The sequence below is a fragment of the Nocardioidaceae bacterium SCSIO 66511 genome (assembly GCA_023100825.1).
Lineage (GTDB): Bacteria > Actinomycetota > Actinomycetes > Propionibacteriales > Nocardioidaceae > Solicola.
The window spans coordinates 2,472,319-2,529,989 of sequence record CP095846.1; the positions used below are offsets into that span (position 1 = coordinate 2,472,319).

The 57,671-nt window shown below is 67.1% G+C and carries 55 protein-coding genes and 1 tRNA gene (2 of these 56 only partly in view); 9 read left to right on the plus strand and 47 right to left on the minus strand.

Features of this window, described 5'->3' with window-relative positions:
• The 3 genes in view from MU582_11590 to MU582_11600 are tightly spaced (at most 37 nt apart) and all read left to right on the plus strand, a layout consistent with a single transcriptional unit that may run on beyond the window.
• On the plus strand, positions 1-577 hold the final stretch of the coding sequence (locus MU582_11590; GenBank protein ID UPK73092.1) for a beta-1,3-glucanase family protein. Its footprint begins 590 nt before the window's first position; 577 of the gene's 1,167 nt are visible here — the last part of the coding sequence; its start codon lies beyond the left edge, outside the window; it ends in the stop codon at positions 575-577.
• Positions 578-614: 37 nt separating this feature from the next.
• Positions 615-1,634, plus strand: coding sequence for a Dyp-type peroxidase (locus tag MU582_11595; protein UPK73093.1), 1,020 nt, complete (start codon positions 615-617; stop codon positions 1,632-1,634).
• On the plus strand, positions 1,631-2,431 hold the full coding sequence (locus MU582_11600) for a bacteriocin family protein (GenBank protein ID UPK73094.1): 801 nt from the start codon (positions 1,631-1,633) through the stop codon (positions 2,429-2,431). Before MU582_11595 ends, MU582_11600 begins: the two co-directional genes overlap by 4 nt.
• Here MU582_11600 and selB read toward each other — a convergent pair.
• The 16 genes from selB to MU582_11680 form a co-directional block, all read right to left on the minus strand.
• Complete coding sequence (gene selB / locus MU582_11605; protein ID UPK73095.1) at positions 2,394-4,217, minus strand: selenocysteine-specific translation elongation factor; 1,824 nt, start codon at positions 4,215-4,217, stop codon at positions 2,394-2,396. The two genes, MU582_11600 and selB, sit on opposite strands and share 38 nt — an antisense overlap.
• Positions 4,210-5,529 (minus strand): L-seryl-tRNA(Sec) selenium transferase, encoded by a 1,320-nt coding sequence (selA, locus tag MU582_11610; protein ID UPK73096.1) that lies wholly within the window; start codon positions 5,527-5,529, stop codon positions 4,210-4,212. Before selA ends, selB begins: the two co-directional genes overlap by 8 nt.
• 29 nt (positions 5,530-5,558) lie before the next feature.
• Positions 5,559-5,654: transfer RNA gene (locus tag MU582_11615), tRNA-Sec, on the minus strand.
• Positions 5,655-5,677: 23 nt separating this feature from the next.
• Complete coding sequence (gene selD, locus MU582_11620) at positions 5,678-6,664, minus strand: selenide, water dikinase SelD (GenBank protein ID UPK73097.1); 987 nt, start codon at positions 6,662-6,664, stop codon at positions 5,678-5,680.
• A gap of 28 nt (positions 6,665-6,692) precedes the next feature.
• Positions 6,693-7,784 carry a polysulfide reductase NrfD gene (gene nrfD / locus MU582_11625; GenBank protein ID UPK73098.1) on the minus strand — a complete coding sequence of 364 codons (1,092 nt, stop codon included), beginning with the start codon at positions 7,782-7,784 and terminating at the stop codon, positions 6,693-6,695.
• Entirely contained in the window at positions 7,781-8,764 is a 984-nt protein-coding gene (locus tag MU582_11630) for a 4Fe-4S dicluster domain-containing protein (GenBank protein UPK73099.1), read from the minus strand. Before MU582_11630 ends, nrfD begins: the two co-directional genes overlap by 4 nt.
• Positions 8,764-11,364 carry a molybdopterin-dependent oxidoreductase gene (locus MU582_11635; protein UPK73100.1) on the minus strand — a complete coding sequence of 867 codons (2,601 nt, stop codon included), beginning with the start codon at positions 11,362-11,364 and terminating at the stop codon, positions 8,764-8,766. Before MU582_11635 ends, MU582_11630 begins: the two co-directional genes overlap by 1 nt.
• Positions 11,365-11,433: 69 nt before the next feature.
• A complete protein-coding gene (locus MU582_11640) occupies positions 11,434-11,997 on the minus strand; it encodes a dehydrogenase (GenBank protein ID UPK73101.1) in 564 nt (187 codons plus the stop codon).
• A gap of 9 nt (positions 11,998-12,006) precedes the next feature.
• A complete protein-coding gene (locus MU582_11645) occupies positions 12,007-12,825 on the minus strand; it encodes a TIGR03619 family F420-dependent LLM class oxidoreductase (GenBank protein ID UPK73102.1) in 819 nt (272 codons plus the stop codon).
• Positions 12,826-12,828: 3 nt separating this feature from the next.
• A complete protein-coding gene (locus MU582_11650) occupies positions 12,829-15,606 on the minus strand; it encodes a DEAD/DEAH box helicase (GenBank protein UPK73103.1) in 2,778 nt (925 codons plus the stop codon).
• Positions 15,607-15,622: 16 nt separating this feature from the next.
• On the minus strand, positions 15,623-16,510 hold the full coding sequence (locus tag MU582_11655) for a YegS/Rv2252/BmrU family lipid kinase (GenBank protein ID UPK73104.1): 888 nt from the start codon (positions 16,508-16,510) through the stop codon (positions 15,623-15,625).
• Between the two features lie 19 nt (positions 16,511-16,529).
• Complete coding sequence (gene uppS / locus MU582_11660; GenBank protein ID UPK73105.1) at positions 16,530-17,291, minus strand: polyprenyl diphosphate synthase; 762 nt, start codon at positions 17,289-17,291, stop codon at positions 16,530-16,532.
• 3 nt (positions 17,292-17,294) lie between these two features.
• Positions 17,295-18,179, minus strand: coding sequence for a twin-arginine translocase subunit TatC (gene tatC, locus MU582_11665; GenBank protein ID UPK73106.1), 885 nt, complete (start codon positions 18,177-18,179; stop codon positions 17,295-17,297).
• A gap of 27 nt (positions 18,180-18,206) precedes the next feature.
• A complete protein-coding gene (gene tatA / locus MU582_11670; GenBank protein UPK73107.1) occupies positions 18,207-18,488 on the minus strand; it encodes a Sec-independent protein translocase subunit TatA in 282 nt (93 codons plus the stop codon).
• Between the two features lie 111 nt (positions 18,489-18,599).
• A complete protein-coding gene (locus tag MU582_11675; protein ID UPK73108.1) occupies positions 18,600-19,559 on the minus strand; it encodes a WYL domain-containing protein in 960 nt (319 codons plus the stop codon).
• Complete coding sequence (locus tag MU582_11680; GenBank protein ID UPK73109.1) at positions 19,556-20,530, minus strand: WYL domain-containing protein; 975 nt, start codon at positions 20,528-20,530, stop codon at positions 19,556-19,558. The genes MU582_11675 and MU582_11680 overlap by 4 nt, the downstream gene beginning before the upstream one ends.
• Before the next feature lie 100 nt (positions 20,531-20,630).
• Between MU582_11680 and MU582_11685 the strand changes: the two genes are divergently transcribed.
• Positions 20,631-21,692, plus strand: a complete 1,062-nt coding sequence (locus tag MU582_11685; protein ID UPK73110.1) for a DUF3866 family protein — start codon at positions 20,631-20,633, stop codon at positions 21,690-21,692.
• 17 nt (positions 21,693-21,709) lie between these two features.
• Here the strand turns inward: MU582_11685 and MU582_11690 are convergent, their stop codons facing one another.
• From MU582_11690 to MU582_11720, 7 genes are all read right to left on the minus strand, one after another.
• A complete protein-coding gene (locus MU582_11690) occupies positions 21,710-23,068 on the minus strand; it encodes an FKBP-type peptidyl-prolyl cis-trans isomerase (GenBank protein ID UPK73111.1) in 1,359 nt (452 codons plus the stop codon).
• 109 nt (positions 23,069-23,177) lie between these two features.
• On the minus strand, positions 23,178-23,699 hold the full coding sequence (locus MU582_11695) for an FKBP-type peptidyl-prolyl cis-trans isomerase (protein ID UPK73112.1): 522 nt from the start codon (positions 23,697-23,699) through the stop codon (positions 23,178-23,180).
• 84 nt (positions 23,700-23,783) lie between these two features.
• On the minus strand, positions 23,784-25,145 hold the full coding sequence (gene pafA, locus MU582_11700) for a Pup--protein ligase (protein UPK73113.1): 1,362 nt from the start codon (positions 25,143-25,145) through the stop codon (positions 23,784-23,786).
• A gap of 52 nt (positions 25,146-25,197) precedes the next feature.
• On the minus strand, positions 25,198-26,367 hold the full coding sequence (locus MU582_11705; GenBank protein UPK73114.1) for an aminotransferase class V-fold PLP-dependent enzyme: 1,170 nt from the start codon (positions 26,365-26,367) through the stop codon (positions 25,198-25,200).
• A gap of 10 nt (positions 26,368-26,377) precedes the next feature.
• Positions 26,378-27,076, minus strand: a complete 699-nt coding sequence (gene prcA / locus MU582_11710; protein UPK73115.1) for a proteasome subunit alpha — start codon at positions 27,074-27,076, stop codon at positions 26,378-26,380.
• Between the two features lie 52 nt (positions 27,077-27,128).
• Positions 27,129-27,929, minus strand: a complete 801-nt coding sequence (gene prcB / locus MU582_11715; protein UPK73116.1) for a proteasome subunit beta — start codon at positions 27,927-27,929, stop codon at positions 27,129-27,131.
• Positions 27,930-27,946: 17 nt separating this feature from the next.
• Positions 27,947-28,156, minus strand: a complete 210-nt coding sequence (locus MU582_11720) for a ubiquitin-like protein Pup (GenBank protein UPK73117.1) — start codon at positions 28,154-28,156, stop codon at positions 27,947-27,949.
• 153 nt (positions 28,157-28,309) lie between these two features.
• Between MU582_11720 and MU582_11725 the strand changes: the two genes are divergently transcribed.
• Positions 28,310-28,774, plus strand: a complete 465-nt coding sequence (locus MU582_11725; protein UPK73118.1) for a hypothetical protein — start codon at positions 28,310-28,312, stop codon at positions 28,772-28,774.
• A 12-nt stretch (positions 28,775-28,786) separates the two neighbouring features.
• Here MU582_11725 and MU582_11730 read toward each other — a convergent pair whose 3' ends face one another.
• Complete coding sequence (locus MU582_11730) at positions 28,787-30,292, minus strand: proteasome accessory factor PafA2 (GenBank protein UPK73119.1); 1,506 nt, start codon at positions 30,290-30,292, stop codon at positions 28,787-28,789.
• A gap of 81 nt (positions 30,293-30,373) precedes the next feature.
• Between MU582_11730 and MU582_11735 the strand changes: the two genes are divergently transcribed.
• A complete protein-coding gene (locus MU582_11735; GenBank protein UPK73120.1) occupies positions 30,374-30,898 on the plus strand; it encodes an NUDIX domain-containing protein in 525 nt (174 codons plus the stop codon).
• On the opposite strand, the gene MU582_11740 is transcribed toward MU582_11735, so the two are convergent.
• The 3 genes from MU582_11740 to MU582_11750 are packed head-to-tail and all read right to left on the minus strand — an operon-like array spanning position 30,895 to position 32,190.
• Positions 30,895-31,299, minus strand: a complete 405-nt coding sequence (locus tag MU582_11740) for a type II toxin-antitoxin system VapC family toxin (GenBank protein UPK73121.1) — start codon at positions 31,297-31,299, stop codon at positions 30,895-30,897. The two genes, MU582_11735 and MU582_11740, sit on opposite strands and share 4 nt — an antisense overlap.
• Position 31,300: 1 nt before the next feature.
• The gene (locus MU582_11745; GenBank protein UPK73122.1) at positions 31,301-31,582 is read right to left on the minus strand and encodes a ribbon-helix-helix protein, CopG family; all 282 of its coding nucleotides are present in this window, start codon (positions 31,580-31,582) and stop codon (positions 31,301-31,303) included.
• Between the two features lie 29 nt (positions 31,583-31,611).
• Positions 31,612-32,190, minus strand: a complete 579-nt coding sequence (locus MU582_11750; GenBank protein ID UPK73123.1) for a TetR/AcrR family transcriptional regulator — start codon at positions 32,188-32,190, stop codon at positions 31,612-31,614.
• 56 nt (positions 32,191-32,246) lie between these two features.
• Between MU582_11750 and MU582_11755 the strand changes: the two genes are divergently transcribed.
• Positions 32,247-33,146 carry a DMT family transporter gene (locus tag MU582_11755; protein ID UPK73124.1) on the plus strand — a complete coding sequence of 300 codons (900 nt, stop codon included), beginning with the start codon at positions 32,247-32,249 and terminating at the stop codon, positions 33,144-33,146.
• Here MU582_11755 and MU582_11760 read toward each other — a convergent pair.
• The 14 genes from MU582_11760 to MU582_11825 form a co-directional block, all read right to left on the minus strand.
• Positions 33,088-33,450, minus strand: coding sequence for a hypothetical protein (locus tag MU582_11760; GenBank protein UPK73125.1), 363 nt, complete (start codon positions 33,448-33,450; stop codon positions 33,088-33,090). The two genes, MU582_11755 and MU582_11760, sit on opposite strands and share 59 nt — an antisense overlap.
• Before the next feature lie 8 nt (positions 33,451-33,458).
• Positions 33,459-35,195: a proteasome ATPase gene (gene arc, locus MU582_11765; GenBank protein ID UPK73126.1), complete on the minus strand. Its 1,737-nt coding sequence runs from the start codon at positions 35,193-35,195 to the stop codon at positions 33,459-33,461.
• Positions 35,196-35,307: 112 nt separating this feature from the next.
• Positions 35,308-36,210, minus strand: coding sequence for a tRNA (adenine-N1)-methyltransferase (locus MU582_11770; GenBank protein UPK73127.1), 903 nt, complete (start codon positions 36,208-36,210; stop codon positions 35,308-35,310).
• A gap of 6 nt (positions 36,211-36,216) precedes the next feature.
• On the minus strand, positions 36,217-37,371 hold the full coding sequence (locus tag MU582_11775; GenBank protein ID UPK73128.1) for a site-2 protease family protein: 1,155 nt from the start codon (positions 37,369-37,371) through the stop codon (positions 36,217-36,219).
• Positions 37,372-37,435: 64 nt separating this feature from the next.
• Positions 37,436-38,293: an SMP-30/gluconolactonase/LRE family protein gene (locus MU582_11780; protein ID UPK73129.1), complete on the minus strand. Its 858-nt coding sequence runs from the start codon at positions 38,291-38,293 to the stop codon at positions 37,436-37,438.
• Positions 38,290-39,189 carry a dihydrodipicolinate synthase family protein gene (locus MU582_11785; GenBank protein ID UPK73130.1) on the minus strand — a complete coding sequence of 300 codons (900 nt, stop codon included), beginning with the start codon at positions 39,187-39,189 and terminating at the stop codon, positions 38,290-38,292. Before MU582_11785 ends, MU582_11780 begins: the two co-directional genes overlap by 4 nt.
• Positions 39,183-40,355, minus strand: coding sequence for a galactonate dehydratase (dgoD, locus tag MU582_11790; GenBank protein UPK73131.1), 1,173 nt, complete (start codon positions 40,353-40,355; stop codon positions 39,183-39,185). Before dgoD ends, MU582_11785 begins: the two co-directional genes overlap by 7 nt.
• A 16-nt stretch (positions 40,356-40,371) precedes the next feature.
• Positions 40,372-41,472: a sn-glycerol-3-phosphate ABC transporter ATP-binding protein UgpC gene (ugpC, locus tag MU582_11795; protein UPK73132.1), complete on the minus strand. Its 1,101-nt coding sequence runs from the start codon at positions 41,470-41,472 to the stop codon at positions 40,372-40,374.
• A 14-nt stretch (positions 41,473-41,486) separates the two neighbouring features.
• Positions 41,487-42,287: an SDR family oxidoreductase gene (locus MU582_11800; protein UPK73133.1), complete on the minus strand. Its 801-nt coding sequence runs from the start codon at positions 42,285-42,287 to the stop codon at positions 41,487-41,489.
• Positions 42,284-43,162, minus strand: coding sequence for a carbohydrate ABC transporter permease (locus MU582_11805; protein UPK73134.1), 879 nt, complete (start codon positions 43,160-43,162; stop codon positions 42,284-42,286). The genes MU582_11800 and MU582_11805 overlap by 4 nt, the downstream gene beginning before the upstream one ends.
• Complete coding sequence (locus tag MU582_11810) at positions 43,159-44,073, minus strand: sugar ABC transporter permease (GenBank protein UPK73135.1); 915 nt, start codon at positions 44,071-44,073, stop codon at positions 43,159-43,161. Before MU582_11810 ends, MU582_11805 begins: the two co-directional genes overlap by 4 nt.
• Positions 44,074-44,080: 7 nt before the next feature.
• Positions 44,081-45,418, minus strand: a complete 1,338-nt coding sequence (locus MU582_11815) for a sugar ABC transporter substrate-binding protein (protein UPK73136.1) — start codon at positions 45,416-45,418, stop codon at positions 44,081-44,083.
• 95 nt (positions 45,419-45,513) lie between these two features.
• A complete protein-coding gene (locus MU582_11820; protein UPK73137.1) occupies positions 45,514-46,239 on the minus strand; it encodes a FadR family transcriptional regulator in 726 nt (241 codons plus the stop codon).
• 63 nt (positions 46,240-46,302) lie between these two features.
• The gene (locus MU582_11825; GenBank protein ID UPK73138.1) at positions 46,303-49,341 is read right to left on the minus strand and encodes a discoidin domain-containing protein; all 3,039 of its coding nucleotides are present in this window, start codon (positions 49,339-49,341) and stop codon (positions 46,303-46,305) included.
• Between the two features lie 235 nt (positions 49,342-49,576).
• On the opposite strand from MU582_11825, the gene MU582_11830 reads away from it, so the two are divergent.
• Positions 49,577-50,458 carry a PD-(D/E)XK nuclease family protein gene (locus tag MU582_11830; GenBank protein ID UPK73139.1) on the plus strand — a complete coding sequence of 294 codons (882 nt, stop codon included), beginning with the start codon at positions 49,577-49,579 and terminating at the stop codon, positions 50,456-50,458.
• Here MU582_11830 and MU582_11835 read toward each other — a convergent pair.
• The 6 genes from MU582_11835 to MU582_11860 form a co-directional block, all read right to left on the minus strand.
• Positions 50,446-51,750, minus strand: coding sequence for an ABC transporter ATP-binding protein (locus MU582_11835; protein ID UPK73140.1), 1,305 nt, complete (start codon positions 51,748-51,750; stop codon positions 50,446-50,448). The genes MU582_11830 and MU582_11835 overlap by 13 nt on opposite strands.
• Positions 51,734-52,804, minus strand: a complete 1,071-nt coding sequence (locus MU582_11840) for an ABC transporter ATP-binding protein (protein ID UPK73141.1) — start codon at positions 52,802-52,804, stop codon at positions 51,734-51,736. Before MU582_11840 ends, MU582_11835 begins: the two co-directional genes overlap by 17 nt.
• Complete coding sequence (locus tag MU582_11845) at positions 52,801-53,724, minus strand: ABC transporter permease (GenBank protein UPK73142.1); 924 nt, start codon at positions 53,722-53,724, stop codon at positions 52,801-52,803. The genes MU582_11840 and MU582_11845 overlap by 4 nt, the downstream gene beginning before the upstream one ends.
• A 1-nt stretch (position 53,725) precedes the next feature.
• Entirely contained in the window at positions 53,726-54,754 is a 1,029-nt protein-coding gene (locus MU582_11850; protein UPK73143.1) for an ABC transporter permease, read from the minus strand.
• An 80-nt stretch (positions 54,755-54,834) separates the two neighbouring features.
• Positions 54,835-56,394, minus strand: coding sequence for an ABC transporter substrate-binding protein (locus tag MU582_11855; protein ID UPK73144.1), 1,560 nt, complete (start codon positions 56,392-56,394; stop codon positions 54,835-54,837).
• A gap of 170 nt (positions 56,395-56,564) precedes the next feature.
• The gene (locus MU582_11860) at positions 56,565-57,224 is read right to left on the minus strand and encodes an HAD family phosphatase (GenBank protein UPK73145.1); all 660 of its coding nucleotides are present in this window, start codon (positions 57,222-57,224) and stop codon (positions 56,565-56,567) included.
• A gap of 304 nt (positions 57,225-57,528) precedes the next feature.
• Here MU582_11860 and MU582_11865 point away from each other — a divergent pair, with 304 nt between their 5' ends.
• A protein-coding gene (locus MU582_11865) for a type IV toxin-antitoxin system AbiEi family antitoxin domain-containing protein (protein UPK73146.1) crosses the window boundary here: on the plus strand, positions 57,529-57,671 show its beginning. It continues 847 nt past the right edge of the window; the window shows 143 of its 990 coding nt (coding positions 1-143); it begins with the start codon at positions 57,529-57,531; its stop codon lies off the right edge, out of view.

A 57,671-nucleotide genomic window follows, 5' to 3' on the forward strand; every position in this document is an offset into this window, starting at 1 on the left:
CGACGGCGGTCGCGCGAACATCTTCGGCGCCGTAGGCGGCCATCCCGACTTCGCTCAGCTCGTCGTGGACGAGACGCGAGTCATCGCGCCGGGACACGGACTCGAGACCGGACGCTTCTCGGACACCTACTTCGACGCCTATGTCGGCGAGGTCTGGAGCGCGTACGAAGGCAAGCCGCTGACGGTGAATGCGAACAACAAGGTCTTCACCGGTCAGGTGACCGGCGGCCAGTTCACTTTCGACGGCGGTGTCCAGTCGTTCGCCCGGCCGTCCACGCGTGACGTGCTGTTCTGCGACGGGGCGCTGGCGGCGCCGAACGACGGGGTCACCGGCCCGGTCGCCGCGGTGCTCGGCGCCGCGCTCAACCGCACGACGTTGCTCGAGCACGACCAGCAGCCGACCACGGACCCGGCCGGCTTCTACCAGAACCAGATCACACACGTGTACTCCAAAGCGATGCACGACAACAGCGCCGACGGCAAGGCGTACGGCTTCCCGTTCGACGACGTCGCAGGATTCGCTTCGTACGTCGAGGACAACGCAACCGAGATGGCGGTGACGTTGACACCGTTCTGAGGGGCGGTTTGCCGGGAAACTGTTAGTTTTGGCAGGGATGGCTCAATCACAAGACGTTCTGGTGCCCTTCCCGAAGGCAGCGATCTTCCTCGTCGTCACGGTGCGACCCGGTGCGGAAGCTGCTGTCGGCGAGGTGCTCGCCGACGTCGCAGATCTGAAGCGGGCCGTCGGTTTCCGGTCGCCGGAGGGCCAGTTGAGCTGCGTCGTCGGCATCGGCTCGCAGCTGTGGGACCGCCTCTTTGCGGCCGTCCCCAAACCCGCTGGTCTCCATCCGTTCCGAGAGCTGGTCGGCGACAAGCACACGGCGGTGAGTACTCCGGGCGACCTGCTCTTTCACATCCGAGCCCAGCGCGCCGACCTGTGCTTCGAGCTCGCGCGGCTGCTGATGGGGCGGCTCAACGGCATGGTCGACGTCGCAGACGAGGTGCATGGGTTCAGGTACTTCGACGTACGCGATCTGATGGGCTTCGTCGACGGCACCGAGAACCCCGAGGGACAGGACGCCGCCGACGCAGTGTGGATCGGCGCCGAGGACGCCGCCCACGCGGGCGGCAGCTACGTGATCGTGCAGAAGTACCTGCACGACCTCGACACCTGGGAGGCGATCTCGACCGAGGAGCAGGAGCGGGTGATCGGTCGTACGAAGCTCAGTGACATCGAGCTCGACGACGACGCGAAGCCGACCAACTCCCACGTAGCGCTCAACACGATCACCGACGACGACGGCAACGATCTCGACATCATGCGCGAGAACATGCCGTTCGGCTCGGTCGGCGCCGCCGAGTTCGGCACGTACTTCATCGGGTACTCGTCGACGCCCGACGTGACGGAGCAGATGCTGGAGAACATGTTCCTCGGCGACCCGCCCGGCAACTACGACCGGATCCTCGACTTCTCGACGGCGGTCACCGGCACCCTGTTCTTCGTACCCACCGCAGACTTCCTCGCGGAGCAGCAGGTGAGCTCCGTCGAGGAGCCCTCCACCACCATCCCCGACGAGCCGCCGTCCGATGGCTCGTTGGCAATCGGAAGCTTGAAAAGGAGTGAGGATTCGTGAACAACCTCCACCGGGAACTCGCGCCGATCTCCGACGCCGCCTGGAGCGAGATCGAGGACGAAGCGCGACGTACGTTCGAGCGCTGGATCGCCGGACGCCGCGTCGTCGACGTCTTGGGACCAGAGGGCACCGAGCTGTCCGCGGTCGGCACCGGTCATCTGCGTACGCTCGACGCGCCCGCCGAGGGCGTGACCGCGCGGCAGCGCGAGGCGCAGCTGGTGATCGAGCTGAAGGCGCCGTTCTCCGTGACGCGCGAAGCGATCGACGACGTCGAACGCGGGTCTCGCGACTCGGACTGGCAGCCGGTCAAGGACGCCGTCAAGCAGATCGCGCTGGCCGAGGACGGCGTCATCTTCCACGGCTCCGCGCCCGCAGGCATCGGCGGCATCGCGCCCGGGAGCTCGAACGCCCCGGTCCCCTTGCCGTCTGACGTACGCGAGCTGCCCGACACGATCGCCCAGGCCGTGACCGAGCTTCGACTCGCCGGCGTCGGCGGTCCGTACAGCCTCCTGCTGTCGGCCGAGCGTTACACCGACGTCTCGGAGACCACCGACCACGGATTCCCGGTTCGAGAGCACATCGCCCGGCTGATCGACGGCGAGATCATCTGGGCCCCGGCTTTGGAGGGCGCACTGCTGTTGTCGACCCGCGGCGGCGACTTCGCGCTGCACCTGGGGCAGGATCTCTCGATCGGCTACAGCTCACACGACGACGAGCAGGTCCGGCTGTATCACCAGGAGACGCTGACGTTCTTCGCGCTCACCGACGAGGCGAGCGTCGCGCTCCCGGAGAAGTGACCTCCCGGTGACCGGCGTCTATTCGCCGGGTCCACCCACGACTGTCGAGATGTTCGAGTAGCGGGACGGCGACTCGACGGGTGGTGTCCAGAGCCTGGCGCGCGGCGCTGGTGGTGAACGGTTGCGCCAACGCCGACAGCTCGCGCATCGCAAGGGCGGGAGCGGACGGCAACAGCACGACGTCCTCGCGGAGTCGGAGCAGGCGCCCGGCACGTTCGGCCGCGGCAAGTTCTCGTACGCCGAGCGAGAGCGCGGCGAGGTCACCCGCCTCGGGTGCCCGGAACGGCGACTCTCCCAGCCGGCGCTCGAGTTCAGTCACGGAGGCTTCGATGGGCCCCAGATCGTCGCTGCCGGGCAGGCGTACGTATCCGCGCCGCTGCTCGAGACCGGCATCGGTCACGAGCTGCTCAACTAGTCGTTCGTCCGGCAGCGAGAGCACGTCGCGCACCGCACCCTGCGACAACCCGGCGGTCAGCGGGTCGCCGGCGTACAGGTCCTCGAGCGACGCGCGAAGCCGCCGCTGCCAGGACCCGTATGTCTCGACGTCGACCCACCAGCCCCCGACGGCGCGCACGCCATCGGGAACGGACTCGCCGTCCGAGACGATTCCGAGCAACCGCAGTCGCTGTTCACTGACCGCTCCGTGCCGAGCGATCTCGGTCGCGATGTCTCCGGTGGCGTCGATACCGGCGAGCGTATGCGCCCGCCTGTTTCCGTCGCCGCGTCTGCGCAGCGCGGGCGGATCGGCGTCGAGGATCTGTACGCCGGCCAGCACTCTGCGACCGCCCGGATCCCGCAGCACCAGGCGATCGCCCACGACCAGTGGAAGCGACCGCGTGAGCCCGAGTCGAGCGTGATCATCATCGAACGGCCGCACGCGCACGGGTACCGTCAGAGTGCCGACATGAGCGGTGAGCTGCGCGGGCACTTCGCCCAGTACGCGCCCCGAAGCCCGGCGTACGTCGAGCGAACGAGTTGTCGGCCAGCGGTCGATCGAGACCAGCACGTCACCGCGGTGGACGTCGCCGATGCCGACACCGCGGAGATTGACCGCGACCCGGCTGACCGGACCGACGGTCGAAAGCGGCGATCCGCCGCTCTGTAACCCGCGTACCGTGACCCGGCGACGGCGACCGTCACCGATGAGCTCCAACTCGTCGTCGGCCGAGATCGCGCCGGCGCCAAGAGTGCCGGTCACGACGGTTCCGGCGCCGGCGATCGTGAACGCGCGGTCGATCCACAGCCGTACGCGATCCGCTGCCGCGGGCGCCGGGACATTGCCGAGTACGTCGTCGAGCACGTTGCGCAGCCGGTTGATCCCGGTGCCGTCGACCGCGGAGACCTCGACTGCGGGCGCGTCCCGTAGCCCGGTGTTCGCCAACTCATCGCGTACCTGCGCGAGGACGTCGCGGGTGGGATCCTGCGCGCGATCGATGCGGCTGAGCACGATCAAGCCGTGGTCGATCCCGAGCGCCTCGATCGCGTCCCGATGGTCACTCGACTGCTGCTGCCAGCCTTCGTCCGCGGCGACGACGAAGCAGACCACCGGTGCGGGGCCGATCCCCGCGAGCATGTTGCCGATGAACCGTTCATGCCCGGGTACGTCGACAAACGCCACCGTGCGCCCCGACGCAAGCGTCGTCCACGCGAAGCCGAGGTCGATCGTCAGGCCCCTGCGCCGCTCCTCGTCCCAACGGTCGGGTTCCATTCCGGTGAGGGCGCGAACCAGCGTGCTCTTGCCGTGGTCGACATGGCCCGCCGTCGCCACGACGTGGGCGTCAGCCATCCGTGCCGCCGAGGCCGGCCAGTGCCGCGCGTACGGCCTCGAGCAGCCGCTCGTCATCGTCGGGCGGAACACAACGGAGGTCCACCAGGCACTCGCCGTCGTGCGTCCGCGCGAGCACGGCCGGGTCGCCGAGGCGCAATGCGGCCGCCGCGGCTTCGGGTAGCCGGACCGCCCACCCCGGGAGAGGTACGCCCGGCGCTCCCCCGCCTCCGACGCGACCGTCATGCGGGGTCACGGGCATCCCGACTGCATCCGCGAGCCTCTCCGCACGGTGTCGCAATACCCCGGCATCCGCGTGGATCGCCGCGACGACCGGTGCGATCGGCCCGGCGACCGTGGCCTCAACCGCCGCAAGCGCGAGCTTGTCGGCGCGTACCGCTCGGGCCAATGGATGCACGGCCAGAGTGCCGATCGTCTGGGCCGTGCCGAGCAGCAGGCCCGCCTGCGGACCGCCGAGAAGCTTGTCACCGCTCGCGGTCACGACATCGGCTCCGTCGGCGAGTGTCGTGGTGGCATCGGGTTCATCGTCGAGCAGCGGGTCGGGGCTCAACAGGCCACTGCCCAGGTCCGCAACCAGCGGTACGCGGTGCTCAGCGGCGAGACCGGCCAGCTCCGCGACGGACACCGCGGAGGTGAATCCGTCTACCCGGAAGTTGCTGGGATGCACCTTGAGGATGCACCCGGTGTCGGGGCCGAGCGCATCGGCGTAGTCGCGAAGATGCGTGCGGTTCGTCGTACCGACCTCACGAAGCCGTGCGCCGGTCGACGCGATCAGATCGGGCAGTCGGAATCCCGCGCCGATCTCGATGAGCTCGCCGCGGCTGACGACGATCTCGCGTCCGGCGGCGAGCGCCGTGGTTGCGAGTACGAGGGCCGCCGCCCCGTTGTTGACCACCAAGGCGTCCTCGGCCACCGGGCAGGCGGCGAGCAACGCCGCGCGGGCGGCTTCGCCTCGGCGGGAGCGCACGCCGGTGGCGAGGTCCAGCTCGACGTCGACATAACCCGCCGCGGCGACGAGCGCCTCGACCGCGGCCTCCGACAACGGGGCTCGTCCGAGGTTGGTGTGCACGACGATTCCCGTTGCGTTGAGGACCGGTCGAAGGGACGTCGTCCGGCGTGCGGACAAGGCTGCCAGCAGCTCAGTACGTACGTCCGCAGGATCGATTTCCCCTTGCCGGGCGCGGTTCTGAGCCACGCGTACCGCTGCGCGTACGACGTGCTCCCCCAACCGGGTACGCGCGGCGCTCACCTCGGCGAGTGCGAGGAGATCGTCGGTGCGCGGGATCCGCCGCCGCGGATCGGTCTCTGCCATGCTCGCTCCTCGCAGCCCACGCTTCACGGTGGCGGAGGCGGACGGGAATCGAACCCGCCAGGCCGAGCTACTCGACCTCACCGGCTTTGAAGGCCGGGGGGACCACCAGGAACCCAGACGCCTCCCTGTGCCCCAACCTAACCAGGTCTCAGCGAATCTCGATGCCGGGCGTGCCCACAGTGTGTCCGATCACGGGATGGCCGGGCAGCTCGCCGACGACCAGCAAACCGCCGGAGGTCTGCGCATCCGCGAGCAGCAGCAGGTCGTCCTCTCCGGTCGATGCCGAGGTACGCAGGTGCGGGCGAACCCAGTCGAGGTTGCGCCGAGTGCCGCCGGAGACGAAGCCGTCGCGCAATGCGTCGTCGGCACCGTCGACCGTCGGCACTGCCGCACGGTCGATGACGGCGCCGATGCCGGATGCCCGGCAGAGCTTGTGCAGGTGCCCGAGCAGTCCGAATCCGGTGACATCGGTCGCCGCCCGGATGCCCGCTCCGACCGCCGCCTCTGCTGCCTCGCGGTTGAGGCGGGTCATCGTCTCGACCGCCGCGGCGAACACCTCACCCGTCTGCTTGTGCCGGTTGTTCAGGAGGCCGACGCCGATCGGCTTGGTGAGGGTGAGCGGCAGTCCCACCTCGGCTTGGTCGTTGCGCAGCAGCCGATCCGGCTCGACGACGCCGGTGACCGCCATCCCGTACTTGGGCTCCGGATCGTCGACGGAATGCCCGCCGATCACCGGACAGTCGACCTGCGAAGCGACTGCGAGGCCGCCGCGCAGCACCTCGGTCATCAGCTCCATCGGGAGTACGTCGCGCGGCCACCCGACCAAATTGATCGCGACGATCGGGCGGCCGCCCATCGCGTACACATCGGACAGTGCGTTGGCGGCTGCGATGCGACCCCAGTCGTACGGGTCGTCGACGACAGGCGTGAAGAAGTCGGCCGTCGACAGCACCGCAACCTCGTCGCTCAGGCGCACCGCGGCCGCGTCGTCACCGTCGTCGAGCCCGACGATCACGTCACCAGCGGACTGTCCGCGCAGACCGCTGACCGCGTCCTCCAGCTCACCCGGCGGAATCTTGCAGGCGCATCCGCCGCCATGCGCATAACCGGTCAGCCGTACGCCCTCGACACCCACGATGCCGAGCGTACTCGGCGCAGTGCGCTCAGGTCACGGTCGTGATCGAGTCCTCGGTCGTACCCTCTGCGCGGCGCGCCTCTAGGCGCCGCTTCTGCGGGTCGATCGTGTATCGCGGGTGTTTGGCCGACTCGATCCCGGCCTCGAACACCCCGAACCGGGTCAGTGCAGACGCCGTCAAGAGCGCGGCACCGGAGAGCGCCGCAACCCCGCGGTTGCGCCCGGCGACAAGGGTGCCGAGGCCGCCGGCCACTGCGAGCGCCTCGCTCAGACGCAACCACCGCCCTGCTTTGCCTTCGTGCAGCGGAACAGCGACAACTGGGTCCATCCGCTCCTCCATGACCCGCATCGCGGCGATATCGCCGACCACGCCGAGCACAGCCATCGTCCGTGCCGGTCCGGTTTCGTCGACCGGCGTGGTGATCATGGCGAGGCCGGCCGAGGCCAATCCCGCCGAGCTCACGAACACGAACGGGAGCTCCTCGCGAGCGGCGTTCCACGTGGGCGTCGCGGTATCGGTGAGCAGCACTGCCGTGTACGCCGCCAGCGGCGGGCCGAATGCACCGGCACCGATACCGGCGACGCCCTCCAGTCCGCGCAGCAACGTGCGTAGCGGCCCGAGCGGGAGTCGCTCCCCCAGCAGTCGATCGACCTCGGCCGCGGCGGCGACTCCCGCACCGGCGCCGAAGGCACTGAGGATCCACGTACCGACGCTCATCGGCGAGGTGAGCTTGACGGTTCGCATCATGTTGAGGAACCGCTCCGGCCTGCCGAGGTCGGCTACCAGCGCACCGCCGCTCAAGCCCGTCGCCACCAGTGCCGCGATGCGCGCGTTGCGGCGGAGCTTCTTGCGTCCGGTCAGCTGAGCACCGGCGGCGAGGACACCGGACCCGCCGGCAACACCGCCCAGAAACAGGTACGCCGCGATCTCGTGCCCCCACGGCGCCGGCTTGACCACCGGCCGGTCGTAGTACGACGTGAACTCCGGCTCCGGCACCATCGGCATCTCACGCGAGCCGTCACCTCCCCCGCGTGGGCCCCCGCGCCGTCGACGGCGCCTGCCACCACGCCGCCGATTGGGCTCGGGCGGTCGAAGGCTGTCGTACTCGGACGTACTCACGGCCGCCTCCGCAGGAACGCGATTGCGGACGCAGCGAGCATCCCGGCCGCGGCCATACCTGCCCGCTTGAACATCTGCGGAAGATCGGCGGTCGGCACACGGGGGTCGGGCGGCAGCCCGTACACCTCGGGCTCGTCGAGCAACAGGAAGATCGAACCGGTGCCGCCGACGCCGTCGTTGTCGTTCGCACCGTAGAGCCGCGCCTCGGTCAGGCCGTCCTCGTGCAGCTTCGCGACCCGGTCGCGGGCCTTGTGAACCATCTCGTCGCGGTCGCCGAACTTGATCGAGGTGGTCGGGCAGGTCTGTGCGCACGCGGGAGTCTGGTCGTCGAGCAACCGGTCGTAGCAGAGGGTGCACTTCTGGGCGACGCCGACATTCGGTACGTCGGACTGCGCGCCGCGTTCGGTCTTCGGCTCTGCAGTGCCGTCGGTACGACGCTCGATCACGCCGAACGGACAGGCCGCGACGCAGTACCCGCATCCGTTACACACATCGGGCTGTACGACCACGGTGCCGAACTCGGTCCGAAACAGCGCACCCGTCGGACACACATCGAGGCAGCCCGCGTGAGTGCAGTGCTTGCACACATCCGACGACATCAGCCAGCGGAACTCCGCGGTGTCCGGAGGCGTGGTGTCGGCTGCGGCAACCGGCTGCTCCTCGGGCGGACCGACCGTCGGCATCCCGAGATCGACCAGCGCCTGACCCGACGCGCGCGCCTGCTCGATCCGCTCCTGCCCCTGCTCGACGAACGCCACGTGACGCCACGTGCTCGCACCGAGCGAGCCTGTGTTGTCGTACGAAGAGCCGAGCAGCTCCAGGTCGCCGTCGCGCGGGACGTGGTTCCACTCCTTGCACGCCACCTCGCATGCCTTGCACCCGATGCAGATCGAGGTGTCGGTGAAGAAGCCCTTGCGCGGCTTGACATCCGCCCATCGCGCATCGGCGGCCGGGTCGGTCGGTCCGGCGAGCTGTCCCATCAGTCGCGCTCCCTTCTCGTGTTGCCCGTCTCGACCGTCGTCTCGGAGCGCTGCTGGTACTCGGCGACCAGGCGCAGCAGTTCCTCACCGCGCGGACGACGGCCGGGCCGAATATCGCAGGAGCCCGCTTTCGACTCCTGGATCAGCACGTTCGGATCCAGCGTGACACCGAGCAGGTCGTTTGCGGCGTCACCGGTGACGACGGCGTGGCCGCCGACGCCCCAGTGGTACGGCAGCCCGATCTGGTGCACGGTGCGGCCGCCCACCTCGAGCGCGGTCATCCGCTCGGTGACCAGTACGCGGGCCTCGATCGCCGCCCGCGGGGAGATGAGCGTCGCCCAGCCGTACGGCTCGATCCCGCGTTCGGCTGCCAGCTCGGGCGAGATCTCGCAGAACATCTCCGGCTGCAGCTCGGAGAGGTACGGAAGCCAGCGACTCATGCCGCCGGCAGTGTGGTGCTCGGTGAGGCGGTAGGTGGTGAAGACGTATGGATACACGCCGACGCCTGGCTCGCCCGCGCTCGGTGCACTCAGGTTGTCGGTGCGTGGGAACACGATGCGCGCGGGGTTCTGCTGCTGTGAGTAGAGCGCATTCGCGACCGGAGACTCCTGGGGTTCGTAGTGCGTCGGCAGCGGCCCGTCGACCATGCCGCGCGGTGCGAACAGCCACGCCTTGCCGTCGGCCTGCATGACGAACGGATCGTCGCCCGCGAGCGCGTCCGGGCCGCCGACGGACGGATCGGGACGGTCGCCCGGCGCCCGGTCGGCGACGAAGTCGGGCACGTCGTCTCCGACCCAGCTCCCTTGCTCGTCGTCCCACCACACGTACCGTTTGCGTTCGCTCCACGGTCTGCCTTCGGGATCGGCGGACGCCCGGTTGTACAGGATTCGCCGGTTCGCCGGCCACGCCCAGCCCCATTCGGACTGGCTGGGGCCGGGGCCGCCCTGCGGTACGCGGTTCGCCGCGTGGTTGACGCCGTCGGCGTACACGCCGGTGTAGATCCAGCAACCGCCTGCGGTCGTACCGTCGGCGCGCATCTGGGTGTACGACGAGAGCGGCTTGCCGGCATCGGGGCCGGTCAGGAAGCGGCCGTTGATCTCGGCGAGCACCGCCTCGGAGTCGGGTTCGCCGTGGTCGTCTACCGGGTAGTCCCAGGTCAGCTCGAGCAGCGGTCGGTCACGAGCATCAGTGGAATCCGCCAGGCGTTGCCGGATGCGCTTTCCGAGCTCGAAGAAGAACTCCAGCTCGCTCTGGCACTCGCCCGGCGGCGCAACGGCTTGGTGGCGCCACTGCAACATGCGCTGGGTCTGGGTGAACGAACCTGCCTTCTCGACATGGCTCGCGGCGGGCAGGAAGAACACCTCGGTGTCGATGTCCTCGCTGCGCAGCTCGCCGGTAGCGATCTCGGGGCCGTCCTTCCAGAACGTCGCGGACTCGATCATGGTCAGGTCGCGTACGACGAGCCATTTCAGATGTGCCATGCCGAGCCGCTGCATCCGGCCGTTGGCGGAGCCGACGGCGGGGTTCTGCCCGAGCAGGAAGTAGCCTTCGACCTCGTCGGCGAGCATGGACGCGACCGTCTGGTACGTGCCGTGCGGGCCGGTCAGCCGCGGGAGGTAGTCGTACGCCCAGTCGTTGTCTTCGCGAGCCGCGTCGCCCCACCACGACTTGAGCAGGTTCACGGCGTACGCATCGCCGTTCGCCCAGAACCCCTTCTGCTGTTTGGATGCGACCGACCTCAGGTAGTCGTCGAAGGTGTCGTGCTGCCCCGCGCTCGGCATCGGGAGATAGCCCGGAAGCAGATTGAACAGGGTCGGAATGTCTGTCGAACCCTGGATACTGGCGTGCCCGCGCAGCGCCATGATCCCGCCGCCGGGCCGGCCGACGTTGCCGAGCAGCAGCTGCAGGATCGTCGCCGTACGAATGAACTGCGCACCGAGCGTGTGCTGGGTCCAGCCGACGGCGTACGCGAAGCAGGTCGTGCGCTCCCGGCCGGAGTTCTCGGTGACCGCACGAGCGAGGTAGTCGAAGTCGGCGGCGCCGATGCCGCAGGCCTCCTGCACCATCTCGGGCGTGTAGCGGGCGTAGTGCCGCTTCAAGATCTGGAACACCGTACGGGGGTCCTGCAACGTCTCATCGCGCTTGACCTCGGCGTGCGCGAGCGGCGGACCCCCGCTACCAGCCTGTTCGGGGGCGTCATGCGTTGACGCGCTCGGGCCGCCCTCCTGCGCGTACGCCCACGAGCTCGGGTCGTAACGGCCGGTTTCGGGGTCGAGCCCGGAGAACACGCCGTCGAGGTCTTCGGTGTCGCGGAACTCCTCGCTCACGATCGTGGCGGCGTTCGTGTACGAGACGACGTACTCCTTGAACCACAGGTCATTGCTGAGCACGTGATTGATCAGCGCACCGAGTAGCACGACGTCGGAGCCCGCGCGGATCGGTACGTGCTTGTCCGCGACCGCGGTGGTGCGGGTGAAACGCGGGTCGACATGGATGATCTTCGCGCCACGCGACTTCGCCTCCTCCACCCACTGGAAACCGACCGGGTGGCACTCGGCCATATTGGAGCCCTGGATGATGATGCAGTCGGCATTCGCCATGTCCTGGAGGGACTGCGTCGCGCCGCCACGACCGAACGAGGTTCCCAGACCGGGAACCGTTGCGGAGTGTCAAATGCGCGCCTGGTTCTCGACCTGGATCGCACCCGCCGCCGTGAACAGCTTCTTGATCAGGTAGTTCTCTTCGTTGTCGAGCGTCGCTCCGCCCAGCGCGGCGATGCCCATCGTGCGGCGCAGCAGGCGGCCGTCTTCGTCGTGCTCCTGCCAGGTGTTCCTCCGCGACTCCACGAACCGCTCCGCGATCATGTCGATCGCGGTGTCACGGTCGAGCCGTTGCCATTCGGTCGCTCGCGGCGGGCGGTACAGCACCTGGGTCTGTCGCCCGGGTGAGTTGACCAGTTGCTCGCTGGCGGCACCCTTCGGACACAACCGGCCGCGCGAGACCGGCGAGTCGGGATCGCCCTCGATCTGGACGACCTGCTCGTCCTTGACGAAAACGCGCTGGCCGCAGCCGACCGCACAGTACGGGCAGACGCTTTGGACAACCCGGTCCGCGGTTGACGTACGCGGCGCCAGCTCGCGCGTACGCTCAGACGTCACCGCCGGCCCGCGACCCAGCCGGTCGCCCGAGAGCACCTGCCTGACGACCGGCCACTCCAGGAACGTCCGACGCATTCCGCAATCCTAAGCCCGTGCCACCGCGTCGGCCAGCGTTTCCATTCGGGCGAGTGCGTCCACGTAACCGCCCAGGTGCACGGCGAGCTGGGCGGCGCCTGCCTCGCCGTACCTGGCGACGGTCTCGGCCACTTGTGCGGCAGACGCGGTTGGCTCCCAGCCGATGCGCAGTGCGGGTATGACCGTGCGATCCGGGGTGAGCTCGGACAACGTCGCCGCGTTCGCGGCGAACTCCGCGGGATCAGCGGGGAGTCCCTGCCAGATATCTGCGTACCGCGCGGCCCGACGAAGCGCCGGCACGCTGTTGCCTCCGACCATGATCGGCACCGAGCGACCCTCGGGCACGGGCGCGAACACGCCGTGCTCGTAGGAGAATCGGCGGCCGTCGTATGGCGCCTCACCTCCCGCGAACAAGTGCCGCAGCAACTCGAGCACGTCGTCGGTGACGGCTCCCCGTCGGGAGAAGTCACCTCCGACGGCATCGAACTCTTCCCGGCTCCAGCCGACCCCTACGCCGAGGACGATTCGACCGCCGGAGAGCTCATGCAGAGTCGCGACCTGGCGGGCGAGCACGAACGGATTCCGGAGCGGCCCGATCAACACCGAGGTACCCAACCGCAGCCGCTCCGTGACCGCGGAGAGGTGCGCGATGGTCACCAACGGCTCATAGACACCGCCGAACGTCGTGCCCCATTCGCCCGGCGGCAGCACATGATCGGGTAACCAAGCCGTTGTGAACCCCAGCTCCTCGGCCGCACGTGCGAGGTCGACGAGCGTCCGCGCAGGCATCGACGTCGACTCGTCGGGCAGTACGACCTGAAGCTCCATGGCTCAGCGGGTGGTGACCGAGGTGTACGCGACGACTCCGCGGCGTAGCAGTGCGCCGGCATCGCGGGCGGTTTCGCGCAGATCGGTTGGCCCGGCGGCGTTGGCGACCTGGTCGGCGACGTCGAGGACCAGCTTGACGGCACGGACGAAGTCGCCCGCTTCCAGCTCGGCCTCGGTGAGCACCTCATCGAGCGGACGACCGCTCGCCCACTGCCAAGCGGCGTATGCGAAACCGAAGTCCGGCCGCCGCAGGAACGACAGGCGATGGTCGCGTTCGACGCGTTCGAGATCGGCGCCGATACCCGACATCCGTGACGCGACTGCGCGTACCTCTTGCGTCGGGTAACGGGCACCCGCGGCCTGCTCCGGATTGCGCGTCTCGTACGTGAGCCCCGACAGCACCGCGCATAGCTCGGCCGGAGTCAGGTCGTCCCAGACGCCGCGCCGCATACACTCGCCGGCGACGAGGTCGAGCTCGGTGTAGAGCCGGGTCAGCCGCTCGCCGTCGGGCGTCACCGTGTCTCCGTCGAGATACCCGAGCTCGCCGAGTACATCGCATACGCGGTCGAACTGGCGCGCGATGGTGTTCGTACGCGTTTCGATCTGCCGACGCTGCGTTGCGGTGTCGCGTTCGAGCTTCAGGTAGCGATCCGCCCAGCGCACACGGTCTTCGCGGTCGGGCGCGTTGTGGCACGGATGCGCACGCAACTCTTCGCCCAGCTCTTCCAGCTCGGGGTCGGCCGGCGCCGGCTCCTTGCGGCGCGAACGGTGCGGCGAGTCGGGGTCCATGTCTCGCGTCTTCGCCCGGAGCGCCGACGCGAGATCGCGGCGCGAACCCGGGTTGCGCGGGTTGTACGACTTGGGCACCCGCATCCGGACCAGCGGCTCGACCGGCGTCGGAAAGTCGCCGGACGACAGCCGTCGCGAGTGCCGGTCGAGGGTGAGTACGAGGGGTCGTGGGCCGTTCGGGTCGGAGTACGTACCCGGGTCGACGACGACCGCCAGCCCGGCCCAGCGGCCGCCCGGCACGTCGATGACGTCGCCGGGCTTGAGCGCGTTGAGCGATTCGACGGCGCGTTCACGTGCGACCGCCTTGCGTCGCTTCGAGCCTTTCGACTCGAGCTCGCCGATGCGTCGCCGAAGCCGTGCGTACTCGATGAAGTCACCGGCCTCGCCCTGAGCCGCCTCCGCGTACCCCTCGAGCGCCTCCTCGGCCTTGCGCACCTTGCGGGCGAGCCCGACAACGGCCCGGTCTGCCTGGAACTGCGCGAACGACTGCTCCAGCATCTCGCGCGCCGTCGAGCGTCCGACCTGGCGGACCAGATTGACGGCCATGTTGTACGAAGGGTGGAACGACGACCGCAGCGGATAGGTGCGCTTCGACGCCAGTCCCGCCACCTGGCGCGGGTCGAGGCCGGGCTGCCAGAGCACGACCCCGTGGCCCTCGACGTCGATGCCGCGCCGGCCGGCTCGGCCGGTCAGCTGGGTGTACTCCCCCGGCGTGATGTCGGCATGCGTCTCGCCGTTCCATTTCGACAGCTTCTCGAGGACGACCGACCGCGCCGGCATGTTGATGCCGAGGGCGAGCGTCTCCGTCGCGAACACCGCCTTGACCCGCCCACGGCTGAACAGTTCCTCGACGACCTCCTTGAACGTCGGCAGCAGTCCCGCATGATGGCTGGCGATGCCGCGGGCGAGCCCCTCGACGAAGTCGTGGTAACCGAGTACGTACAGGTCGTCGCGCGGGATGTGCGCGCAGTGCTCCGCCACGAACGCGCGAATCTCGGACTCCTCGCTCGGCGAAGTGAGCCTCAGCCCGCTCGCGAGGCACTGCTGCACCGCCGCCGCACAGCCGGCACGGCTGAAGATGAACACGATCGCGGGCAGCAGTCCGGCGGCGTCGAGACGGTTCAGTACGTCGACCCGATTGGGTGTGTAGTGCCGGCCGCGATTCCGGCTCGCGGCGTACGAGCGCCCGCGCCGGCCGCCCTTGTTGGGGCGAGGACCCCGCCCACGACCCGATCCCCCGATGCTGCGGGCGCGCCACTCGTCGCGGGCGATGCGCTCGAGCTCGCGGTTGACCCTCGGCCCGCCATCGGCCCGTTCATCCTCCTCGAACAGGTCGAACATCCGCCGGCCCACCATCACGTGCTGGTACAGCGGCACTGGACGCCGTTCCTCGACGACGGTGACGGTGTCGCCGCGCACCTCGCTGAGCCAATCGCCGAACTCCTCGGCGTTGGAGACGGTCGCCGACAGCGAAACCAACGAGACCGACTCCGGCAGGTGGATGATGACCTCTTCCCATACGGCTCCGCGGAACCGATCGGCAAGGTAATGGACCTCGTCCATGACGACATGGCCGAGGCCTTCGAGCGTGCGAGACCCCGCGTACAACATGTTGCGCAACACCTCGGTCGTCATCACGACGACGGGAGCGTCGCCGTTGACAGAGTTGTCGCCGGTCAGCAAGCCGACGTTGGACTCGCCGTACCGCGCGGCCAGGTCGGCGTACTTCTGGTTCGACAGCGCCTTGATCGGTGTCGTGTAGAAGCATTTGCGTCCCTGCTCGAGGGCGAGATGCACGGCGAACTCACCGACGATCGTCTTACCCGAACCGGTCGGCGCAGCGACGAGCACGCCGTGACCGTCTTCGAGCGCCTGACACGCCTCGACCTGGAACGCGTCCAGATCGAACTCGTACAGCTCGCGGAACCCGGCGAATGCGGGTCTGGCCCGATCGGCCTTGAACTGGGCATACCGTTCGGCCGGGGAGGTCATGCCTGCAGCCTAACCGTCAAGCGGGTGCGAACACCCGCAGCGCACCCGGACGTACCTCCACGGTCATCGGAAGTGCCCCGAGGCGCTCACCGTCGCCGTAGGCGACGACGTCGGCCGCGGCGATGCTCACCCGCCGTACGCGTACCTTCTCGTAGCGCGGATGTTGGGCCAGGCTGCCGGTGAACAATCGCGGGTAGGACCGGACCAGCTGCGTCTTGCTGATCGGGTGGATGATCGCGACATCGAGCAGACCGTCGTCGATCTCGGCGCCCTCGCAGATGCGCAGGCCGCCGCCGAAGGAGGGCCCGTTGCCGACCGCGACGAGCATCGCCTCCAGCTCGCGTACCTCGCCGTCGAGCTCGAGGGTGAACCGGATCGGCTCGAACCCCATCAGCTCGGCAACGGTTGCGATGTTGTAGCGCATCTGCCCGTGCGGCCAGCGCATCCGGTTGGCACGCTCGTTGACGGCTGAGTCGAAACCCGATGCGATCACGGTCGTGATGTGGCGGCCGAATGCGTGTGCCAGGTCGACTCGCCGGGTACGCCCCGCGATGATCGTGTTAACGGCGGCCCGGGCGTGTTTGCGGTCGAGCGACAGGTGCCGGGCCGCATCGTTACCGGTGCCCGCCGGCACGATGCCGAGTGGTGTGTCGGTGCCGGCGAGCGCGTCGGCCGCCAAGTGCACGAGTCCGTCGCCGCCGATGACCACAACGGCGTCGGCCTCCTGCGCGCTCGCCCGGGCGAGGTCGGCCGCCTCATCGCCGTCGCGGCCTTGGCGTACGCGTACGGTCAGCCCGGATCGTTGAAGCAGCGGAATCGCCTCGGCGGCGACCTTGGCACCTCTGCCCTGGCCGGCGGTCGGGTTGACGAGGACGTCGACATGGCGGATCGGACGGACGGGCATGGGCAGGGAGCCTAACGTCTCAGCTGCGCGCCGCGTAGTCACGCAGCGCACGTAGGAAGTCGATCTCGCGGAACGCGGGCCACGGCGCCTCGCACACGTACAGATGGGCGTGTGCACTCTGCCAGGACAGGAAGTTCGACAGCCGCTGCTCACCGCTCGTGCGAATGATGAGCTCTGGGTCGGGCTGGCCAGCCGTGTAGAGGTGCCGCTCGATGTCTTCGATGGTCAGATCGGCGGCGAGCTCGCTCGGCGACGCGCCGCCCTGTGCACGCTCCAGCATCAGGTTGCGGGCCGCGTCGACTATCTCCTGCTGCCCGCCGTACCCGACCGCCAAGGTAGCGTGGAACCCCGTCGAGTAGTCGGCAGTCGCCTCGACGGCGCCTTTCAACGCCCGTGCGGTCGAGTCGGGCAGCGCGTCGAGCATTCCGGCAGTGTGCACACGCCACCGGTCGTTCTGGGTGGCGAGCCGATGGGCGAGGCCCTTCTCGATGACCTGCATCAGGAAGTCGACCTCTGCGCGACCGCGGCGGTTGAGGTTCTCCGTCGAGCACAGATAGACCGTGACATGGCGAACGTCGACCTTCGTGCACCAGCCGAGCATCTCCTCGGCACGTTCGGCGCCGTACTTGTGCCCAAGGCTCACGTTGGCGAGTCCCGAGCGACGCGCCCAGCGCCGGTTGCCGTCCATGATCAGCCCGACATGCGCCGGGCGCGACCCGGACATGACCTGTCTGCGCAGCCGTTGCACGTACGCCGCCCGCAGCGGCCCTGGAACGCGCACGCGTCAGTCGTCGAGCCGGCTCGGCCGGTCATCGTCGGGGTCGTGCGGGATCTCCAGGTCGGACTGCTCCTCGTCGTCGTACTTGTCGTAGTCGCCCTCGAGCGAGACGCCGCGGCGGCGGTCGATCAGCCGGGCGAGGATCTCCGAGATCAGGAACAGCGCCGTCATCGGCAGCGCGAGGAAAAGCATGCTGATCGGGTCGGTCGACGGCGTCGCAACGGCGGCGAAGACGAACACGCCGACGATGATCCACGGCCGGTACTCCCCCAGCTGGCGGCCCTTGACGACGCCGGCGAGGTTGAGCAGCAGTACGAAGAGCGGGATCTCGAACGCGACGCCGAAGACCAGGAGCATCCGGAGCACGAAGTTCAGATAGCCGGTGACGCTGGTGAGGTTCGAGACGTCGCCAGGGGTGAACCCGATCAGGATCTCGATGCCTTTGGGCAGCACGTAGTAGCCGGTGGCGATGCCGATGGCGAACAGCGGGCCTGCAACGCACGCGAACACGATGCCCCAGCGGCGCTCGTTCGCGTGCAGGCCCGGCATGATGAACGCCCAGATCTGCCAAAGCCAGATCGGCGAGGCGAGCACGAGCCCGGCGACAAGGCTCACCTTCAAGTTGAGGGTGAACGCGTCGGCGACACCCGTGAGCGTCAGCTCTGCATTGATGTCCTCGCCCTCGGCGAGGAGCTGGCTGATGCCCTCCCGGTAAGGCCGGGTGAGGAGGTCGAACAGCTGGTCGTAGAAGAAGAACGCGACGATCGATCCCACAAAGATCGCGAGCACGCCCTTGACGAGCCGATTGCGAAGCTCACGCAGATGCTCGCGCAGCGGCATCGTGCCGTCGGGAGCAGGCTCGGGCTTTTTGCGTCCACGGGGTAGACGCATGCCTAGTACCACCGGTTTGCCGGCGGACTAGTTGGACTGATCGCGGGGTACGACGTTGCCGGTCTTCTCGTCGATGTCGTACGTCGCGCGGGTGCTGTCGCTCGTCTCGATCTCGGGAGTCGACTCGTCGTCGGACTTCTTCTTCGAGTCGTCGTCATCGCCGTCGATGAGGCCCTTCGTCTCCGACTTGAAGATGCGCAGGGCCCGGCCGCTGCCGCGGGCGAGGTCGGGGAGTTTCTTGGCGCCGAAGAGCAAGACGACAACGGCAATGATCAAGATGATCTCGGTGGGGCCGATCTGCCTGAACATGGTCTCCTCGTTACTCCATCGGCGTGGTTGGTGCTGCCACCGTCCAGCATACGCGCCGAGTTGTCCAGACGATGAACGCAACCCGACAGTGGGCTGAGATGAGTGCCGCCGTCACTGGTACGCCGCGAGTGCCTCCCGGGCCTGCGTACCGACCTCCACGGCCAGCGAGTCCGGCTCCAGAACCACCGCGGAGCCGCCCTGTCGGAGCAGCAACCGGCGCAGCCAGGCGAGGTCGCCGACCCGCATGACGACGCGCAGCACGCCGTCGGGACGCTCCTCGATCGAGTCGTTCGGGTAATACTCGGCGATCCAATGCGCCGCCGGTGACAGGTCGATCACGGCGCGCGGCGAGTCCGGATCGGGTTGGAACAGACCGGCGGACAGGTCGCGCGCGGCGACGTCGTGGTCGGCGACCGGTTCGTCGAGCAGCCGGATGTCGGTGACCCGGTCGAGCCGGAACAGGCGTACGTCGTCGGCGCGGTAGCACCACGCCTCGAGGTACGGACGTCCCTCGCCGGTCACCAGCCGCAGCGGGTCGACATCGCGTTCGGTCTGCTCGTCGCGCGACGGTACGAGGTACGACAGATGCATTCGACGACCGCGCGCGATGCCTTCGGTGACGGTGTTCTTGACATCATTCGAGACGTCCTCGACGTGCACCTCGATCGCGCTCGCGGCCGCAGCACCGTCGCCGGCCGCCGACTCGAGCTTGGCAAGCGCCGACTCGATCGCCTCCCGCTCCTCGTCACCCGCGGAGGCACGCAGCGTGCGCAGGGCGACGATCAGCGACAGTGCTTCGTACTTGGTGAGCCGCAGCGGGCGCGAGAGGAACTCGGCGTTGTCGATGTAGACCACACCGTCGGACTCCAACGCGTCCATGTCGACGTCGATCATCTCGCCGGTCACCGCATCGGGCAGCCCGCAGAACCACAGCACGTTCAGGTCGTTGACGATCTGTGACGTCGAGACCCCGAAGTCGGATGCCACCTGGTCGACCGGGATGCCCTCGTGGCTGCGCAGGTACGGCACCAGCGCGAGCATTCGGGTGACCTGGTCTCTTGCCCCGCTCATTCGACGCCACTCCCCGCATGTGTCTTCTCGACCCCGCGCAACCGGTCGACGACGAGCGAGACCAGCTCGGCCGGCTCGACGGCGACCACGTCGGGGCCGTACGACGCGACCTCCTCTGCGAGGGAGTTCAGGCTCGCGTACGGCACCGACAACGTAGACCAGTCATCGGCATCGGTCACCTCCGTCGCGCGCCGGCGCATGCCGAAGGCCGTGCCTGCACGGGCGCGTACGGTCGCGACGTTGTCGGCGGGTGCTGGAAACAGCGCGGACGCCATGGCGCGTACGTCGGCGTCGTCGGGTACGTCGTACTCCCCCGGCGAGCCGGCTGTCGAGACCTCGCCGATGATCCGCGAGAGCCGGAACAACCGTGGGCCTTCTCGGCCGCGGTCGTAACCTGCGAGGTACCACCGGCCGTGCCACGAGACGACACCCCACGGCTCGATCTCGCGCCACGTGCTCTGCTGGCCGATCCGTCCGTACGTGAACTCCACCGGGGTGCGGCTGAGCAGCGCATCCCACAGCGGCTCGAACGCGGGCTCGGAAGCGGCGAGCTGCGGCTCGACGAGGTTCAGCAGGTCGGAGTCGACGGGTACGCCCGCCGCCTTCAGCTTGACCACCGCCGACGATGCCTCCGTCGCCAGGCGAGCGTGCTGCCACACCCGCGCGGCGAGGCCGACGACAGCCGCCTCGTGGGCCTCCAGGGTGATCTCGGGCAGCTCGAACTCATCGCGACGAATCCGGTAGCCGACCTCGTCGTCGAAGAACCTTTCGTTGGACCCGACCTCGATCTCGATGCCGATGTCGCGGAGCTCGTCCTTGTCGCGCTCGAACATCCGGTCGAACGCCTCCGCGCTCTGCCCGTGATAGCCGGTCACGGCCTCGCGGATGCGCTCCTTGGGTAGGAAGCCCCGGGACACGAGCAGCGCGATGACGAGGTTCATCAAGCGTTCGCTCTTGCGTGTGGTCGCCACCGTGGACGTTCCTCCCGTTCCGCCGCGCCGGATCGCTGCGGGTCAGACGTTACACGCCCTGCGCCGCAAGATCGCGGACTCGGTCGCCTACCCTTCGGCCATGATCCGGATGCGCGAAGGTGAAGTCGTCGAGGTGCGGGCGGAGTGGCCCGGTGCCCGTGAGCTGAGCGTCGAAATGGACGGAGATCGGGTACGCGCGCTCGCGTACGTCGATGTCGTCGGCTCGCCCGAGCCCGGCGACCGGGTGATCCTGAACGCGACCGCATTGCTCATGAGACTCGGCACCGGCGGGTACGCGCTGGTGACCGCTCTACCCGACCGGCTGCCCGCGGATCCTCCGCCCGCGCCGGGGCATCTGGTCAAGGCGCGTTACACGCCGTTGCAGACGACGGTGCTCGGCGTCGACGAACAGGACTCCCCCGACCACGCGACTCTGCGCGATGCCGACGACCTCGGCGGGCTGCCGGTGATCGTGGCCGACCTGCACTCCGCGCTGCCCGCGATCCTCGCTGGAGCGCGCGCCGTACGTGCTGACGCGCGGATCGCGTACGTGATGACAGATGGCGGCGCATTGCCGGCCGCGTTCTCGCGTACCGTCGCCGGACTACAAGAGGCCGGCTGGCTGCAGGCAACGATCACCGTCGGGCAGGCGTACGGCGGCGACCTCGAGGCCGTCACGCTGCACTCGGGCCTGCTGGCCGCACGCCACGTGGTCGGGGCCGATCTGGTCGTCGTCGCGCAGGGTCCTGGGAATCTCGGCACCGGAACGCGTTGGGGATTCTCCGGGGTCGCTGCCGGCGAGGCGATCAATGCGGCCGCCACGTTGGGCGGCCGGCCGATCGGGTCGCTCCGGGTGTCGGAGGGCGATGCGCGCGAGCGGCACTACGGCGTCTCCCACCACAGTCTCACGGCGTACGGCCGGGTCGCGATGGCACGCGCCGAGATCGTCGTACCGACACTGCCCGGAGAGTTCGGCGAGCGGGTCCGTGCTCAGGCGGCCGAGCTCGCACCGCGCCATGCCGTCGTCGAGACGCCCTGCTCCGGTCTGCGCGAAGCGCTCGAGAGCACGCCGGTACGCCTGTCGACGATGGGCCGCGGACTCGACGAGGACGCCGCGGCGTTTCTCGCCGCTGCAGCGGCCGGGCGGTACGCGGCGCGCTGAACCGCCCGGCCGACCAGCTACTTCTTGGCGATGTCGAGCACGAACACGAGCGTGTCAGTGCCTTCGATCTTGGCCTGCGGGTTGCCGTTGGGGCCGTAGCCGTCGTCGCGCGGGATCGTGATCAGCACGCGATCGCCCGGCTTCTTGCCGATCAGGCCCTTCAGGAAGCCCGGGATCAGCTGGCCCTCGGACAACGCGAACTCGGCCGGATCGCCTCCGTAGTTGCCGTCGAACTCCTTGCCGGTGCGCCCGTTGATGCCGACGTAGTTCACCTTCACCTTGTCGCCCGCCTTGAGCGGGGTGCCACTGCCCTTGCTGAGCACCTTCGACTCAGTCTTGGCGACGTAGAACGGCTTCTTGAAGCTGACCTTGGGCTTGTCTCCGGTCTTCCCGGTCACCTTGACATCGCCGATGTCACCGGTCGCGGCCGGCTGCTTCGGGGGCTTCTGCAGGTCGACGACGAAGACCAGGCTGTCGGTGCCCTCGATCTTCGCCTGTGCGTTGCCGCCTGCGCCGTACGCGTCGTCGCGTGGAATGGTGATCAGGACGCGGCTGCCGAGCTTCTGGCCGACCAGGCCCTTGATGAAGCCGGGGATGAGCTGACCCTCTTGGAGCGGGAAGTCCACGGGCGTGCCCTTGCCGTTCTTCCAGGACGAGTCGAACTCCTTGCCGGTGCGCCCGTTGACGCCGAGGTAGTTCACCTTCACGGTGTCGCCGGCCTTCACGGCCTCTCCGTCGCCCTGGCTGATGACCTTCGTCTCGGTCTTGTCGACGAACAACGGGGTCTTGAAGTCGACCGTCGGCTTCGCGCCGTACTCGCCACTGACCTTGACGTCATCGACCGTTCCGGTTGCCTTCGGGGCGTCCTTCGTGGGAAGCAGGTCGACCAGGGCGACGACCGTGTCGTCCGGCCCGATGCCTGCCTGCGCGTTGCCCTGCTCTCCGAAGCCGTCTTCGGGGGTGATCGACACCAGCAGCCGGCTGCCGACGGTCTCGCCCTCGATCCGACTCGCCAGACCCGGGATCAGGCTGCTCTTGTCGTCGACCTTCATCGTCTGCGGCTGCGCCGTCTGGCCGGAGAACATGCTGAAGATGTCGCTGCCGGTCGTGCCGTTGTACGCGGCGAGCTGAACGAGTACATCGTCGCCCTTCTTGACCTCCTCGCCCTCGCCCTCGCTGATGACCCGCGTACTCGACTCGTCGACCGAGTACTTGTCGGGGATGTCGACCTTCGGTTCCTTGCCGAAGTCGCCGGTGACCTTGATGTCGTCCGGCGAGCCGGACCCGCCGCCGTCGTCGTCATCACCGCCGCACGCGGTGAGGACAAGCAGCGGAGCCAGGATCAGTACCAGCAGGCGTACGGGCAGCGAACGCACAGGAACCCAACCAATTCGTGAGGAGACGGGGAATGAACAACTGCGCCAGGTTACCCGCCGGTCCTGAGAATGCCATGAACAGGCTTCGTGACCGCGGCCCGCTCAGGTCCTACTTCGAGATGCTGACGATGTCGACCACGAACACCAGTGACTCACCGGCCTCGATCGAGCCGTCGGGTGTGCCGTCGGGGTAGCCGTCTTCCGGAGCGACGGCGATCGCCACGCGGCTGCCGACCTTCTGGTCGGCGATGCCCTTCGAGAAGCCGGCGACGACGCCGTCGAGGGGGAACTCCACCGGCTCGCCGCGCTCGAAGGAACTGTCGAACACCTCGCCGGAGGTGCCGCCGACGCCGTGGTAGTCGACCTTGACCGTGTCGGTGTCCTTCACCGTCTTGCCGTCGCCCTCCGACATCACCTGGACGTCGGTCTCCGACACCTCGAACTTGCCGTCGACCGTGACATCGGGTTCGTCTCCGTACGCACCGGTGACCGTCACGCTGCCGGAGTCGCCCTCCAGCGTGACCTCGTCAGAGTTCGTCGTACCCGAGTCGGAACCGCCGCCACCGTCATCGTCGCCGCAGGCGGTCAGGACGAGTAGGCAGGCGATCAGCAGGATGCAGAGGCGACGCATGGGGCTCCATTCATGGGTGTGCGCGCACACGATAGCGGGCGTACGTATCTCCGGGCCGCGTCGGCCCACGGGCACGGCGCAGGGTCACATGCCGTCGATGAGCTTTCGTACTCGCTCGTCCTGGGAGCGGAACGGATCCTTGCACAACACCGTGCGCTGTGCCTGGTCGTTGAGCTTCAGATGCACCCAGTCGACGGTGAAGTCGCGTCGGCGCTCCTGTGCGCGCCGGATGAACTCTCCGCGCAGCCGCGCCCGGGTGGTCTGCGGCGGCTTCGACTTCGCCTCGAAGACGCGCAGGTCATTGGTCGCTCGCGCCACCGCGCCCTTGCGCTCGAGCAGATAGTAGAGGCCGCGTTCGCGGTGGATATCGTGGTACGCGAGGTCGAGCTGGGCGATCCGCGGGTGACCCCAGGTGAGGTCGTTGGAGGCCCGGTAGCGCTCGAGCATCGTGTACTTGATCACCCAGTCGATCTCGCGCTCGACGAGCGTGAGGTCGGTCGACTCGACCGCCTTGATGGTGCGCTCCCAGAGGTCGAGCACACGGTCGATGGTGGGCGTACGAAGCTCGTAGCGGTCGACGAAGTCGCGCGCCTTGTTGAGGTACTCGGTCTGGATCTCCAGCGCCGACAGCTCGCGACCGTTCATCAGCGTCACCCGGCGGCGACCGGTCATATCGTGGGCGATCTCGCGGATCGCGCGGATCGGGTTGTCGAGGGTCATATCGCGCATCACGACGCCGGCCTCGATCATCCGCAGCACGAGGTCGGTCGTCGCGACCTTCAACAGCGCGGTCGTCTCGCTCATGTTGGAGTCGCCGACGATCACGTGCAGGCGGCGGAATCGCTCGGCGTCTGCGTGGGGTTCGTCGCGGGTGTTGATGATCGGGCGGGATCTCGTCGTCGCGCTGGAGACACCCTCCCAGATGTGCTCGGCGCGCTGGCTCACCGAGAAGATCGCGCCGCGCGGCGTCTGCTGCACCTTGCCGGCGCCGCAGATGATCTGCCGGCTGACCAGGAACGGGATCAGCACGTCGGCGATGCGGTTGAACTCTCCCTGGCGGCCAACCAGGTAGTTCTCGTGGCAGCCGTAGGAGTTGCCGGCGGAGTCGGTGTTGTTCTTGAACAGGTAGATGTCGCCGATGATCCCGTCGTCGCGCAGCCGCTCCTGAGCGTCGATCAGCAGACCCTCGAGGATCCGCTCGCCCGCCTTGTCGTGTGTGACGAGCTCGGAGACGTCGTCGCACTCGGGCGTCGCGTACTCCGGATGACTGCCCACGTCGAGGTAGAGCCGGGCACCGTTGCGAAGGAACACATTGCTGCTGCGCCCCCATGAGACGACGCGACGGAAGAGGTACCGCGCCACCTCATCGGGCGACAGCCTGCGCTGTCCGCGGAACGTGCACGTGACGCCGTACTCGTTCTCCAACCCGAAGATTCGCCGATCCACACGACCAGCCTAGCGGCGCGGACGCATTGTGTGTCGTACGTGACCGCGTTCGTTATGCGTTCAACACAAGGGCTTCGGGAAGAATCTGCGCAAATCGCTCGTAGTCGGCGGGCTCGTTGTACAGCGACGCCGACAGGCGTACGAACCCGTGACCGCCATGCGAGACGATCTGCGCCTCGTACCCGCGCGCACTCAACCGCTCGTACAGCGCGTTAGCGGCGAAAGGGGTCGCGGCCGCCGCGCCCGGCAACGGAACCAGTCGCATGCACGGCGCGGAGACTGCCGGGACGGGGGCGTCGCTGGTCGCCAGACCCGCCCGTACGACCGCCTCCCCCTTGTCGAGCAGGTCGCTGCAGCGCGCCGCGATATCCGGACCTCCGTGGTCGTTCCAGAACTCGACGGCAGCGGCCAGCACGAACCACCCGGTGTAGTCGTCAGTGCCGGTGTAGTCGAACGGGACCGGATACTCCGTGCCGGGCGGCATGCCCGAGGCCAACGGCGCCAGCCGCGAGCGTACGCCCGGAGCCGCCCAGAGCACTGTGGTGCCGCGTGGCGCGAACACCCACTTGTGCCACGTACCGGTCCAGAAGTCGGCACCGGTGTCGGCCGGTCGAGCGGGAACCTGGCCGGGTGCGTGCGCGCCGTCGACGAACGAGTACGCCCCAGCCTCTCGGGCAGCCGCACAGATGCGGCGCACCGGCATCACGGCCGCGGTCGGCGATGCGACCTCATCGAGCATCACCAGGCGAGGGCGAAGGCCGTCGGCGCGTAACCGATCGAGCGTGGCACGATATGCGGACACGACCGTGTCGTCAGCGGCGCCGACCGGGCAGTCGATGATCTCGTAGGACGCTGAGGTGCGCTCACAGGTACGCCGCACCAACTGGTGCACCGACCCGTAGGTCTGGTCGGTCAGCACTATGACATCGCCGGCGGTCAGGCCGTCGTGCGACGCAACCGACGTCAAGACCGTCGCAGCGGCCTGCGTGACGTTGCGGACCAACGCCACGTCGTCGGCCGCAACTCCCAGGAACTCCGCCGCGACCTCTCTTGCTGCCGACTTCAGGCGCGGCACCTCGACGCGGTGGAACCGCATCGGGTTGGCCTCGGCCCGCGCTCGTACGCGAGCCTGCGCCTGGGTAACGGCGCGCGGAACCGCCCCGAACGATCCGTGGTTCAGGTGTACGACCGCCGGGTCGAGGGCGAAGGCATCGCGTGTCACGCCGGTGTGCTCAGGACTCGGCCAGCGCGTCCGCGACGGTCGAATGGCTCAGCCGCTTGAACTTGCGCGGCTGCGGGCGGGTGCGATCGAGCACCGCGACCTCGAGCTGAGTCGCCTCGACCGTGCGCGTCTGGGTGGTGTCGTGGCCGAGCGCGTCGGCGGCGAGCTTGATCGCTGCCGCAAGCGCCAAGCCCTCGGAGTAGTGCTCCTCGAGATGCGACGCAACCTGCTCCACCTGGCCGCCCATCACCGCGTGGCCCTGCACGTCGGCGACAGAGCCGTCGTAGGTGAGCCGGTAGATCTGGTCTCCGTCGGCGGCCTCGCCCACTTCGGCGACGAAGATCTCCACCTCGTACGGCTTCTCGGCGCCCGAGGAGAAGATGGTGCCGAGGGTCTGCGCGTACGCGTTGGCGAGCCCTCGGCCGGTGACATCGCTGCGGTCGTAGGAGTAACCGCGCATGTCCATCAACCGGACACCCGCGATGCGGAGGTTCTCGAACTCGTTGTAGCGGCCAACGGCGGCGAAGCCGATGCGATCGTAGATCTCACTGACCTTGTGCAGCGCCTGAGAGGGGTTCTCTGCGCAGAACAGGATGCCGTCGGCGTACTGCACGACCACGACGCTGCGCCCGCGGGAGATGCCTTTGCGGGCGTAGTCGGCCCGGTCCTTCATCAACTGCTCGGGCGAGACGTAGAAACCGGCGGTCACGGTGGTCCTCTCGTCGTTCTGGTTCGTGGGCTGTGCGCTCAGCGCAGGTCGACTAGACGACCGGCGCAGTGGGGCCGTCGGGACGCTGCATCCGCCCGCCGATCACCTCATCGGCGACCGCGGCGGTCTCGTCTTCGCCCCAACGCCGGAACCCGTCGGCGGTCACCACGGCGACCACGGGGAAGATCCGGCGTGCGACGTCGGGCCCGCCGGTCGCGGAGTCATCGTCGGCCGCGTCGTACAGCGCCTGCACGATCGCCGTGACGGCATCGCGCTCACCCATGTCGTCGCGGTAGAGCTTCTTGATCGAGCCGCGCGCGAAGATGGAGCCGGACCCAACGGCCGCGAACTCGCTCTCCTCGTGGCGCCCGCCGGTCGGGTCGTAGGAGAAGATGCGCCCGGCGTCGGTCGTCGCGTCGTACCCGGCGAACAGGGGGACGACGGCCAGCCCCTGCATCGCCATCGCGAGATGCCCGCGTACCAGCGTGGACAGGCGGTTGGCCTTGCCGTCGACCGACAGCGTTGCGCCCTCGATCTTCTCGTAGTGCTCGAGTTCGACCTGGAACAACCGGACCAACTCGAAGCCGAAGCCCGCCGAGCCGGCGAAGCCGATGGCGGAGTATTCGTCGCCGGCGTGCACCTTGTCGACGTCACGCTGGGCGATCATGCTGCCCATCGTCGCGCGACGGTCGCCTCCCATCACGACGCCGCCGGGGAACGTCATCGCGACGATCGTCGTGCCGTGCGGGATCTGCCCGTCGAGGCCGTCACCCGTAGCCGTACGGGCGCCGGGAAGCAGATGCGGTGCCTCGACGGAGAGGAACTCGGTGAACGAGGAGATACCGGGCTGCATGAAGCTCGTCGGCAGCATCACTGACCGCCCTTCTGCACGAAGCTGCGTACGAACTCCTCGGCGTTCTCCTCGAGGACGTCGTCGATCTCGTCGAGGATCGAGTCGACGTCGTCGTCGAGCTTCTCCTTGCGCTCGGCGACGTCATCGCTCGGCTCGACCGACGGTTCTTCCTCAGCCTCGCTGCTCTTGCGCGGCTGCTTGTGCTGTTGTCCACCATCTCGCGCCACGTCGGATCTCCTTGCCTGCGGGTCAACTGTCGGCCGTCGAGGTGCCGACGTGATGAACACTAGCCCGCATCGGCGACAAGCGGTTGCCGGGGCGCGCAACGTGTCCGACGAATCTCGATAGCGGTGCAGTCGACGGGCGCGTACCGTCCGGGCATGAGCGGCGAGGCAGCAAAACGTCCCCCGACGGCCGAGGAGACTGCCGCGGCTGAGCTGCGGGTCGCCACAGCCGGAACGCTTTGGGACCAGTTCACGTCGGAGCTGCGTCGGTTGGGTTCGGTCGACGAGCGAGGAGCCGAGGGCGTCCGGTTATATGAGGGCGAGGGCTCGGCCGTACGTACGCTCCTGGTCACCCCGCAGTCGCTCCGCGATGTCTTCGTGACCGACGTGGTCATGCGGACCCGAACCGGCGAGCGCGACGTACGCATCCCGCACCTGCCTCAGTGGTTCATCGACGGGTTGTTGGAGGCTGTCGGCGCCGACGAGTGTGCCGCGGACGAGCCGTACCTCCTGCTGCTCGAATCGGGAGAGCTCGCACCGTCGACGCGACCGACGCCGCCGCCCTTGCGCGCACCTGTGGCTCGGGGCGAGCCCGTCTCGGGCGGGCGATGGACTACCTGAGCCCGACCGCCTTCAGCGGGAGGTGAGCGCCTCGAAAAGCTCGGCCGCGGTCTCGGACTCGTCGAGCAGCGCGCCAACGTGCTCACGTGTACCGCGCAACGGCTCCATCGTCGGGATGCGCTGTAGCGAGTCGCGGCCCGGCAGGTCGAAGATCACCGAGTCCCACGACGCCGCGGCGACGTCCTTCGGATACTTCTGCAGGCAGCGGCCGCGGAAGTACGCCCGGGTGTCGGTCGGCGGCTCCTCAACGGCGGTCGCCACCGCGTCGTCATCGAGAATGCGCCGCATGCGGCCGGTGCGTACGAGCCGGTGATACAGCCCCTTCTCCGGGCGGATGTCGGAGTACTGCAGGTCGACGAGATGCAGCTTCGGATGCTCCCAGCCGAGCCCGTCGCGGTCGCGGTACGACTCGAGCAGCGCGAGCTTCGCGACCCAGTCGAGCTCGTCGCGGCACTCCATCGGGTCTCGGTCGAGCCGGTCGAGCACCGACTCCCAACGGCGCAGTACGTCGCGGGTCTGCTCGTCGGCCTCGGTCTGGCCGCTGTCGACGAACCTGCTCGCCTGCTGGAAGTACTCCCACTGCAGCTCGACCGCGGTCATCCGGCGCCCGTCGTCGAGCTCGACCTTGTGCTCCAACGACGGGTCGTGCGAGATGGCGTGTAGGTCGCGAACCGGATCGGCGAGCGAAGGCGAGCGTACGTACCCCGCCTCGATCATCTGCATCACCAGCGCAGACGTGCCGACCTTGAGGTAGGTGGAGATCTCCGACAGGTTGGCGTCGCCGATGATGACGTGCAGCCGGCGGTACTTGGCGGGGTCGGCGTGCGGCTCGTCGCGGGTGTTGATGATCGGCCGTTTGAGGGTGGTCTCGAGACCGACGCGGACCTCGAAGTAGTCGGCGCGCTGGCTGATCTGGAACCCGTGCTCGCTGCCGTCCTGCTGCCGCCCCACGCGCCCCGACCCGCAGACGACCTGCCTGGACACGAAGAACGGCGTGAGGTTCTCGACGATCTGCCCGAACGGCACATCGCGACGCATCAGGTAGTTCTCATGCGATCCGTACGATGCGCCCTTGTTGTCGATGTTGTTCTTGTACAGCAGGATCGGCGACGCGCCCGGGATCTGCCCCACGAGCTCGGCTGCGCGGTGCATCACCTGCTCGCCGGCCTTGTCCCATTTGACGACGTCGAGCGGGTTCGTGCACTCCGGAGTCGAGTACTCCGGATGCGCGTGGTCGACGTACAGCCGCGCACCGTTGGTCAGGATGACGTTCGCGAGCCCCAGCTCCTCGTCGGTCAGCTGCGTCGGATCGGCCCGGTCGCGGCCGACGTCGAACCCGCGGGCGTCACGCAGCGGGTTCTCCTCCTCGAAGTCCCAGCGCGCACGACGGGCCAAGTGGCTCGCGCTCGCGTACGCGTTGACGATCTGGGTGGACGCGAGCATCGGGTTGGCGGTCGGCTGACCCTGCACGGAGATGCCGTACTCGACCTCCGTGCCCATCACTCGACGTACGCTCATCGGTCGTCCTCAGCGCTCGGCGCGCACTCGCGGCTCATGGCGCCCACCATACGTGCGCCGCCCTCTTCTACGGTGGTGACCGTGGACGAACTGGTGCAGCTGTTCGATGACCAACACCGGCCTGCGGGCACCGCACCGCGCTCGCGGGTACGGCGGGAGAACCTCCGGCACGGAGCGACCGGCGTCGTCGTACGTGATCGGCTCGGACGTGTGTACGTGCATCGCCGCACCGACACCAAGGACGTCTACCCGGGTTTGTACGACTTCGCCGCTGGCGGCGTCATCACCGCAGGCGAGGACCCCGACGACTCGGCACGACGCGAGGCGGCCGAGGAGCTCGGTGTGACCGACGCCGAGCTGCGCCGCATCGGGGTCGCGGAGTACGGCGACGACCAGACCCGATACGTGTCGTTCCAGTACGAGGTCACCTACGACGGACCGATCCGCTGGCAGCCGGAGGAGGTCGCCTGGGGCGCCTGGATGACGCTCGAGGAGCTGTCGGAGCGGCTGGAGGATCCGCAGTGGCGCTTCGTACCCGACTCGCGGGCGATGCTCGGCCCCTGGCTGGCAGAGCAGCTCGCCGACCGGACACCGCCCCAAAGCTAGGCCGACGGCGCACGCGTGGGAATGCCATGCGCCCTGCACGCGTCTGCGAGACGGTCGTCGTAGGTCAACATGACGTCCGCGTCGAGGAGTAGCAAGGAGGCCAAATGGATTGCGTCGAGGCTCCGTAGGAGCGGCGCATCGAGTCGTCGCGCCAACGCGATGATGTCTGCAGTGATTGGGCGTTCGAGCACTCCTGCGAGAGCGGCGTCGGCCGCGTCGACCGCACGCTCGGCGGACAGCGTTCGGCGCAATGCCCGCGAAACCTCAACCCAGGCAAGCGATGATGCGAGAAGTGAGTCGCCGTTCGCGCGATGGACCGACACGACCCCCTGCAGCGCCCCCGTCTCTTGTTCGGCTACGACCCGCTTCAGCAGTGCACTCGAATCGAGGTAGACGCGCATGTCACACGCGATCGTCGCGGTCGAGTAGATCCTCGCTCCTGACGCCGCCGGGAAGGCGTGTGAGCTCCGCGTCGGAGAGCTCGCGAAAGGCCGAGCGAGGCGGGAGTACCTGTCCGTCGGCGATCAGTGCCTCGGCGTCGGTTCGCGGTACGGTCGGGAGACGCAGGCCGAGGTACTGATCGACAGCCTCGCGGATGAGTTGCTGTTGTGACCTGCCAGTGTCCGCCGCCCTGTCACGCAGAGCCTTCTCGGCGTCGGCTCGAAGTCTCAGATTCGTCGCCATATCAAAACGGTACCACGAATGGTACCACCCTAGTAGTGGCCGGCGAGCAGCTCTTCGGCGGTTTCTCGCGCCAGAGTGATCGCGTGCAGGTCGTCTCCGGCCGTCGAGGCGGTGATCGCGCCCTCATGCAGCAAGGCGAGCTGCCCGCCCAGGCGCGTCGGATCATCGACGCCGAGCTCTCGAACCAGCTCGACGTACAGCACTCGGATGCCGGTCTTCTCCTCGTGGACGACGTCGAGGCCGCTGTGCCCCGTGCCCGCGAGCTCGGCGTACGCGTTGATGAAGCCGCAGCCGCGCGTGTTGGTCTGCATCCACGCCTCGATCGCGTCGAAGACCGCGAGTACGCGATCTGCCCCGGCTGCAGGATGTGCGTCGAGGAAGCCCGCCAGGAACGTCTGCCAGCGCTCGTACCGGGCGCGCAGGTACGCGAGGGTCAGTCCCTCCTTGGAGCCGAAGCGGTCGTACAGCGTCTTCTTGGTCGTGCCCGCCTCGTCGGCGATGCGGTCGACGCCGACGGCGTTGATGCCGTGCTCGTAGAACAGCTCGCTCGCGGTCGCCAGGATTCGCTTACCGGCGGGTGTCGTCGCCTCTACCGTCGTGGTGGACATCTCGGTTCCTCCTTGGACACTGAAAGTATACAGACCGGTATGGTTACCTGGTCGGTATGGCACAAATCCTGCTCGTCGTGATGTGGAGCTCGGGGTTCATCGGGGCCGAGTTGGGCACCCGGTACGCGACCGCGGACACCCTGCTCGCGTGGCGTTACGCCGCCGCGGCGGTCGTCGTACTGCTGCTGGTGCTCATGACGCGAACACAGATCGGCGGACCGGGTACTCCGCGACAGGCGTTGATCGGTCTGCTCGCCCAGTTCGGCTACCTCGGCGGGATCGTCACCGGCGTCGGTCTCGGCGTGCCGCCAGGCACCTCGGCACTGATCGCCAGCCTGCAGCCTCTCGTGGTCGCAACCGTCGCCGGGCGGTTGCTCGGAGAGCGGACGACCAGGTGGCAGCGGATCGGCCTACTGGTCGGCATCGTCGGCGTCGCGCTGGTCGTCGGCAGAGATCTCGGCGCGGGCGGTGCGCCTTGGTTTGCGTACGCATTGACCGTCGGCGGCATGCTTGCCCTCTCGGCCGGCACGTTGCTGGAACGCCGCTGGCGGCCGAGCCGGACGCTCCTCGAGTCGCTGGCCGTTCAGACGGTGGTCACCGCGATCGCGTTCTTCGTGGTCGCGGGTGCGCTCGGGCACGCCGCGCCGCCCGCATCGCCGGGATTCTGGTGGTCGGTCGCGTGGGTGGTGGTGCTGTCGACGTTCGGGGGCTACGGGGCGTACACGTACGTCGTACGCCACCGAGGCGCCACCACCGCGAGCACCCTGCTGTACCTGACTCCCCCGACGACGATGCTGTGGGCGTACCTGATGTTCGGCGATCCGCTCACCGCGCTCGGACTTGCGGGCCTGGCCGTCTGCGCGGTCGGCGTCGCCCTCGCCATCGGCCGCCCGCACCTCACCGCTGAGGGTCGCGATCGCGGGAGCCCAGGCCGCGAGTGGCGGCGAGTAGGTTGAGTACGGCGATGCCGCCCCAGGCGGCGATGATGCCTTCTGTATCGGCCGTCGCTCCGGCGATGCCGGTGATCGGGATACCGAGTGCGATCGAGACGTACGCGAGCGAAACGGGATAACCCGTGCGCCGCTGGCGCCACCGCTGCCAGCCCTGCCTGCGTACCTCGGCGGCGACGCGGTGCTCCACCTCGGAGTCGATCCGCTCGACGATCGCATCGACGAAGGCGTCGTCGTAATCGGATCCGACCGCTTCGTGGGCCCGCAACGCGGCTTCGAGATCGCGACCGAAAGCCTCGTTGCGGGCCACGCGTACTCCTATAGGTACTGGCCGGTGTTGGCGACCGTGTCGATCGAGCGGCCGGGCTCGCTGCCTTGCTTGCCCGAGATGAGCGTACGGATGAACACGATCCGCTCGCCCTTCTTACCCGAGATACGTGCCCAGTCGTCGGGGTTGGTGGTGTTCGGGAGGTCTTCGTTCTCCTGGAACTCGTCGAGGCAGGCCTGCAGCATGTGCTGAACGCGCAGCCCGCGCTGGCCGTGGTCGAGGAGATCCTTGATCGCCATCTTCTTCGCCCGGTCGACGATGTTCTGGATCATCGCACCGGAGTTGAAGTCCTTGAAGTACAGGACCTCCTTGTCACCGTTGGCGTAGGTGACCTCGAGGAAGCGGTTCTCGTCGGACTCGGCGTACATCCGCTCGACCGTGCGCTGGATCATGCCGGCGACACAGGCGTCGCGGTCGTCGCCGAACTCCGCCAGATCGTCGACATGCAACGGCAGCCGCGCGGTGAGGTACTTGCTGAAGATGTCTTGCGCGCCCTCGGCATCGGGACGCTCGATCTTGATCTTCACGTCGAGCCGGCCGGGCCGCAGGATCGCGGGGTCGATCATGTCCTCGCGGTTGGATGCACCGATGACGAGGACGTTCTCGAGCCCTTCGACACCGTCGATCTCGCTCAACAACTGCGGGACGATGGTGTTCTCGACGTCGGACGAGACGCCGGATCCGCGGGTACGGAACAGCGAGTCCATCTCGTCGAAGAAGACGATCACCGGAGTGCCCTCGCTGGCCTTCTCCCTTGCGCGCTGGAAGACCAGTCGGATGTGGCGCTCTGTCTCGCCGACGTACTTGTTCAGCAGCTCCGGGCCCTTGATGTTGAGGAAGTAGCTGCGCCCTTCCTCGCCGGTCTTATCGGAGACCTTCTTGGCCAGCGAGCTGGCGACGGCCTTCGCGATCAGGGTCTTGCCGCATCCCGGCGGGCCGTACAGCAGCACGCCCTTCGGCGGCTTGAGCTCGTGCTCGATGAACATCTCGGGGTGGAGGTACGGAAGCTCGACCGCGTCGCGGATCGACTCGATCTGACCGGCGAGCCCGCCGATGCTGGTGTAGTCGATATCGGGAACTTCTTCGAGAACGAGCTCCTCGACCTCGGTCTTCGGCACCCGCTCGAACACATAACCGGCCCGCGGATCGAACAACACCGAGTCGCCGGCGCGCAACTTGGTGCCTTGGAGGGAGTCGGCCAGCCGCGCCACCCGCTCCTCGTCGGCGTTGCCGATCACGAGTACGCGCTCACCGTCGGCGAGGATCTCCTTGAGCATCACGACTTCACCGGTCGTCTCGTACGCGAGCGCGGTGACGACGTTCAGTGCCTCGTTGAGGATGACCTCCTGGCCGCGCTGCAGCTCCTCGACCTCGACGGTCGGGCTGACGTTGACCCGCAGCTTGCGACCGCCCGTGAACACATCGACCGTGTCGTCGTCGTTGGCCTGCAGGAAGGTGCCGAAGCCCGTCGGCGGCTGCGCGAGCCGGTCGATCTCCTCCTTGAGGCTCAGGATCTGGTCGCGCGCCTCGCGCAAGGTCTCGGTGAGGCGTTCGTTCTGGGTGCTGGTGGCGGCAAGTCGTGCTTCGGTCTCAGCGAGTCTCGCGTCGGCGCTGCCTCCACCGTGTGCGCCAGAGGAGAGGCGACGGCGAAGGTGCTCGACCTCGGCGCGAAGGTAGGCGATCTCGGGCTCTGCGTCGAGCGGGCGAGAGTTGTCCTGTTCGGTCATCAGGCACCTCCATGCGATCCACGGTCGCCTCCGACCCTACCCGGCAGAACCGTCAATGGTCGTGTGACTTTGCGCGTTTATGAGATTGGTACCCGGCTTTCGTCGGACGCGATCAACCCTGCTCGGTGACGCCCGGTGGGCGAGGACCGGTGTAGTCGGGGCCGTACGCGCCCGGTGCCGGCCGCCGCTTCTTCAGCGGCGCCCGCTCGCCGTGTGCCATCCTGCGCGCGGTGACCAGGTACGCCGTGTGCCCGAGCATCTTGTGGTCGGGGCGTACGGCGAGACCCTCCACATGCCAGTCACGTACCAGGCTCTCCCACGCCTGCGGCTCGGTGAACTCGCCATGCGCGCGTAGCGTCTCGACGATCCGCGAGAGCTGGGTCGTGGTCGCGACGTACGCACAGACGAATCCGCCCGAGACGAGCGCCCGCCCGGCGAAGTCGACGTACTCCCACGGGTCGACCATGTCGAGGATCAGCCGGTCGACATCGCGGTCATGGGACGATTCGCCGAGGTTGCCGACGACGAGGTTCCACGCCGGATGCGGTCCTGAGAAGAGCTGTTCGACGTTGCGCCGTGCGATCTCGGCGAAGTCGTCGCGTACTTCGTACGACGTCACCCGACCCTCCGGGCCGACGGCTCGCAGCAGATGACAGCTCAGTGCGCCCGACCCCGCGCCGGCCTCGACGACCCGAGCTCCGGGGAAGATGTCGGCCGCCGAGAGGATCTGGCTCGCGTCCTTCGGATAGATGACCGCGGCACCGCGCGGCATCGACACGACGTACTGGCTCATCACCGGACGGAACACGAGGTACTCGGCGCCGGCGGGCGTCGTGACGACGAAGCCCTCGTCGCGCCCGATCAACGCATCATGCTTGATCTCACCCTTGTTGGTGAAGAACGATCCGCCGTCCTCGAGACAAATGTTGTGTTTGCGTCCCTTGCTGTCGGTCAGCCGGACCCAATCGCCGGCGGCAAGCGGGCCGCGACGGACCCCCGAAAGTCGTTCTTCCATCGCCCCTCAAGCCTGTACGAATGCGCGGTCGACATCATTGGCGGTGAGCACGCCGTAAACCGAGCCGTCGGGCTCGGTGAGTACGTACTCGGCTGCTGGTGTGCGCTGCATGGCGCGTACGAGATCCTCTCCCGCGAGGTCGGCGGACAGCACCATGCCGGACTCGGTTCGACGGGTGACGCTGGCGATCGACAGCCACGGCCGCCGCTCCTCCGGCGTCGCGAGCACGGCCGCCTCGTTGACAACGCCGAACAGCTGACCACGACGGTCGAGCACGACGATTCCGCCGGCCTCCTGGTCGCGAGCCGCGCGTACGGCCTCGCTGAGTGGCGTGTCGTCGGCGATCGTGAGCGCACGCCGGCCGAGAGTGCGAGCGCTGATCGACGGCAGCTTGCGGCGCACCTTCGCGGAGACGATCGTCTGCGTCGCGCCACCCCACATGAACACCGCGATCACGGCGGCGAACAGGTAGTCGACGATGGACGGCTCCAGATCGAACAGGTAGGCCAGCACCGTCGGGTACGCGAGGATCAGCACGGCGACGACGCGGCCGCTCCACCCCGCGATCAGGGTGCCCGTGGCATCGTTGCCGGTCATGCCCCACACGATGGCCCGGAGAACGCGGCCGCCGTCGAGCGGCATACCCGGGATCAGGTTGAGTACGCCGACGACGAGGTTCGTGATCGCGAGCGCCTCACACGCGAGCCCGACCAGACCGTCGGGAGTGACGTACGTCAGTCCCCACGCACCTGCGGCGACGGCGAGTGACGTGATCGGACCGACGATCGCGATCCAGAACTCCCGCCAGGCGGTCTTCGTCTCGCCCTCGATCTCGGTGACCCCGCCGAGGAAATGCAAGGTGACCGAATGGACCTGCATACCGAATGCCTTCGCCATCAACGCATGCGAGATCTCGTGCAACAAGACCGAGAGGTAGAGAAGTACGGCGAAGGCGAGTCCTGCGAGGTAGCGCAGCTCCCCCAGCCCGGGCGCGACGGCATCGATGTGATCGCCCATCAGGATCGCGATCAGCGCGGCGACCAGCAGCCACGAGGCGCGAACGAGCACGTCGACGCCGGCGATCGTCCCGATCCGGAGGGTTCCGGGCGGTCGCTGCGGTCGATCGTCATCCGGGCGATCGGGCCCACGCCGTTGGTCCACATACCAACGCTACCGGGTCGGCGTGGGCAGGCGTGTCGGCGGCAGGGGCTAGCGTTTCGGGTCCTCAGCCCGCGTAGGCACTCGCCGGCAAACCGGTGACGCCAGGTCGTGCGCGGAACAGCAGTCCCGCCTCAGGCTGCGTCCGGAGTTCGTCGACCGTCAGACCGTCTGTCGAGGTCGTGATGTACAGGTCGCGCAGGTCCGGGCCGCCGAACGTACAACTCGTCACTTTGGTCGCCGGCACCTCGACGACGCGGTCCGCCCGGCCGTCGGGCGTGAAACGACGTACGCAGGAGCCCCCAGCCATCGCGACCCAGACGCCGCCCTCGTCATCGACGGTGAGCCCGTCGGGATTGCCCTGCACGCCGGTCAGCTTGACGAACGCACGCCGGTTGCCGACAGCACCGCTCGTGGGGTCGTATGCGAGCACGTCGATGCGGCGGGTCGGGGTGTCGATGTAGTACATGGTCGTACCCGACGGGTTCCAGCCGAGGCCATTCGACAGCCGCACGCACTCGAGCAGACGATGTACGCCGCCGTCCGCGTCGAGCCGGTAGAGCCCGGCGCCGGGTTGTCGATCGCTGGTCATGGTCCCTGCCAGGAAACGCCCGGCCGGATCGCACTTGCCATCGTTCATCCGCTCGCCACGATCGTCGACGTCAACAAGATGGGTGACCTGGTCACCATCGAGTAGCCAAAAGCCAGTGCCCGCTGCGACCACGTACCCTCCGCCGCGGCGGAGGGCGACCGCGCCGATCGGTATGTCGAGCGTTCGGAGCACCTCATCGCCTGACGTCGGGTCGTACCGATGCAGTTCACCGCGCAGGATGTCGACCCAGAGCAGTGTCTGCGTCGACGCATCCCACACGGGGCTTTCGCCGAGCCATGCGGGCACCGCGGTCACCGCGTGCGCCGACGTCACGCGCCTTGCCCGAGGCCGAGGGCCGCCAAGTCCGTGGAAAGCCGATCGAACTCCTCGTCGTCGAGGCCGATACCCGGCGCCACCAGACGTCGGGAGCAGATGCCAACGTGCTCGAGTGCGGCCTTCCACCCGGCAGGGGGCGAGCCGGTACGACACACGGCGACGAGGTCCTGTACCTGTCGTTGCAGCGTCATCGCCCGCGTCCAGTCGCTCTCCCGCACGGCCGCGTCAATGCCGAGGGACAACCCGGGCGCGACGTTGACGCTCGCGGCGATAGTGCCATGTCCCCCGACAACCAGGCTCGCGAAGAGCATCGTGTCCGTGCCCGTCAGGACCGCGAAGTCCTTGCTGCCCTCGGTGGCGGCGAGCACGGACTGGAAGTACTCGAAGTCGCGGCTACTGTCTTTGATGCCGACCACGTTCCGGTGGCTGGCGAACTCGCCGACGAGATCCGGCGCCAGCCGGACACCGGTCATCATCGGAATGTTGTACAGCATTACCGGAAGTGGCGAGGCCTCGGCGATCAGGTCGTAGTAGCGGCGCACATCCGAGTCGGTCATCGGGAAGTACGACGGCGTAGGCACCAGAGCCGCCTCTGCGCCGAGGTCCGCGAACCCATGGAGCTCAGCGAGTACGTCGGACGGTGTGCCTCCCGCGGGGGCGGGTACTGCCCTCAAGTCACCGGCATGGTCACGTACGGTGCCCAGAACCGTACGCCGCTGCTCCAGGGTGAGTCGAGGGCCCTCGCCCGTCGAGCCTGTCGGACACACGGTCGAGACGCCCGCCGCCCCTATCGAGTCGAGCAGTCGGCGCAGCCCGGCGTGGTCGATTTCACCCTCTACGTCGATCGGTGTCGCGAGCGCAGCATGAACGCCGCCCATGTCGTCGGTCACCATTCGGCGTACCTCCCGTCCTCGTGCCGCCAGTTCGGATCGTGCAGCGTCCAGTCGTGCGGACTCGCCATCACCGCGTCGCGGTCTATATCGATGCCGAGGCCCGCGCCGTCGGTACGCTGGAAAACGCCGTTTTCGGTCAGCAACGGCGACGGGTCGCGCAGGTAGTCGGCCAGGTCACCTCTCGGCAGTCCGGCGTAGCCCTGGTTGTAGTGGAGCCCCGCGCTCTGCTCCTGGATCGGCACATTGCCGCAGCAGAAGCCGATCTGCAGTGATGCCGCCAACGAGATCGGTCCGTTCGGACAATGCGGCGCCACCGCGACGTCATACGCCTCAGCCATCCGTGCGATCTTCTCCAGCTCGAACAGCCCGGTGAGCGAGACATCTGGCTGCAGGATATCGACGACGCCGTCGGCCAGCAGGCGCTTGAACTCCCAACGCGAGGTGAGCCGTTCGCCAGTGGCTATCGGTGTCGAACCTGCTGTGTGTGCGACGTGGACGAGAGCGTCGTAGCACTCTGGCGACACTGGTTCCTCGATCCACATCAATCCATACGGCTCCAGCGCGACGAACAGCGCCTTCGCCATGGCGCGGTGCACACGGCCGTGGAAGTCCATCGCGATCCGCAGGTCGTGTCTGAACTCGGCGCGCAGAGCGTCGACCCGAGCCACGACCTCGTCGACCTTGTGATGCGAGTCGATGTAGTCGAGCGAGCCGGTCGCATTCATCTTCACCGCTGTGAATCCGTGCTCCATTCGCCGCCGTGCATGCTCGACGACGCCGGCTGGCTCGTCGCCGCCGACCCACACGTAGGAATCGATGGTGTCGCGCACCGGCCCGCCCAAGAACTCGTACGCTGCCAGGCCGTGCAGCCGCCCCTTGAGGTCCCATAGTGCCTGCTCAATCCCGGCCGCGGCGGTCGCCAGGATCGGTCCACCGCGGAAGAAGCCGTCGCGGTGCATACGCTGATAGAGGTCCTCAATCCGGCGTACTTCGGAGCCGATGATGTTGTCGGCCAGGTCGGCAACCGCACCCTCCACCGCACGTGCGCGCTTGGGAACGATGCACTCCCCCCAGCCCTGCGCTCCGGAGTCGGTGGTCACGCAGACGAAGATCCACCGTGGGGCGACGCGCAGGACCTCGACGCGTTCGATGGTCTCCACGCTCATCTCGCCACCGCTCGGGTCATCGGTACGCCTCGCCGGATTCCTTGTCGAAGACATGTATCTGCGATCCGACGACACGCATGTCGATCTTGTCGTCGGGGCGTACGACGCGGTCTCGCTCGACCTTCGCGGTGAGGCGCTCGCCGTTGACCCGGAAGTGCACGAACTGCTCAGAGCCGAGCAGCTCGACGACCTCCACAACGCCTTCGACCCGGCCGTCGCCGCGCTCGTCGGCGGGACCAATGAACCGAAGACGCTCAGGGCGGATGCCGACAACGACCTCCTGCTCGGCGGAGCAGTGGGCGAGCGCCGCGGCGCGGTCGGACGGTACGTCGACTCGTACGCCCGAAGCGACCAGGCTGGTCGTGTCCCCAGAGCGCCGCACCCGGCAGGTGACGAAACCCATCGCCGGGGTACCGATGAAGCCGGCGACGAACCTGTTCGTCGGAGATTCGTAGAGCTCATCGGGCGTGCCGATCTGGTTGATGCGTCCGTCGTTCATTACGACAATGCGATCGCCCATGGTGAGCGCCTCTACCTGGTCGTGCGTCACGTACACGGCGGTCGCCGTCACCGCGCGGTGGACCTTGAGGATCTCCGCACGCATCTGGACGCGCAGATGCGCATCCAGGTTGGACAACGGTTCGTCTAGCAGGAACACGGCGGGGTCGCGCACGATCGCGCGACCGAGTGCGACCCGCTGCCGCTGCCCACCGGACAGCTGTTTCGGCCGCCGGTTGAGCAAGGTTCCGATGTCGAGCAGCTCGGCGGTGTCGCGTACGTGCTGATCGATCTCTCCCTTGGCGATCTTGCGGCGCTTGAGCCCGAACGCCATGTTGTCGTACACGCTCATGTGCGGGTAAAGGCCGTAGTTCTGGAACACCATCGCAATGTCGCGGTCGCCGACATCGACATCGTTGACGAGCAGGTCGTCGAAGTAGACCTCACCCTCGCTCAGGGTCTCGAGACCGGCGATGATCCGCAGCAACGTGGTCTTGCCCGAACCGGACGGGCCGACGAGCACCAGGAACTCCTGATCGTTGATGTCCAGGTTGCAATCACGCAGGACGGGGACGTCACCGTACCGCTTCTCCACACCCCGCAAAGCGATGCTTGCCATCGAGTTCTCCCCTCTCACTTAGCCTGGAATCCGGTCTCGAACGGATCGGGTTTTCGGCTGATCCGTCGACCGCCGTCGACGGGCAGGACCACACCGGTGATGTACGAAGCGTCATCGGAGGCAAGGAAGGAGACCGCTCCCGCGACCTCCTCCGGTCGGCCACCGCGCCCCAGCAGCGCCGCGGCGGGCGCCTCTACGAGAGCGTCGTCCGCGTCCTCAAGGCTGCGTTGGAATGCGTCAGTGTGGATTACGCCCGGCGCGACCGCGTTGACCCGGATGTCCCAAGGTGCGAGCTCGACCGCCAGTGATCGCGTCATCGCAGAGATCGCACCCTTGCTTGCGCCGTACGCCGAGTACGTAGCCACTGGCAGCGCCGCCTGAATCGAGGTGATGTTGATGATCGAACCGATCCCCCGTGAGCTCACGTGGTCGGCGAATGCGCGCGAGAGGTCGACGGCGGCGATCAGGTTGGTCTCGACAACGCGGTCCCATTCGGACAAAGGCAGATCGAGGAGACCCAGCCGCGGACCGTGGTAAGCCGCGTTGTTGACCAGCAGTTCCACTTGTCCGAACTTCTCGACCGTCTGAGGCACCACCTGTCGGCGCCGGACACGGTCCCCGAGATCGACGACCAGAGCCTCGGCCGCGTCGCCGATGGACGCACACGTCTCCAGTACGCCTTCAGCATCACGGTCTACACAGGCGACGGCGTACCCGTCGGACGCGAGGCGCACCGCAATCGCGCGGCCGATGCCAGCGGCCGCGCCGGTGACGATACAGCCGGGTCTGCGTGCTTCGGGTGTCGATCCCGTCACTGACCGGCCACCGCCCCGGCTGTGAGCCCGCGGACGATCGAGCGCTGGATTGCGAAGAAGGCGATCATCAACGGCAACGTCGTCACACAAGACGCCGCCATCATGCCACCCCAGTCCGTCTTGAACTGTCCGGTGAAGCTGAGAAGCAGGCCACCAGGGAGGGTCTGGTTCTCCAGCGTGTTGATGAACGTCAGCGGGTACAGGAGGTTGTTCCAGGACTCCATGAACACAAAGGTCGCCGTGGTGAACACGCCCGGCCAGACCAGCGGCAGCACAACCCGGAACAGGATCTGCCACCGCGGGTAGCCGTCGATGCGGGCGGCTTCCTCGACCTCTTTCGGGACGCCGTCGAAGAAGCCCTTCATCATCCAGACGCCGAACGGCACGACGAACGAGGTGTATCCGACGACCAGTCCTGCAATGCTGTTCAGTAGGTGGGCGTTCAGCAGCAACAGGTACAGCGGCCCGACGAGCACGACCAGCGGCAACATGCGCACGATCAACACCAGATAGCCCATCAGTCCCTGCAGCCGGTACTTACCGCGCGAGAGGCTGTAGCCGCCGAGCACCGAGATGACGATCGTCAGGACCGCGGAGACGAGGGACGAGACGACGCTGTTCACCAGAAAGGACATGAACGGAAGCGATTCGCCGACAAGCTTGTCGTAGTTCTCGAGCGTGAAGTCCTTGGGCCAGAACGTCGGATGAAGCTGTGCCACCTCAGACGCCGATTTGAAGGACGTCGCGACCATCCAATACACCGGCGCCAGTGCGACGACAACCGCGATGACGACCGCGATCGTCTGCAGAAGCGTACCGATCGTGAACCGTCGGCGGGTCCTGACGCGTGCCGTCGGCCTAGCCGTGTCGGTCATGTCGTCCTCTGCATCCGTCGTACGTAGAACACGGCGAAGATGAGCAACAGCAGTAACCACACGACGCCGATCGCGGATGCGTACCCGAGGTTGAAGCTCTGGAACGCCTCGCGGTAGACGTAGACGACGAGCGTCGTTGTGGAGTACGCCGGACCGCCCTCCGTCATCGCCCAGATCTTCTCGAAGTCGTTGAAATTCGCGATCACCATGAGCAGTACACCGATCATGCCCGCGTTGCGCATGTACGGAAGCTTGATGCGGCCGACCATCGCCCATACCCGGGCGCGGTCCACCCGTGCGGCTTCGATCACTTCGTTGGGGACCGCGGCCAACGCTGCAGCGAAGATGAGCACGAAGAACGGTGTCTGCACCCAGATATTGGCCACCATGACTGACGGCATCGCCCAGGTAGAGGAGGCGAGCCAGGACACGTTCTGGTCGATGATCCCGAGGTTCGAGAGAATCTCGTTCACGACACCGTTCTGCTCCTCCAGCGCGTACCGGAAGAGGAAGGCAACGACGACGAACGGCACCGCCCACGGCGTGAGCAGTAACGTCTTCGCTAGTCGGAACTTCCCGACGAGATTCTCGGTCAGCAGCGCGAGGGCTGCGCCGGCCACGCAGGACACAGCAACGGAGCCGAATGTGTAGACGACCGTGTTACGCAATGCCGTCCAGAATGTCGCGCTCTGCAATAGGTCTCGGTAGTTGTCCAATCCCACGCCCTGCTCGGGATAGGGGCTAACGGTGTTGTAGTCCGTAGTCGATAGCATCACCGCGCGTACGACGGGGTACGCGATGACCACGCCCAAGACAATCAGCGTCGGTGCGATCATCCAGTCGAACCACGGTGCACGCCGCCGCTTGGCGCGCGGGTGGACCTTAGGCCGCGCCTCGGTCGTGATCGTCACCAGTACCTCAACCGAGTGCGGACTCGAGGTCGGATTGCATCGATGACGCGATGTCGTCGATCGATGCGTCGCTGGTGATCGCCTTCTGTACGCCCACCATGATCGGCCCGAACCCCTGCGTGTACTCCTGTCCATACGGCGGTGTGGTCAACGTGGGGTTGATCTTCTCGAAGAACTCGTTGTTCACAGGTGTGTCGAGCTGTTTCGCGATCTCGCCGGTCGGCTTCTCCACCGGCGGGAACGACGCGGCGACCGGGATCGTGTAGTCCTGGATGGACTTATCGTTCATCGACAGGAATTCCACGAACTTCCATGCGGCCTCCTGGTCAGGTGAGTCGTTGAAGACAACGAGCTGGTGCCCAGCGCCCACTGCGTACGAATCACCGCTCGATGCAGTCGGGAGGGTCGTCACACCCCACGTGTCGTAGAACTCCTCGTCGGACATGCCGTTGGTGTCCTGTACGACGCCCTGCATCAGGTTCTGGTCCCACATGAACGCGACTTGGTCCTCGGCGGCCATTGGACGGAAATCGCCGACCTTGACGTTCGGCTGGATCAGGTCGTTGTCGGCCATCTCCCGCATGAACGACAGGTACTCCTGCATTTCGGGCGTGTCAGCGTTCGCCTTGCCGTCAGCGATCGGCTCAGCGCCGAACGTGCGCATCCACGACCAGTTCGAGTCAAGACCGAACGACCGGTTCGTGGTGTCGATGCCGAGACCGATGACGTCAGGGAACTTCTTCTTGATGGTCGTCATCGCGTCCATCAGGTCGTCGGTGGTTGTCGGCGGCCTATTCGGATCGAGTCCGGCCTTCTGCATCAGCGACTTGTTGTACCAGAAGCCCTGCGGGGAGTCGGTCCACGGCCACGCGACGAGTTTGTCGTTGTACGTCCCGGCGTCGACGTCGGCCGGGTTGAGCTTCGCGATAAGCGAATCATCAGCGAAGTCGTCAAGGGCTACGAGCGACTCGGTGGCGGCGAGAGACGCTGTGTCGTTGCCGGCGATCTGAGCGACATCCGGCGGGTTGCCGGACTGCGTACGCAGCACCAACTGATGACCGATGTCGGTGAAGGACAGTGCTTCGCTCTTCACAGTGATCCCGGGGTTCTGCTTCTCGAACTCCTTGATCAGCGCATTGATGCCCGGTCGAGTTGTCGTCTCGGCCGATGCCCAGTTGGCGAAGGTGATCGTCCCTTTGCTGTCGCCTTTGCCTCCGGCGGAGGAGTCATCGCCGCCGCACGCTGCGGCCGTCAACACCAACGTACCTACGGCAGCGATCGCGGAACAGCGCCGCACCTGACGGCGCCACGAATGCCTACGCCCGGACTCACTTGGTTGCGGCATCTCTGTCGCCCTCCCGACTGGAAAACTTCCCAAGAGGTTAGACCTCTGGTGACATGACCGCAATAGGTCAGATCGCGAGCGCCGAGGTCTCCTATTCAGTCGCGTCCTCGGAGCGCCTTCTGTTGAGCCTCGATTCGGCGCATTGCTGCGCGGTGTGCGGCTCGTATATGCGATCGTGCGGCACGCCGGGCCGCGCCCGGGTCGCGCTGCGAGAGCGCCGCATAGATGCGTTCGTGGTCCTGCCGCGACAACTCTGCCCGCCCGGGGATCGTCAGCGTGGTCTCCATTCCGGAGACCAGCATTTCGCTCAGCACATGGCTCGTCTGTTGGAGGAAACGGTTACCGGCGATCTCGGCGATCGACAGGTGGAAGTTCGTGTCCAGCTGCCTGAGGGCGTCGAAGTCCGGTTCGGGTGCCCTTACCGAGTCCATCTGGTCCAGCATCGAGCGAAGTCGCTTCAGGTCAGCATCGTCGGTGCGCTCTGCGGCCCACCCCGCGGCCGGAACCTCGAGCACCTCACGCATCGCGTAGAGCTCAGAAAGGTTCATCTCCTGGTCGACCAGGGATGCACGCAGCTCCTGTTCGGACAACGGCGGCCGAACGAATACTCCCCGGCCGTGCTTGACCTCGAGTCTGCCGTGCGCCTCCAGGATTCGTACCGCCTCGCGCAGCGAGGGTCTGCTGACGCCTAGCAACTGTGCCATCTCGCGCTCGGACGGAAGCCGATCACCGGCCTGCAGGCTCTCTTCGTGAATCAGCTGCTCGACTTGGCGGACGATTCGCGCGGAAACACTCCCCTGCTGGGTCACTTGCTGCCACATAGTAAGACCTTCGGCTCGTAGGGCGGATTCAGCCTAATGATGCAGGCGGTGCGGCGGTTGGACCTATCGCTGATCGCTGTCTTGCCCGCCCGACATCTGCTCAGCGACCTCCAGATCAGCCACCGATGCGACGTCGGCGACGCCATTGGTCGCCTCGAGCCGCAGGTAACGGGCCCGCGCCGCCGGCCAGGTCGCGTACTTGCGAGCGGCCCCGTTCGGCCATGTGCCAGCCTCGACGACCTTCTGGAAGTTCGTCCCGTCGGTGCTGACGTAGACGTTGTAGTCGGAGATCGTACCGTTCGCGTTACCGTCCTGGCGGGGCAGATATCCGAGCCCGTTCACGTCGTGCTCACGCCCGAGGTCCAGTGTCAACGAGGCCGGCAACGGCCCGGTGGCGGCCGGCGAGGTATGCCAGAAGGTCGTCGGATCACCACCGTCGATCGCACGGCAAGCCTCGTAGCCGGGTCCGTAGCTGCTCGTCGCAGTGGCGGACATCTCCGACTGTGGCACTACGTGATCGAATCGGGGATCGTCCGGGCCTCCGGTGTCCTCGGGCAGCGTCGTCGTCAGACTCGGACCCGGCCGGGCGATGACGTCGACTTCGGACAGCGAGGCCGGGTCCTCGCCGCAACCGCCGGCGGGAGCGGCCAAACGCACGTAGCGCGCAGTCCGTCGGCGATCCAGGACGACGGCTTTGGTCGACGACGAACGACTCCAAGTTCCCGATGCGACCGTACGGAAGGTCTTGCCGTCGCGACTCGTCTGTAGCCGGTAGTCGGTGATCATGGCGGTCGTCGATCCGTCGATGCGTGGCCGAACGAGGAGGCCGTTGATCTGTCGGGGGCGATGCAGGTCGAGCGTCAGGGTATGTGGCGGTCTTGCAAGCGGATCGAACTCGGTCTGCCAGACCGTCTCGGGTCGATCGTCGATCGCGTTGGATGCGCGCAGGCTATCGCCCTGATAGAAGCCATGGTCGCTGGATGCCTGGACCGACAACTGGTCCTTCGGTATCGTCCGCGGCGCCGTCGCGGTGGGAGTCACACCCACGTCGTCGAACTGAGCGTGTCCCCACTTTCCAGTCTGCAGTGCGACGTTGCCCTGCAGGTGCCTGGCATCGTGCACCCGGGCGATACGGGTGCCGTCGAGCAGCGCAGTAAGCCGGTCACCGCGCATCCGCAGCGCGACACGGTGCCACTCGTGCGGATCGATCGCCGCTTCGCCGGAGGCGAGTTCGATACGCCGGCGGGTTCCCGGATCGACTGAGTACAGCGACCAGCCGTCCGTGCCAACGCGGAGGTGGTATCCGCCGACGACGTTCTCAGTGCCCGTCACCTGGCTGGAGACCCGTCCGATCACCTCGGCGTAGTCAGCGCCGTCGAGCAGCACCTTTGCCCGTGCCGTGTAGTCGCCCCACCATCGTGGGTCGCCGACCACCGTGGTCGGCGGCAGGAACCCGGAGTCGTTCCACGTAACCGGCTGTTCGGGCGTCTGCTGGCGATAACAGCGGCCAGCACGTCCACCACCGCACGACACGATCTCGAACGCGCCATTGACATCGGAGAAGTAGCGGGCGAGCTCCTCGCTTCGCCCCTCTCCCTCGAAATCCTCCTCATACGGCAGCTCCAACTGCTCGTGCACATCGGACGACGGCAGCGCATCTCCCTTGCCCGCGTCAGTTCGCGTGCTGACCGAGTACAGGTGCCCGGGTTCGACCTCAAGTTCGTACGATCCACCGCGTGGTGTGATTGCACCCTCGTGGCGGAAGAGCTCTCCATCCTTGTGTGTGCCCGACCTCAGGTCGCTGCTCCACACCTGCAACTCGGCCTGCGGGAGGTTCTCGAGATCAAACCGCACAGTGGTCGGCCGCGCGATATCCATCCCCTCGACAATGGTGCTGAAGTCATGGCCCGATGGAGAGACCAGGCTGGTGTACGTCGCGCCCGAGTCAAGCCGGCCGCTGCCGGTGTCGAGATAGTGCCAGCCGGGCTCGGTGAACTGGGTCGTGTGCGCGTTCGCCCAAATACTCTTGCCGACGTCGTAGAAGCCGGACCATGGCCATTCCGCGACCATCAAACCGCTGTCGGCGATCGGCAGATTCGCATACCACGCCGAGATGAGCGACCAGCTCGTATAGGAGCTCATCCGGGCGTCGATGTACATCCGATTCAGCGCTCTGGCGATTGGCGCCGCGCCGACGTCACGGCTGCCCGCCGCGTTCTCGCTCATCCATAACGGCTCTCCGAGCTCACGCGCGGTGGGCGTGCTGGCACAGTCGGTGTACTCGCTCCGGTGTCCGCAGGCGAAGTGCACGCCGACGACATCAACCGCCTCCTTGAAGGCGCGGTCTTCGGCCATCGAGTCGGCCACCCGCCAGAGCTTGGCCGAACAGCAGTCGTCGGCCGCGACGACATCCACATACGGATAGTGCCGATCGAGGGCGCGGGCCAGCCGTACGTACCACTGTGTGTCGTATCCGCGCTCGTTCCAGCCGCCGAGATAGTCGATGTGCAGGCCATGGCGTTCCGCGCACTTTAGCCAGCTCAGGTAGAAACCGATCGTCAGCTGCGAGTAGAAGCCACCATCAGGGGTGCCATCGTCGCCACGAGCCCAGCCAGGTGCTCCCCAGGCCAGCGCCGACAGCGTGATGTCCGGGTTGCGCCGCTTGGCCTGTTTCATCAGCCACCATTCGTACCCACGTCCGCAGTCGACCTCACCGTTCGTGCGCTGATGGGTCAGCTCGGAGCCGGATGTGGAGTTGACGTCGGAGCCGATCTCAACCTTGAGCATCTGCAGAGCCGCGCCGTATCCGGGCTTGAAAAGGTAGTCAAGAATCTGTCCGCGCTGCCGGGCCGGGTAGTCGTAGAGCAGACGAGACGACCCACCAGCGCTCAGCGCACCGACACCGTCGAACCGACGTCCCCTACTCGCACCATCGATGATCGCGGTCTCCCCCTCCGCACCCCAGTTCGTCGACTCTGTAGAGGACGACGGAACTTGGCCCCGTTGCGGCCGTGCGGCCGATCCGGGAATTGCCTGTATCAATCCCACCGTCAGTACGGCGACGACGAGTGCGTACCAGATCGGACGCGGTGACGGGTGCATGATCGTTCGTCCCTCCCGGCCGCCCCGATGCGAGCCTTGCGCACACAGGTAAGACCTCTGTCCGCTGAGCGTAAGGTCGAACGGTTCGACGGTCAACGCTTTCGTTTCCGGATGAGCAAAATCTGGGTGCCGAGCCGGGCGTCGAAACTCCGAAGCGGTCCGCTGCCTTGCTCGCGACTGACGCGCTGAGACGCGTGCTACCCAGACCGTCGGTGCGTTGGCCTAACGTGAGGTCATGGCTTCCGATCTGGTCGAGGATCCGACCGACGACATCGACCCGCGTACGCCCGTCGACGGTGTGCACGTCGTCGGCAGCCTGTCGCCGAGTCGTGCGTCGGACTTCATGACCTGCCCGCTGTTGTACCGGTTCCGCGTCATCGACAAGCTGCCGGAGGCGCCGAGTGCGGCGGCGGCCCGGGGCACAGTCGTGCATTCGGTGCTGGAGTCGTTGTACGACGAGCCGGCGTCGGATCGTACGCTCGAGCGCGCCGTCGAGCTGGTACGCCCGCAGTGGGAAGCGCTCTTGGAGCAGGAGCCGGAGCTGGCGACCATGTTCGAGGGTGACGACGCGCGTGACCTCGCCGACTGGCTCGGCGAATGCGGGTCGTTACTGGAGAAGTACTTCACCCTCGAGGATCCGACCCGGCTCGAGCCCGCTGACCGCGAGCTGTACGTCGAGCACGTACTCGACTCCAAGCTGCTCATCCGCGGCTACATCGACCGCCTCGACGTCGCGCCGACCGGCGAGGTGCGCGTCGTCGACTACAAGAGCGGACGGTCTCCGAGCGAGCTGTTCGAGGCCAAGGCTCTGTTTCAGATGAAGTTCTACGCGCTGGTGCTCTGGCGTACCCGCGGCACCGTGCCGACGCTGCTGCAGCTGATGTACCTCGGCAACGCCGAGATCCTGCGCTACGCACCCGATGAGGCCGATCTGCTCGCCACCGAGCGCAAGGTCAATGCTCTGTGGGACGCGATCGCGCGAGCCACCGAGACAGGCAACTGGCGTCCCCGCAAGAGCGCGCTGTGCGGTTGGTGCGACCACAAGGCGCACTGCCCCGAATGGGGCGGCACGCCGCCGCCGCTACCGACCGCCGACGACGCCGATCACTCCGGGTAGAGGTGGCACGCGACCTGCACATCGCCGGCCGTCCGAAGTTTCGGGTCCTCCCCCGGCTCGAACGTCACCTCGACGCCGTCCGGGCGTACGTCGCGACCGGCGACGCCCTTCCAGAGCGGCTCCTGTGGATCAGCGTCCTTGATCTTGGTGAGCACGTCGTCGACGTCCACACCGGTCTTGTCCTTACCGGCAGGCACATGTGCCGTGTGACTGGGTACGTCGAGTTCGTCGACCTCGCCGATGGTGGCGCGCTCGCGCTCGTAGTCTGCCTCGGGCACCTGCGTCCAGTGCGTCTCCAGCAGCACCCGAAGGTCGCGACTCTCCCAGCCGCATTTGTCGAACGCCGCCGGGCACCGCGGATGGAACGAGCACCCGAGCGGCGGGCTTGCGGCGTCGGGGATCTCACCCCGGGGCACCTCACGCGGGCCCGCCCGATCCGGGTCGAGATCGGGAATCGCGGCGACCAGCGACTTGGTGTACGGATGCTTCGGGTTGTTGAAGATCTCATCGGTCGAGCCGAGCTCGACGATCCGGCCGAGGTACATGATCGCAATGCGGTCGCAGAAGAACTTCGCGCTCGCGAGGTCGTGCGTGATGTAGACGTACGTGAGGTCGAGGTCGGCCTTGAGATCGAGCATCAGCTGCAGGATCTTCGAGCGTACGCTCATATCGAGCATCGATATCGGCTCGTCGGCGACCAACAGCTGCGGGTCGAGGATGATCGCCCGCGCGATCACGGCCCGCTGCTTCTGCCCGCCGGACAGGTCGCCCGGGTACTTCTTCAGGAACTGGTCGGCCGGCGAGAGCCCGACCCGCTCCAACGCATCGACGACCCGCTCGCGCAACTGAGCGCCGCGAGCGATCTTGTGGATCTTCAGCGGGTGCCCGACGGCCGTCTCGATGTCCATCGACGGGTTGAGCGCGGCGCTGGGGTCCTGGAAGACCATCTGCAGGTCGCGGCGGATCGAGCGCAGCTCGCTGTTCGAGAGTTCGCCGATCGCGCGGTCGCCGTAGTGGATGCTTCCGCCGGTGACCGGCGCCAGCCCGAGCAGCGAGCGCCCGAGCGTACTCTTGCCGCTGCCCGACTCCCCGACGAGTCCGAGCACCTCGCCCTTGGCGATGTCGAGCGTCACACCGTCGACGGCCTTGACGGATCCGGTGTCGCGTCCGAACAGCCGGGACAACCCACTGCCCTGCAGCCGGAAATGCACCTCGACGTCGCGCATCGTGATCAGGGGCGCCGCGCCCGCTGCGTTGTCCGGCGCCGGAGCGTCCTCATGCTTCGTCGGCAACGCTCAGCTCCTCTCGCTCGAGGCGGGTGCGTCCGCCTTCGGGAATCGCGTCGTCGGGCCCGTGCAGCCAGCACTCGACCCGTTGGTCGGGCGGTACGTTCAGGGGCACCGGCGCCTTCGACTCGCACACCTGCATGGCATGCGGACAACGCGGATGGAACAGGCAGCCCCCGGGCGGATCGATCAAGTCCGGCGGCGCACCCGGGATGAAGTTCAAACCCGTTGTCTGCAACGAGATCGTCGAGCGCAACAGCTCCTGGGTGTACGGATGCTGCGGATCCCGGAACACCGCCCTCGAGTCGCCGATCTCGACGATGCGTCCGGCGTACATCACCGCGACCCGGTCGCAGGCCTCGGCGACAATGCCGAGGTTGTGGGTGATCAGCAGCAGCGAGGTGTCGAACTCGCGGCGTACGTCGGCCAGGATGCGGATGATCTGTGCCTCGACGAGTACGTCGAGCGCGGTCGTCGGCTCGTCGGCGACGATGAACGACGGTCGCAGCACCAATGCGAGAGCGATCGTGAGCCGCTGGCGCATACCGCCGGAGAACTCGTGCGGGTACGACCGGAACCGCGTCGGGGGAATGCCGAGGACACGTAGCACCTCGAGCGAGGCATGCTGGATCTCGTCGTCGGGCATATCCGGATGATGTGCCTTCAGCGCCTCCGAGAAATGCTCCGAGATGCGCATCAGGGGGTTCAGCCGGGTCATCGGCTCCTGGAAGATCATCCCGAGCTCACGGCCGCGTAGCGCCGTGTGCTCCTTGCTCCCCAGAGGGGGCATCTTCGAGCCCTTGAACGTGATGTCTCCGTCGACGAAGGCTCCGCGCGGCAGCAGGCCGAGCAGGCCGCGGCCGAGGGTGGTCTTACCGCATCCGGACTCTCCGACGAGCCCGAGCGTCTCGCCCGGCCGGATGTCGAAGCTGACGCCGTTGACGGCCTTTGCGGCTCCGTGGTCGGTGCCGTACCAGACCCGAAGGTCGCGTACGGACAGCACGGCGTCCTTCGGCGCGACGTCCGGTGCTGGTTCTGAGGCGGTCGTCGGATCGCTCACTTCGCCGTCTCCTCTGCGGTGATCTTCTTCAGCCGTCGCTTGCGCAGCGTCGGGTTGATGGTCTCGTTGAGACCCTCACCGACCAGTGTCAGGCCGACGATCACCAGCACGATCGCCAGACCCGGGAACACTCCGGTCCACCAGATGCCGGCGGCGGCGTCTTCCAGCGCACTGCTCAGGTCGTAACCCCAGTCTGCTCCGTCGCTGGGTTGGATACCGAGACCGAGGAAGCCGAGCGCAGCCAGAGTCGACAGCGCATCGGAGGCGTTCAAGGTGCCGATCACCGGGACGCTCTGGATCACGTTGCCGAACAGGTAGCGGCTGATGACGGTACGCCCCGGGGCGCCGATGGCACGGGCGGCCTCGACGTACGTCGCCTCCCGCGCGCTCACCGTGCTGTTTCGTACGACCCGGAAGTACTGCGGCATATAGACCACGGTCAGCGACAGTGCGGCCGAGACCACACCGGCGCCGATCTTCTCGCTGAGCAGGAAGCCGACCACGATCGCCAGCAGCAGCGACGGGAACGCGTACAGCGCATCCATGATCAGCACCAGGATGCGGTCGAGCCAGCCGCCGACGTAACCCGAGATCAACCCGAGCACCAGGCCCAGGATGAGCGACCCGAGCACCGCGAGCACGATCACCATCAACGCGGTACGCGAGCCGAACACGACCCGCGACCACACGTCGTAACCGAAGCCGTCGGTGCCCATCAGGTGGTCGCCGCCCGGAGCGGCCTTCTGCGGGAAGTCGACGCCGTCGGCGGAGTTCTGGGCGAACCCGAAGGGTGCGATCCAGTTAGCAAAGACCGCCAGGATCACGAAGAACCCGACGATGATGATGCCGGAGAGCAGAACCCAGCGGCCCAGACCGCTGGTATTGCGAATCGGCGAGGTGAGCTTGTTCCAGAGACCCATGTCAGTACCTCACCCTCGGGTCGATCATCGCGTTGATGATGTCGATCACCAGGCTCACCACGACGACGACGATCGCGAACAGGCTGATGATGCCCTGCACGGCGATGTAGTCGCGCCCTTCGATGTAGTCGATCAGCCGGTTGCCGAGTCCTGGCCAGGCGAACGTCTTCTCCGTGAGCACCGCGCCGGACATCAGCAGCGCGACCTGCAGGCCGACGATGGTGACGACCGGAACGAGAGCGTTGCGGAAGGCATGCGAGCGGACGACCTTGCTCTCCTTGATGCCGCGCGCGCGGGCAGCCTCGACGTAGTCGGCCTGCAAGGTCTGCAGCACATTGACTCGGGTGAGCCGGATGAAGATGCCGCAGATCAGCAGCGCGAGCGTGACCGCCGGAAGCATCAGATGCTGGAGGACGTCGGCTACCGCAGTGCTGTCGCCGGCGATGATCGCGTCGACGAGCAGGATGTGGGTGCGGCTCGGCACGTTGTAGGTCGTCATCGTGTCGCTGTCGCCGAGCAGCGGCCAGCCCGGGAAGGCTTTCAGGAACAGGATCTGCACCAGCAGACCGGTGTAGAACACCGGGGCGGCGTACGTGATGATGCCGAAGATCCGGATCACGGCATCGCTCGTGGTGTCGCGCATGCGCCCGGCCAGCAACCCGAGCGGAATGCCGATAACCAGGGCGATGAGCAGTGCCGAGACCGTGAGCGTCAGCGTGGCGCCGCCATTCTCCTTGACCACGTCGAGGATCGGCTGGTTATCGGTGATCGTGCTGCCGAAGTCGAGTCGCAGGACACTACCGAGGTAGTCGAAGTACTGGACGATCAGCGGCCGGTCGAGGCCGAGCTGTGCGCGGCGCTCGTCGAGCGCTGCCTCCGACAACCGGCCGCCGACCGATGCGGAGACGGGGTCACCCGGGGCGACCCGCATCAGCAGGAAAACCAGGGTGAGCAGGATCCACACCATCGGGATGATGAGGAACAGGCGTTGCACGATGTAGCGGGGTAACGAACCGGCCTGGGCCGCCATCGAACCTCCCTCTCAGCTACGGGCGCTGACACGCCGAGAGGAGGGGAGCCCGGATCGAGCAACCCCTCCCCTCGTACGGGTCAGCCTTGGTACGACACCATCCAGAACCGGAAGATGAACGCGGGGTCCAGAGTCTCCTTGACGCCATCGATGCCCGGCTGGGTCACGGCGACGTTCTTGCCGACCCAGGTCGGAACCGTCGGGACGTCCTCGGCGGCGATGTCCTGGATCTTGCCGAACGCCTTCTCTCGGGTCGCCGCGTCATCGGTGCCCTGCTCCTCGGCCACCAGCTTGTTGATCTCCGGGTTCTTGTAGTTGTTGGCGTAGAAGCCACCGTCTACGAAGAAGGGCGACAGGTAGTTGTCGGCGTCGAGGAAGTCGGGGAACCAGCCGAGGATGAACAGGTCGTACGCGTTCTCCTTGTAGAGGTTCTGGTACTGCTCCCACTCCGCGCTCTTGGTCGTCGCGTTGAACAGACCGCTGTCGTTGAGCTGGCTCTTCAGCTCGGTGGCCTCATCGACGGCATTGGGGCCGTAGTGCGACGGGGTGTAGCCGAGCGTGATGTCGACCGGAGTCTTGACGCCCGCCTTCTGCAGGATGGCCTTCGCCTTGTCGACGCTCGGCTCGCCGTACTTGGTCTTGAACGAGTCGACCTGACCCGGGAAGCCCGGCGGGACCGGCGAGTACAGCGGGTCGACGGTGCCCTCGTACGCACGGTCGGAGATCGCCTGCCGGTCGACCAGCTGCGCGACGGCCTGGCGGATCGCCTTGTCCTTGCCGACCGGCGTGCCGAGCTGCCAGGTCCAGTAGCGGATCTCCGCGCCCTCGCCCTTCTCGACGTTGACGCTGTCGTTGCCCTCGAGGTCGGTCAGATCGGTCGGGCTCAGGCTGCGCCATGCCACCTGGACCTCGTCGTTCTGGATCGCGAGCTTGAGGTTCGACGACTCCGGGTAGTACTTGACGAAGATCAGCGGCGACTTGCCCTCGTTGGCGCCCTGATAGGTCTCCGACTTCTTCAGTGACGCCTGTTGGCCCGACTCGTAGTCGTCCATCACGTACGGACCGGAGCCGATGACATCGGCGTCGCCGGCGATCTTGTCGGCCGGGAACACGTCCTCGTCGACGATCGAGGTCGAGGAGTGCGTCAGCACGAACTGGAACGTCGTATCGGGCCTGCTCAGGTTGAACTGGACCGTCTTGTCGTCGGGGGTCTCGATGTCCTTCAGGCTCGCGAGCAGCGTCGAAGCGCCGTTGGGGTCGGCGATCTTCAGGTTGCGGTCGAAGGAGTACTTCACATCGGATGAGGTGAGCTCATCGCCGTTGGAGAACTTCAACCCGTCGCGCAGCGTGCAGACGACCGTCTTCGGGTCCTTGTACTCGCACTTCTCGGCCGCATCGCCCTGGGGCTTGTTCTCGCCCGCGGGGATGGTCAGCAGCGTCTGGTAGATCGCGTAGTGCAGCGTGGACGAGCCGAGGTCGTACGCACCTGCGGGGTCGAGGGCCGTCACTTTGTCGGTCGTACCGAGCGTCCAGGGCTCGCCGGTGCCGCCGGCTGCGCCACCGCTGTCATCGTCGCCGCCGCATGCCGCCAGCGACAGAGCCAGCACACCCGCGCTGGCCAAGGCCAGGATCTTCTTCACAGCCCAATACCTCTCGTTTCGCGGAACCCCGTCGTCGGAGAGCCGACATACCAGAATGTGGACACCCTACTAGTGACGGTCGTCGTGTAAAGACGATGACGGACGCTACAGCATCGCAATCCTGCAACGATCTGGCGCCGCCCATGCAGAAGGGTGCAAGACGTACGGTCTCAGGCCGAAACCGCGAGAAGGAGGCGGCCGGCGTCGAGCCCTTCGAGGGTGTCGCGCTCGGCAGTGCGCGCCGATGCGGGTACGGGGACGTGGTGCGGGATCGCCAGCACCCGACAGCCCGCCGCAGCGGCCGATGCCGCACCCGTCGGCGAGTCCTCGATCGCAACGCAGTCGGCCGGGTCGACGCCGAGGATGCGCGCTGCGGTGAGGTACGGGGCCGGATGCGGTTTGCCGTCGCTGACCTCGTCACCCACCACGACCGCATCGAAGCTGTCGGCCGGGAGCCGGCGCAGGAGCGGCTCGACGATCGCGCGGTACGACATCGTCACCAGCGCGGTCGGCACGTCGTTCGTACGCAGGTCTGCGAGCAGATCGAGGGCGCCGGGTCGCCAGTCGAGCGGACCCTCCATGCGCTCGGCCATCACAGTGACCAGCTCGTCGACGACCTGCTCGGCCGTCATGGTGAGGTTCATCCGCTCGCGGATGTAGCGGCCCGAGTCGATCAGGTCGTTGCCGACCAGTTTGAGCGCGTCGTCCTTCGTCCACTCCGCCCCGTGGCGCCGCGCGAGGTCGTACTCCGCTTCGATCCACAGCGGTTCGGTGTCGACGATGGTGCCGTCGAGGTCCCACAGGACCGCGGCCGGAAGTCCCTGTTGCATAGCGCGATTCTCTCAGCCGCCGTCCGCGGCCCGTTGCGCTCCCCTACCGCCCGCGAATTGCCCTGGGTCGTGCGGGCCACCCGCGCGGTTTGCCTTGGAACCAAGGCAAACCGCGCCTCCCCAAGGCACACGTCGCGTGGGATGTGACAACCCGCCGTGGGAGGTACGGAGCGAGTCCGAGACGAACGGGCAAGCGCGCCACTCACGCCGGAATCCGTCCACAGACCGTCACGGGTCTCCCAGATTTCCCCAGGCGTACGTGATGGCCGAACAAGTTGAGCAAGTCCACCGCACCCTGCAGGGCATGAATGACGACGGATTCTTCTCCTGGGCGATCGAGCGTGGTGGGTTCTTCACCCGCGGCGAGGCTATCGACTGCGGCATGCGTGACTCTCAGCTACGCCAAGCGGTTCGCGCGAAATACCTCGTGCGACTCCGCCACGGCTA

What these genes read in the sequence shown, in the direction of transcription:
- MU582_11725 (UPK73118.1), top strand. Translation starts at nt 28,310, where the DNA reads ATGAGCGGCGAGGCAGCAAAACGTCCCCCGACGGCCGAGGAGACTGCC.
- MU582_11750 (UPK73123.1), bottom strand. Translation starts at nt 32,190, where the DNA reads ATGTCCACCACGACGGTAGAGGCGACGACACCCGCCGGTAAGCGAATC.
- MU582_11815 (UPK73136.1), bottom strand. Translation starts at nt 45,418, where the DNA reads ATGCCGCAACCAAGTGAGTCCGGGCGTAGGCATTCGTGGCGCCGTCAG.
- arc (UPK73126.1), bottom strand. Translation starts at nt 35,195, where the DNA reads ATGACCGAACAGGACAACTCTCGCCCGCTCGACGCAGAGCCCGAGATC.
- MU582_11730 (UPK73119.1), bottom strand. Translation starts at nt 30,292, where the DNA reads ATGAGCGTACGTCGAGTGATGGGCACGGAGGTCGAGTACGGCATCTCC.
- MU582_11630 (UPK73099.1), bottom strand. Translation starts at nt 8,764, where the DNA reads ATGGGACAGCTCGCCGGACCGACCGACCCGGCCGCCGATGCGCGATGG.
- selA (UPK73096.1), bottom strand. Translation starts at nt 5,529, where the DNA reads ATGGCAGAGACCGATCCGCGGCGGCGGATCCCGCGCACCGACGATCTC.
- tatA (UPK73107.1), bottom strand. Translation starts at nt 18,488, where the DNA reads ATGTTCAGGCAGATCGGCCCCACCGAGATCATCTTGATCATTGCCGTT.
- MU582_11745 (UPK73122.1), bottom strand. Translation starts at nt 31,582, where the DNA reads ATGGCGACGAATCTGAGACTTCGAGCCGACGCCGAGAAGGCTCTGCGT.
- MU582_11805 (UPK73134.1), bottom strand. Translation starts at nt 43,162, where the DNA reads ATGACCGACACGGCTAGGCCGACGGCACGCGTCAGGACCCGCCGACGG.
- MU582_11860 (UPK73145.1), bottom strand. Translation starts at nt 57,224, where the DNA reads ATGCAACAGGGACTTCCGGCCGCGGTCCTGTGGGACCTCGACGGCACC.
- MU582_11695 (UPK73112.1), bottom strand. Translation starts at nt 23,699, where the DNA reads ATGCGTCGCCTCTGCATCCTGCTGATCGCCTGCCTACTCGTCCTGACC.
- MU582_11850 (UPK73143.1), bottom strand. Translation starts at nt 54,754, where the DNA reads ATGGCGGCCCAGGCCGGTTCGTTACCCCGCTACATCGTGCAACGCCTG.
- MU582_11820 (UPK73137.1), bottom strand. Translation starts at nt 46,239, where the DNA reads ATGTGGCAGCAAGTGACCCAGCAGGGGAGTGTTTCCGCGCGAATCGTC.
- MU582_11845 (UPK73142.1), bottom strand. Translation starts at nt 53,724, where the DNA reads ATGGGTCTCTGGAACAAGCTCACCTCGCCGATTCGCAATACCAGCGGT.
- ugpC (UPK73132.1), bottom strand. Translation starts at nt 41,472, where the DNA reads ATGGCAAGCATCGCTTTGCGGGGTGTGGAGAAGCGGTACGGTGACGTC.
- MU582_11770 (UPK73127.1), bottom strand. Translation starts at nt 36,210, where the DNA reads ATGGAAGAACGACTTTCGGGGGTCCGTCGCGGCCCGCTTGCCGCCGGC.
- MU582_11755 (UPK73124.1), top strand. Translation starts at nt 32,247, where the DNA reads ATGGCACAAATCCTGCTCGTCGTGATGTGGAGCTCGGGGTTCATCGGG.
- MU582_11655 (UPK73104.1), bottom strand. Translation starts at nt 16,510, where the DNA reads ATGCCCGTCCGTCCGATCCGCCATGTCGACGTCCTCGTCAACCCGACC.
- MU582_11650 (UPK73103.1), bottom strand. Translation starts at nt 15,606, where the DNA reads ATGACCTCCCCGGCCGAACGGTATGCCCAGTTCAAGGCCGATCGGGCC.
- tatC (UPK73106.1), bottom strand. Translation starts at nt 18,179, where the DNA reads ATGCGTCTACCCCGTGGACGCAAAAAGCCCGAGCCTGCTCCCGACGGC.
- selB (UPK73095.1), bottom strand. Translation starts at nt 4,217, where the DNA reads ATGGCTGACGCCCACGTCGTGGCGACGGCGGGCCATGTCGACCACGGC.
- MU582_11645 (UPK73102.1), bottom strand. Translation starts at nt 12,825, where the DNA reads ATGGAGCTTCAGGTCGTACTGCCCGACGAGTCGACGTCGATGCCTGCG.
- dgoD (UPK73131.1), bottom strand. Translation starts at nt 40,355, where the DNA reads ATGAGCGTGGAGACCATCGAACGCGTCGAGGTCCTGCGCGTCGCCCCA.
- MU582_11740 (UPK73121.1), bottom strand. Translation starts at nt 31,299, where the DNA reads ATGCGCGTCTACCTCGATTCGAGTGCACTGCTGAAGCGGGTCGTAGCC.
- MU582_11785 (UPK73130.1), bottom strand. Translation starts at nt 39,189, where the DNA reads ATGGTGACCGACGACATGGGCGGCGTTCATGCTGCGCTCGCGACACCG.
- MU582_11685 (UPK73110.1), top strand. Translation starts at nt 20,631, where the DNA reads ATGATCCGGATGCGCGAAGGTGAAGTCGTCGAGGTGCGGGCGGAGTGG.
- MU582_11635 (UPK73100.1), bottom strand. Translation starts at nt 11,364, where the DNA reads ATGGCGAATGCCGACTGCATCATCATCCAGGGCTCCAATATGGCCGAG.
- prcB (UPK73116.1), bottom strand. Translation starts at nt 27,929, where the DNA reads ATGCAGCCCGGTATCTCCTCGTTCACCGAGTTCCTCTCCGTCGAGGCA.
- MU582_11595 (UPK73093.1), top strand. Translation starts at nt 615, where the DNA reads ATGGCTCAATCACAAGACGTTCTGGTGCCCTTCCCGAAGGCAGCGATC.
- MU582_11825 (UPK73138.1), bottom strand. Translation starts at nt 49,341, where the DNA reads ATGCACCCGTCACCGCGTCCGATCTGGTACGCACTCGTCGTCGCCGTA.
- MU582_11675 (UPK73108.1), bottom strand. Translation starts at nt 19,559, where the DNA reads ATGAGCGGGGCAAGAGACCAGGTCACCCGAATGCTCGCGCTGGTGCCG.
- MU582_11640 (UPK73101.1), bottom strand. Translation starts at nt 11,997, where the DNA reads ATGCGTCGGACGTTCCTGGAGTGGCCGGTCGTCAGGCAGGTGCTCTCG.
- MU582_11830 (UPK73139.1), top strand. Translation starts at nt 49,577, where the DNA reads ATGGCTTCCGATCTGGTCGAGGATCCGACCGACGACATCGACCCGCGT.